We start from the raw sequence: 47,085 nt of genomic DNA, 5'->3' as shown, positions 1-47,085 counted from the left end.
GCACGCCTCTTCTAAAAATTTATAGCTCAAAGAGGCCTCAGGCACTTCATGCACTCCTAATAATCCTTTAATAAAGGCCTTAAAATTATCTTGATAGATCATGTAAAATTCTATTTTTTTACCAGTAAGAATAGTATGGTAGAGAAAATACCAAATCCCAAAACTTCTAATGCTAGGCCGCCCATTCACACCCCCATCTCTATAGATTTCTAAAGTCTTTTTAATTCCTCCTTGTGCTTGAGAACCCCCAATTTTTTTAACCACCCCCTCCACCACAATCAAATACACCCGCGCGACATTCTTAGTTAAAATACTTTGAGGTAAGGGGTTATTATTTTCATCTCTTAGTTTTTTTAGATAGTGGAAGTTAAGTTTTGTGCTACTGGGTACACATTCCACATCAGCGATCTTAAAAGCTGTCTTGACCTCTGAAATATACATGTTATTCCTTAATAATTAAAAGTTCATGGGATTTTTTAACATGCCCACTATCGCCTCTTTCAAGGCGATTTTTACCCACTCTAGTTTCTCCTTGTCCCATCGTGTATTGCCAAGAAAGTTCTACAATTTTAAAATTCTTATACGCCTCACGCACAAAGGAACAATCGTTATAACTTAAGATAAAGGGACCGGGGCGTTCTTTAAGTAACTTAGCTAATTTTTCATGCGCAAAGCCATTATGATGGATAGGGAAATTGCGCATCGGATAAATCCCTTTAAACATCTTTGAATCCCCCTCTAAAAAATAAGGCGGGTCTAAATAAGCAAAATCTGTAGGATAGGCTAATAAGACTCTAGCAAAGTCTGCACACTCTACACGCAAAGAGGGGGCATGGAAATTTTTAAGCTTGAGTAATGCGTTTTCATAGCGTTTTTTATCCGTATAAATCTTACTCATCCAGCCTAAAAATCCGGGTCCATAACTTAAGTTAAAATTAAAATAATAATCTCTAGCTAAAGTCAGAGGGTCTAGTACGCATTCTTTTTTATAATGTGCTTTTAATTCGGCTTTAATGGTGTTATAAACTTCTAAACAGGGTTCTAGGGCAAGCAAAGCCTTATAAAGGCGCTCTTTATCTTTTAAAAGCACTTGCCAGAAATTAATTAAAATATCAAAAATATCAAAGGCAAGTACTTCTATGCCTAGCTCCATAGCACAAGCAATTTCTACACTACCCCCGCCCATAAAAGGGCTAATTACTCTTTTGACATCTGGCATATGCTCTAAGATTAACCCAACGGCTAAAGACTTACCCCCACCATAGCGCAAGGGACTTTTGGTGTAGCGTTTATACCGTAGCTTTTGTGAATAAAGACTTTTTAAAAATGCGCCCTTTTGCATGGATTAAAAAATACACCCCTCCAGCTAAAAATTATAAATGCCTGATACGCTCATAAGGTTTAGGAATGTCTATATCTTGTCCTAATTGCAAGGCCGCATTAAAACACCAAAACGGGTTTTTTAAAAGCGCACGGGCTAGATAGATCGCATCGGTGGTTTGACTCCCAATAATTCTTTGTACCATTTTAGGTTCTTCAAGCAAACCACCCCCGATTGTAGGTTTATCCAATGCCTCTTTAAGAAATTCTGCTGCTGCAATTTGATAACCCGGATACACCTTAATAGGCGCTTCTACTACCCCCCCACTGCTCACATCTAAAGCATCGTAGAGATGATCAAGAGGTGTAAGAAGTGTGGCTATTTTCTCGGGTGTATTGCCCTCTTTGTGGTAATCTTTAGCTGAAACGCGTAATAAAATAGGCAAATCAACTGCGCCGCGAATGGCCTCTAAAATTTCTTGTAAGAAAAGCGCGCGGTTTCTGCCATAAGAATCGGTGCGTTTATTGCTTAAAGGAGAGAGAAAACTACTGATGAGATAACCATGCGCGCCGTGTACTTCTATAGCATCAAAACCAATTTGTTTAGCTCTTAGCGCCGCGCGTTTAAATTCCTCAATGATCTTTTGAATGTCTTGTTTATTCATTTCTTTAGGCATGGGAAAGTGTTCATTAAAGCGTAAAGCTGAGGGGGCTAAAAGGGTTGTATTTTTTAATTCCACTTTTCTACCCGCATGGGCAAGTTGTATGGCTATTTTAGAGCCATATTGGTGGCATTTTTCTACAATGTGGGCTAAACCTTTGATATGCCCTTCTTCATAAATCCCTAAATCACCCTCAGAAATTCTAGCAGAGGCATCAATTGCTGATGCCTCCACAATGATTAACCCAACCTGTCCGATAGCACGGCTAATATAATGCTGGGTATGCCACTCATTCACATAACCATCTTTAGCGATGTATTGTACCATTGGGGGCATCACCACGCGGTTTTTTAATTCTAAATCTTTAATTTTCCAAGGACTAAATAATTTTATTTTTGTCATTAAAGTTCCTTTCTTTATGGGTTAGAAGAGCTTATTGTTTGTGAAAAAATAATAACTCATGAAAGGTATATTTATAAGACCCCCTCCTCCCCCCTCTTAGGGCTACATCATGCCGCCCATGCCTCCCATACCACCCATGCCGCCCATATCAGGCATAGCTGGAGTAGCCGGTTTTTCCTCTTTAACTTCATGCACAGTGGCCTCAGTTGTCAAAAGTAAGCTAGAAACAGAAACCGCATTTTGTAAAGCAATGCGGGCGACTTTAAGCGGATCAATAATACCGGCCTTAAACATATCCACATATTCGCCGCTGCTTGCATTAAAGCCAAAATGCGCTTCTTTATGTTTTTCTACCTCATTAACCACCACCCCGCGATCATAACCGGCATTGGCTGCAATTTGGGCTAAAGGCGCTTTAATTGCCCGTTTAATGATTTCATAGCCCACTTTTTCATCTTCATGCAATTCTAAATGCACTTTTTGGGCTGCACGGATTAAAGCCGCACCCCCGCCAATGACAATACCCTCTTCAACAGCGGCTTTAGTCGCAGAAAGCGCATCATCTACACGATCTTTTTTCTCTTTCATCTCTACTTCAGAAGCCGCGCCTACTTTAATCACGGCCACGCCTCCGCTAAGTTTAGCTAGCCTTTCTTGGAGTTTTTCGCGATCATAATCGCTAGTGGTAGCCTCAATTTGGGTTTTAATTTGAGCGATGCGATCTTTAACCGCATGGGCTTTACCTTTGCCATCTACGATCGTGGTATTATCTTTATCAATAACAATTCGTGCCGCCACGCCTAGATCTTCCACGCTAGCATTTTCTAAAGTTTTGCCCAGTTCCTCAGAAATAACTTCCCCGCCGGTTAAAATCGCAATGTCTTTAAGCATTTCTTTTCTGCGATCGCCAAAGCCGGGGGCTTTAACAGCGGCTACATTGAGCACACCCCTAAGTTTATTCACTACCAAAGTTGTAAGCGCTTCGCCCTCAATATCTTCAGCGATAATTAATAAAGGTTTGCCCTCTTTCATAGTGCGCTCTAGCAGAGGCAAAATATCTTTCATGCTAGAAATTTTCTTATCGGTTAAAAGAATGTAGGCATTTTCTAGTTGGGTGGTCATTTTTTCTGCATTGGTTACAAAATAAGGGGAGAGATAGCCACGATCAAATTGCATGCCCTCTACCACATCTAATTCGTCCTCAATTCCTTTAGCTTCCTCAACCGTAATAACCCCATCTTTGCCCACTTTTTCCATTGCATCGGCAATGAGCTTGCCAATTTTTTCATCAGAGTTAGCCGAAATGGTGGCTACTTGGGTGATTTCCTCTTTCCCGCCTACTTTTTTGCTTGCCTTTTTAAGTTCAGCAATGATAGCTTCGCTAGCTTTATCCATGCCTCGTTTAACTTCAATAGGATTAGCCCCCGCTGTGATGTTGCGCAAGCCCTCTTTAAAAATGCTATAAGCTAGCACGGTAGCCGTAGTTGTACCATCTCCAGCCGCATCAGCGGTTTTACTTGCCACTTCTTTAACTAGTTGTGCGCCCATATTGGCTACTGGGCAGGATAGCTCAATCTCTTTAGCCACACTCACGCCGTCTTTAGTGATGCTAGGCGCGCCATAACTCTTTTGAATGAGCACATTGCGCCCGCGAGGTCCCATTGTAACTTTAACCGCGTCGTTAAGTTGTTTAACACCTTCAAAAAGTTTACCGCGTGCGCTGTCTGAAAACTTGATCTCTTTAGTTGCCATGATTTGTCCTTTTTAAAATTTTAATATGATAACACCCTTGAGGGTGTGCTAGAAAAAACTAATTGTGGTGGCTATGGCCCTCGTGCTTATTGCCCTTATGTCCATGTTCGTGGCGATGAGAATCCACTACGCCTAAAACATCTTCTAACTCCAAAACGATAAATTCTTTCTCGTCTAAAACGATCTCTGTACCTTTGTATTTACCAAAAGCCACTACATCGCCTTCTTTAAGGCATTTGCATTCCTCGCTAATTTCATGGCTTACAGCTTTTACTACACCCATTTGGGGCTTTTCTTTGGCGTTATCAGGAATGATAATACCAGAAGCCGTTTTCTTTTCTTCTTCTAGTCTTTCAACTAGCACTCTCTTGCCAAGTGGCTTAAACATGGAAACTCCTTTTTTGCAAAAATTAGCACTTAAAAAATTTAAGTGCCACGATTCTAACTAAATATTGCCAAAAAGTCAAGACTTTTACTCAAACTAAAATATTTTTATAAATATATCTTAGCCGTATAGACTAAAGATTTATATGATACTTAATATAAATTTTTTGATAACAGCTACTTTGTTTGATCCATTAGTTAAAATCAAAGTTTTATGTGCTACATTTGAGATTATGATCACTCAGGAGTCTTTAGAACAACTCAAACAAGTAGCAGACATTGTAGAGGTGGTGCAAAGTTACATTGATTTAAAAAGAGTGGGTAGCAATTACCGGGCTATCTGCCCCTTCCATGATGAAAAAACCCCTAGTTTTATGATCAACCCCTCCCGCAATTCCTTTAGGTGTTATGGTTGCTCTAAGGCGGGTAATGCCATCACCTTTGTGATGGAATATGAAAATTTAGATTTTATAAGCGCAGTACAAAAGCTAGCCCATATGTTTAATTTGCCTTTAGAATACACCACAGAGCAAAAACAAACCCTACCCTCCACAGATTTATTAGAAAAAATCGCCCAGTGTTATCAGACTCAACTTAAAAAACACCCTTTAGTTTTAGATTATTTAAAACAAAGAGGGCTTAGTAAGGAGTCTATTAAGACTTTTAATTTAGGGTTTTGTACCTCCCAAAGTGTTTTAGATTTTATCACTCAAGAAAGAATAGATCACAAGAGCCTACTTGAATTAGGGGTACTAGGGGAGGAGAATCATAAGGTTTTTGTGCGCTTTAACCAGCGGCTAACTTTTCCTATCCACAACCCTAATGGTAAAATGGTGGGCTTTGGTGGGCGCATTTTACAAAATAACCCCAACGCGGCTAAGTATATCAATTCCTCTCAATCTGTGCTGTTTAATAAATCTAAGCTACTTTATGGTTACTTCCAAGCCCGCGAGGCCATTTTTAAAACCAAGCAAATTATCCTTACAGAGGGCTATTTAGATGTGATCTTACTCCAGCAGGCTGGCTTTAAAACAGCTGTAGCCACTTTAGGAACGGCGTTAACAGAAACACATATCCCCATTTTAAACCGGGGCGATCCTTCTATTATCTTGCTTTATGATGGCGATAAGGCGGGGTATTCAGCGGCTTTAAGGGCAAGTAAAATCCTCTCTTTGGAGCTTAAAAGGGGGGGTGTGGTACTTTTAAACAATGCATTAGATCCAGCCGACATGATCACTCAGGGTAAAAGTGCAGAACTTGAAGCGCTTTTGCAAAAACCTATCCCCTTTATTGAATTTGTTCTAAAGGGTCTTGTGCAAGCCTATTCTTTAAGCGATGCTTTGCAAAAACAAAAGGCTTTTAAAGAAGTACAAACCTTTTTACATGGCTTGCCTCAGATAGTGCAGGAGGAATATAGGCCTATGGCAGCCTCTCTTTTAAAACTCCCAAGAAATGCCTTTACTTTGAAGAAAAACCCTCTACCTCAGATGCAAGCAGCAGAACGGCTTATTAAAAATCCACTTGAAGAGATTTTAATTAAATACATGGCCTTGTATCCAGAGCTTTTAAAGCAAGCTAGAAATTATATCCATTCTGAAACTTTTGAACACTGCGCGCAAGAATTTAACACCCTTTGCTTAGGGGAGGAGAGTGTACAAATTTTAAATATCAAGTTAGATAATCGCCTGCCTACCCTTTCTGAAAATTTTGAGCAAGATTTTAAAGCCCAGCTTCTTTTATTTATCAAGCGCCATTGCCAAAGAAGGATTGAAGAGACTAATTACCTCAACAAAGAGCTTAACCCCCAAGAAAGGTTAAAAATTCTAGTAAAATGGCGGACTAAATTACAACAGATTAATAAAGGAGAATTAGTTCAGATATGAAAGCATTAGCCCTTTTTAGCGGAGGATTGGATAGTTTACTCTCTATGCACCTAATTGCCTCACAGGGAATAGAAGTAATTGCGCTGCATTTTAATATTGGCTTTGGAGGCAATAAGGATAAATTAGAATATTTACAAAATGCCACTAAGCAGATTGGGGTAGAATTGCTGCTTTGTGATATCCGTGAGCAGTTTTTTAACGAGGTGTTGTTTAGCCCACAATATGGTTATGGGAAGTATTTTAACCCCTGTATTGATTGCCATGCCAACATGTTTAAACAGGCCTTTTATAAGCTTTTAGAACTCAAGGCTGATTTTGTGATCAGTGGGGAGGTTTTAGGGCAAAGACCTAAAAGCCAGCGCAAAGAGGCAATGAATCAAGTTAAAAAGCTAGTGCGCGCCTTTGGAGAACAAAGCTGTTTTGATGCATTGCTTGATCGCAGTGGCCAGAATACAAATAAACCCCAGTTTTTAGATCAACTGCTTTTAAGACCCATGAGTGCTAAACTCTTAGAACCTAGTTTTATGGAAAAACAAGGGTGGGTAGATCGCAATAAGCTTTTAGATGTGCAGGGGCGTAGCCGTGTATACCAGCTTCAGAGAGTGCAAGAACTAGGCTTAAAATACTATGAAAAGCCCGGTGGGGGGTGTTTGCTCACCGATTTAAGCGTGAGTCAAAAACTTAAAGACCTACAAGCCCACCGCCAAGCCACTAAGCAAGAAATGGTGGTTCAAGATAGCGTATTGGTTAAGGTAGGCCGTTATATGGTGGTGGGCAATACGCGGGTGGTGGTGGCTAGAAATGAGATTGAAAATAGCAAACTAGACACACAACACCCTTTAATGGATAAAATAGAAGCACGCAGTTGCAAGGGGCCACTTGGTTTGATAGAAAAATGTGCCAGTACAGAGGAAAAAATTTTAGCAGCCCAAATTGTTCTAAGCTATGGCAAAAGTACAGCTAATCAGGTTTATGAGGTACAAGTAGGCGATCTGGCTTTTGAAGTGTCCCCTTTGAGTCGCAAGAAAGCCCAACAATATTTATTTTTACACTAAAAGGAGCATGGATGCAAGATTTTATTGGTTTGGGGGTGGTGGGCAATTTTGCAGGGCACTTAGAACAAGCAGGCGAGTCAGATAATTTTACAAATATCCGCATGAAACATGTAGAAAAAGACGCGCCTAAAGGGCTTTTCCCTTTTTATATCCCGCATGCAAAGGGGTATTTAGGGCGTTATTGTTTGGATAATGAATGGGTGATTTTACCAGATGATTTAAGCCTAAATGCCCAAGCAGAGCCAGAAATCGCGCTAGAGTGTGAGGTGGTGTATAGTAAAGAGCAAGAGGTAGAAAAAATTATCCCGCATTATTTCATGGCTTTTAACGACGCTTCAATCCGCAATCTCAAATCCACCAGACTTTCAGCTAAAAAGAATTTTTCTAGGGCTTCTAAGGGCGTGGGGGCTAGATTGCCTATTGATCGTTTTGTTTATGGCGGGGTGTGTAATGATTACTCCATTGCCTCTTTTTTAACCCGAGATGGGCAAACCCATATGTATGGCGAAAATTCCAAACTCACTAAATACGAGTATTTTTATGAAAAACTTCTAAATTGGATTGTAGAAATGCTTAACACGCAAGAAGATGTGGGGAGTTTAGAAAATCTTAAAGAGGTGTTAGGGTCTTGTAATTACCCTTCTAAAATGCTAGTAGCCATTGGCGCTACCCCCTACATGCCCTTTGGACAAGAAAATTTTTTAAAGCAAGATGATGTGATCACAATCATTGCTTATAACCACCGCCGTTATGCCATTGAAAAACTCTTAGAGATGACTGCTTGCAATGAATTACTCATTAATCCTTTAGCAGACACTTCTATTGTACAACAAAGAATTGCCCTAGAGAGTGGCGATTAGTGATCAATCTAGTATTATTTTTAAATAGATAAAGCACACAATCTTTTATATTTAAAAAATAATTAAGAGAAATTAGCGTAAAATAGGCTACTAGATATACATAAACGGAGAATGAGCATGAAACTAAAAAAGAATCTGGATTTGCACCAGGAATTTAACAAACTGAAGGCTGAGTATTTGCAACAAGAAGCAACTTATGCGACTTATCTAAAAAAGAGTAAGAAACAGCTTTATGGCTGTAAGGATATTTCAGCCCGCTACCAATTTTTTGTTAATCGTTGCCAAGCTTATAAACCCCTCAATGATGTTTACATGAGTTTAAGACTTGTGTCTAAGCGCTGTAAAATTAGCATGCAATCTATCCGTGAGTCCTTTGAAAAATTTCGCCGTACCCATAACAATACCCTCACTTCTATCCGCCGTTATGAAGCCAAAATCCAAAAAATCAAAGAGGGTAAAAGCCCCTCAGATTGGAGTTAAAAAAGTATAAGGGGGGGGCTTTTTCGGGGCACACATTGCCCTATTATCTGTGCTTCTATCCCTTCATCTCTTAAAATCTGCACACATTCTTTAGCCTCGTGTTTTTCTAAAGTGGCTAATAACCCTCCAGAGGTTTGGGCGTCATAAAAAAGAATCTCGGGTAAAGAAGTGTGGCTTAAAACTTGATCACTTAAAGCTTTTTGATTAGCTACACTGCCCCCCGGATACACCCCCTGCCTAGCTAATTCTAACGCCCCCTCTAAAAGGGGAATAGAGGCGCTTTCTATTTCTATAGAGATAGAGGGGTTTAACATTTGGCTTACATGCCCAAGTAATCCAAACCCGGTTACATCGGTACAAGCGTGCACACTAAATTTTTGCAAAACTTCCATCGCCTTAACATTTAAAGTTGCCATGCTAATAAGAGTCTTAGGGGCGTTAGCAATCACCCTTCTTTTTAAGGCGGTGGTGATGATCCCACTGCCTAGAGGTTTGGTTAAGATAAGTACATCGTCTATTTGCGCCGTATTGTTATGCCAAAGCTCTTTTAAAACCACCCCCGTAACACTCAAACCAAATTTTTGCTCTAAATCACTTAAACTATGCCCCCCCAAAAGAGAACAGCCACACTCATTTAATTTATCTAAAGAGCCCTGCAAAATTGCCTGCACACTCTCTTTACTCACCCGTTCTTGATCCCAAGCTAAAATACTGAGCGCACTTAAAGCACGCGCTCCCTTAGCAAACACATCGCTTAAAGCGTTGGCTGTGGCTATTTGCCCGTATAAGTAAGGATCATCTACCACTGGTGGAATCACATCTACACTTTGTACAAGCAAAGACCCCCCAACCTGCAAAGCGCCACAATCATCATGATCACTAAAATCTAAAAGTACACCCGGAGCGCGGGGCTGTTTAAGAGGGGCTGTAATTTGTTTGAGATCTGCCAGACCTACCTTAGCCGCTCAACCCGCACAACGCACAAACTGGGTTAATGCCTCCATTTCTTTATCTCCTTAGAAAGCCTTATTGTCTCATATTTGCCTTAATTTTATACAAATCTTTATCCGGTTAGAATAAACAAACATTTTATTAAAGGAAAACCATGCCGCTTTCTAAATGGAAAGAGAAGTTTTTAATCCGTCTGAGTTACTTTGTTCATAATAAAATACTTAATTGCCCTAATAGCCGTTTGATTAAGTTTTATGATTCAATAAAATCGCTACTTATTCGCTACAAAAACCCTACCATCACCACTAAATTTCAAGACATCACACTCACTAAGCCTCTCTCTCACCCCTTATTCATTATCCTAAGAGAATGCCCTTTTTATGAGCGCATTTTAGGAGGAATTGTTGCCCATATCCGTGATAAATACGGCAAACTCTCTATGGTAGATGTGGGGGCTAATATTGGCGATTTCGGCTGTGTTTTCCCTGATTAAAGGGGGTTCTTACTTGCTTGTAGAGGGGGTTTTAGAGTACGCCACCTTGATTGAGACTAACTTATCCCACAATGTTAAACCTATCTTTACACAGATGCCAATCCGCCCCATTTAGCTAAAAGGTATTACACCAAAGATTATGAGGGTCAAGAGGATCAAAGTTTTCTAGTTTATGGTGGGGTGTTTTTAGGGGAGGGGGATTTGTCAAACTATCAGTTGCAAGTCCTAGAGAATGGGAGCGCCAAACTCATCGAGCGCAACACAACAACACAATATTTTAGCGCCCACTCTAGAGGGCTTGTGGTGTTCTTATTGCGCTTAGCGGTTTTGTATGCTAGCTTTAGCGGTTTAGTGTGGCTTAACGCCTATGTTAGCGGGTTGTAGGTAGTAGCGGGCATTCTAGCCCCTATTTTAGTCCCCTTTCTCTCTTTTTTTGCTTTAGCTGTGTTTGTGGGCTTATCGTGTTTTTGTCTGAAGTAGGGCTTTTATCTAGCTGGGCTTTATTTTTAAAGGTGTTTGGCTAAGGCGCTTTAGTAGGCTCAATCTCTTTAGTGCAAAATTCTAAATCTTTCTCAAGCCTTTCAGTGTAGATCAACAACTCTTTTAAATAGCTCAAATAATCTAAGTGGGCGGGCGGTCTTTCTGGTTTGATAATATTACACTTAGTGGGGATATAAACCTTTTGATATATAACGCGGGGGGTGCATGCGGTGAGTAGGAGGCTACAAGCTAGCGCTGTAAAGCTTTTCATGATGAGTTAAGGTATTTTTGTGTACACTCACCCCATAGGCCACGCGGTGTTAATTCACTTTGCGTCTGCAAGCCTGTTCGGCGGAATGAACGCGTGGATAATGTCCGCAATTCTTATCTGACGCTTTAAATATCTAGTAGGCGCGTCTACAATTCCCGTAACTAGCACTTTATCGTTATCCATTGTAACTAATAGGTAAGTTAGGTCTTTTTGGTTTTCTGTTTTAAACGCCTTGATGTACTCTTGCTTAGGCGGTTCTTTAAAAATTAGTTGAATATCTGGTTTGGTTAGTGTCGGTTCTACAAGATTTAAATATTCTAAGCGCTGTTTAGCGTTATTTCTGCTTTGTAAATGTTCAATAAATCTTGTTTTATTGTGTACTCCTTGTAGTCTTTTTAAAAATCCTTTTACATCTAGTTCTTTAGGTATGGGTGTAGCTGTAGCGCTTAAATCTAAATTCTTAATAAAGGCCTCTTTATCTGTAATAACCCTGTAAGGGCGTTCTTGACTTTTAAGCGCTAAAACTTTATCATCCACTCCGCCCATAGCAGTATCTAAGTCCTCACCCGGTCTAGCACTTGGGCGTGAGTTCGCCACATTGTGGTTACTGATGGGCGTTTTAAATTCTTTGCTATTTTCTAATTTTCCATGCTCTTTATACATGTTTTTTAGCATTAAGCGGTTATTCTTTTTACTCACAACTTCTACAACTACAACATACCCGTTAATTTGTTTGCCCACAACAATTCTTGTATCTTTTCTAGTTGGGCTTAGTATGTATTGATCTGCGGTGTTAATTAAGTGATTAAGGTTGGCTATGTCTTGGTTTGTGATAGGTGGTTGCCCATTTTTAGCCATTATAGAATTAGCCCCATGTTTTGTTTCAATGTGTTTTAGAGCGTCTCCGTCTACAACCAACTTAAGCTTTTCATTAGAATTTAGCCCCAAGGTTTCTATCATCTTAGGGTTATTCAACTCCCCCACCCACACCTTAGCATTATGCTTTTTGACTTGATCTAATAATCTATCTGTAATTTGCTCTGGGCTAAGCATTCTTAAGGGTTTACTAGGGTCTAATAAATCCTTAATGTTTTGACTCTCAGCCTTTTTAAACTCAATGTATCTTGTATCGTTTTGTTTACTTAAAGCTTTAAATTCTGTATAACTTAAACCCCTAGCTTTAGCCTCTTTATAAATCTCTGATGTGAGTTTATAGGGGAGTAGTTTAGGCTCTTGACTTTTAAGGGAGGGTTTAGTAGAAGTGGCTGTAGAGTTTAAAGAGGGATTGTTCGGCTCTTTTGTTAAATCATTAACGCGTGCTGTCCTAATGGTTTTCTCTTGTATAGGCTTGTTCTTATCAAAAGCTGTAACTATCCAATAATTATTACCTTGTTTGTCATAGCCTTTATTAATACCTACGATAAAGCCTTTATGTGTTATGTTGTAGGCGTCTTCTCTGCCCACCCTTTTAACCACCTCCCCCCACTTACTATTTCCTCTAACCCATTGCCTAATTTCTCATAAGCATTATTCCCCTCAAATGGGCTAAAGTCATTTAGGTGTTTTTCTACAATTTTACTTAGCCCATAACCTTGTAAATTACCCTTTTGATCTCTAATTTCCCCCCACACCAAATCTATATCGCCTAAATCCTCTCTATAAAATGCCCCGGCTACTTGTCCCTCTTTAGTCTCTAGTAGTTTAGCAATTGCGCCTTTTGGATCATGGTAAAACTGCTCAAAGTTTGTACCAAAGGCTTTATTGTGGGGGATAACTTGACTTTTAAGGGGGTTTTTAATAGCCTCAGTACTACTTAATAAAGGTTTTTCAATGGCTGATTTATTCCCTTTACCTCCTGAAAAATTAGATTTTTCACTCAATACGGATTCTGGGCGGTTGTATGCGATAGATTTTACATCTAAATCCACTACGGGCGGCACATTTGAGTTTGACTTTTCTAAAGGTTCTTGGGTTAGGTTTAAGTCTGTTGCGGATTTTCTAACTAATACGGATTTTTCAGAATTGGAGGCGCTATCTGATTTAACCGCAAATGAAGTAAAAGCCTTAATATCTAAATCTGAATCTTGACCAAGTCGCCGGCTTGCTGCCTTGATATTTTTTACTTCTTCTGTCGTTAGTGTGTTTTTAATTTCATGTTCTCTTAGTTCGTGATAAAGTGGGTCTAATCTTTTTTTGATCCGCCAACTCTTAACCGTATGTAGCTGTATCTCAGAAGGCACGCCGTTAAACTCAAATTGTATATGCACACCTTTATAACCTGAATCGCGGTGGTGTAGTTCTATTGTAGGCTTGATCCCTCTTGATTCTAAACTATCCTCTAGCCTTACTAATTCCGTATCTAAGTGGGTTTTATCCTTACTAATAATAGCCGCTCTTAAATAATCGCTTATGGCGCTTATATCCCCGGCTTTGCGTGCAATTTTACTTTCAATACTAGCTTCACTTTTAAGGATTTGGCCTAATTCTAAAGAATTATTAGCACTCTTAAGATTTTCTAAAAACCCTTTAAACTCCACCTCTTGAGCTTTAGCTATGTTGTAAAGCTCTGTGGCTTTTGCTTTAAACTCTTGATTTTCTAAAGCCTTTACATCTGCTTCACTCTCTAAAGCCTTAACATTCTGTTCTGCCGTTTCACTCTGTAAACCTCTAGCATTTACAGGCGCTTCACTTTGTAAAGCTCTTGCCTCACTTACACCCGCTTCACTTGCCCCCTTAACTTTGCTACTCTCTAGCGCTTTTGTCTCTATTGCTTGAGTTGTTCCACTGCTAGCACTCCCTACACTCTCCCCACTCTCTGTAATAGGGGTAGTGTTTTGTACTTCTCTATTAGGCTTTAATTCCCCACTAGTGCTTAATCCCTCAGATTGTGTACTTCTTGGTAGTGCTTGCTCAATCTCTCTAAGTAGGGCTTTAGTGGCATTGCTAAATTCCTTGTAACAATCCTTGATTTTTTAATATTGAGGGTATGTTTGGGTTTTTTAATTAAGCAGCAAAGCTTTTTAACAACCTAGTACCGCTTTGCTTCTCCAAACTTGATATTTAATATTTAAAAAATAAAATGGATATTTCTTATAAAACAATTCCCTATAAATCTAAGGTTTTTTCAGATCTATAGCCCTGTCTGCACTTTACCCATTCACTCCTCATCGCCCGCATTTGTTTTATCTATTAATTTAGCCTTTGTACCAACTGCTGTTGATCCATGGGGTAAATCAGAGAGCACCACTGCATTAGCCCCAATCTTAACATCATTGCCAATCACCACGGCCCCTAAAACCTTAGCCCCCGCCCCCACCACCACGCGATCGCCTAAAGTGGGGTGGCGTTTGCCTTTATGTTTGCCTGTGCCTCCCAGAGTAACGCCATGATAAATTGTAACATCATTACCAATTTGTGTGGTTTCGCCAATCACCACACCCATGCCATGATCAATAAAAAGCCCGCGCCCAATTTGTGCCCCCGGGTGGATTTCTATCCCGGTTAAAAAGCGCGCAAATTGAGAGAGCGCACGGGCTAAAAAGTAAAATCGGCGTTTATGAAGAGCATGGGCTAGGCGATGAGCTAAAAGCGCATGCACACCCGGATAAAGCAATAAAACCTCCCATTTATTCCTAGCAGCCGGGTCTTGCTCTAAAGCGCGCTCTAAGCTATAATTCAGATCTAGCATCATAAAGCCCGGTTGAGATGTATTTTTCCCCTCCATCGGGCGCGAGAGCAAGCACGGATTTACCCTTGCCAAGTTGGCGCGCTACCTGTATTCCTGCAAAAATAGCCGCCCCTGAGGAGATTCCTACTAAAATCCCCTCTTTTTCTCCAAAAAGCTTAGCCGTATGTGCCGCATCGCGCTCATCTACAGCAATGACTTTATCTACTACCGCTTTATCATAATTAGCCGGTACAAATCCCACACCAATACCCTGTATTTTATGAGGGCTGTGTGTACCCCCACTTAAAATGGGCGATTGTGCGGGCTCTACTGCAATAATTTTAGCATGGTGGTTTTTCTCTTTAAATTTACGCCCCACCCCTGCAATCGTGCCTCCTGTGCCCACACCAAAGATCAGCGCATCTACTTTAGGCAAATCTTTTAAAATCTCTTCTGCGGTGGTGTTGTAGTGTTTTTGGGGGTTAGCGGGGTTTTCAAACTGCTGTGGGATAAAATAGCCCTCTTGTTGTCCCATTTGCAAAGCTTTATCAATCGCTCCTTTAGTGCCCTGTGCCCCCGGTGTTAAAATTAACTCTGCTCCATAAGCTCTAATAAGCTCGCGGCGCTCTACACTCATGGTATCTGGCATCACAATAGTTACCTTATAACCCTTGAGTAAACCTATTAAAGCTAGGGCAATGCCGGTATTACCGCTAGTTGGTTCTACAATAGTCATTCCCTTTTTAAGCCGCCCATCTTTTTCTGCTTGCTCAATCATTCCTAAAGCCGCGCGATCTTTCACACTGCCCCCCGGGTTAAATTTCTCCAACTTGATAAAAAGATCAGCCGCACCCGCTTCTAAGAGGTGGTTAGTTTTTAAAATGGGCGTATTGCCGATTAGTTCTAAAGCATTTTGATAAACCATGCAAAATCCTTATAGAGTGGGTAGTGTTTTTAAAAACTCTAGCGCACCTGGATCGCGGTGATCAAAAAAGGCGCTTTGCTGTTGATCGAGCTGTGCGATGGTTTGCATATCCTCAGAAGGCAGGCTAAAGTCAAAAATCTGGCTATTTTCAATCATTCTTGCTTTTTTATCTGACTTAAATAAAACCACAATTTCTCTTTGCACTAGCCAGCGCAAGACCACCTGAGCGATGCTTTTATTGTGCTTGTTGGCAATCTCTTGTAAGGTGGGGTGGCTAAAAATGTTATTGCGCCCCTCTGCAAAGGGTCCCCAAGCCTGTGGCTGGACTTTATATTTTTGCATGGTCTCTTGGGCTTTAACTTGCTGGTTAAAAGGGTTGATCTCAACTTGATTAATAGCAGGGACAATTTGGGTAAAACTAACTAAATCTGCAAGGCGATCGGGGTAAAAATTACTCACCCCAATGCATTTAAGTTTACCCTCTCTATAAAGATCTTCTAAAGCGCGGTAAGTCCCATAATAGTCATTAAAGGGTTGGTGAATCAACACTAAATCCAAATAATCTAGTTGCATTCTTCTTAATGATTCTTCTACAGATGCCTTAGCCTTTTTCTCTCCGGCATTGCTAAACCATACTTTAGTTGTAATAAAAAGTTCCTCGCGGGATACACTGGCTTTTTTAATTGCAGAGCCCACCCCTCTTTCGTTTTGATACATTTGGGCGGTATCAATCAAGCGATACCCGCACTCAATGGCTTCTAAAACCGCCTTTTCACATGCATCATCTGGGATTTGAAACACCCCAAAACCTAAAATAGGGACATGCACTCCATTATTTAAAGTTACAAATTCCACTTAATCTCCTTGCTTAAAAAATAAAAGGCGTTTACCTATAGCACAAAAAAGTTAACTCCGCTCCAAAAATAAATCTTTTTCACTAATACTCTCCCCTTCGCTTAAAATGGCTGCCCTCTCTACTACTGAGAGTAACTCGCGGATATTGCCATGCCAAGTGTAATTAAGCAAACACTCCTGCGCGCCTTTAGAAAAATGTTTTTGCCCCAAATTATAAACCTGCAGTACTTCTTTAAGTTTCCACTCGGCTAAGGGCAAAATCTCCTCTTTGCGCTCTTTTAGCGGAGGGATATTTAGCGGAATAGTTTGCAAGCGGAAAAACAAATCCTCGCGAAATTCTTTAGCCGCGATCTTTTCTTGGATATTAGTATTCGTAGCTGCAATAAAGCGTAAATCAACCTTAATAGTTTTATTGCTCCCAAGCCGCATGAGTTCTTTTTCTTGAATCACCCGTAAAAGTTTGCTTTGTAGTTTTAAAGGCATTTCGCTAATTTCATCTAAAAACACACTCCCCTTATGTGCCATTTCAAATAAACCGGGTTTTGTCGCTGTGGCATCAGTAAAGGCCCCCTTTTCATAGCCAAAAAGCTCAGATTCTAAGAGGTGTTCGGGGATAGCAGCCATGTTAATGGCCATAAAAGGCTCTTTAGATCGTTTAGAATTTGTGTGGATAAAGCGGGCAAAAACTTCTTTGCCCACTCCGCTAGGGCCTTGTAAAAACACGCTTGCATCTGTAACTGCCGCTTTTAAAGCCTGTTTTTGCACGGCCTTTAAAGCCTGAGAGGAAGCGATAAAAAATTCTTTAGAGGGCTTTTGTTTGGGCTTGCTTTTATGAAACTCTAACACTCTTTTACTGCGATAAATAGATTCTAAGAGTAGTTCCGGCTTAAAGGGCTTTTGGAAAAAATCTTTTACCCCCAAGCGGATAGATTCAATGGCTTTATTAAGGGTGGCATTGCCTGTAATCACAATGGCCTCATAACGCCCCTCTAAATGGCGCAAAAATTCTAGTCCGTCCATTTGGGGCATGTTAATATCTGTAATGATGAGTTCAAAACTTTCATCTAAAGCCTTAAGCGCCTCCTTAGGTCCTTTAAAAGCCACCACCTCCAAATCCTCTTGATCGCTAAAAAAGAGTTCTAAACTCTTGCGCATGTTAATATCATCTTCTACGATGGCAATTTTCATGCTATCTCCTTAAATAAACTTCAAGCATTAACAAAGCCCCCTCTAAATGCACATTAGCAGGCGCTACAATGCGCAATGTGGCGTTATTTTGGTTTTGAAAATGGGTGTTAAACCCGCTACTTTGTACTTGTACCTCTCCTTTATACAGACAATCCACCACCTGATCTTGGTAAGTTTGTAGCAAAATATCTAGTAAAAAGGGCTTTTGTTTGGCTGAGAGTTTGGGTTCTTTAATAGGGATTTCACAGCTAAAACTCTTTTTACTTACATGTTCTTTTAAAGCCCGGCTAAAACCAAAACTCGCACGGGTAGCAATTCCATTTTGCACCTGCATGGCATAAGAGATCATAAACTCTTCAGCTTGCAAAAGCCCTACCAAGGCCAATAAAAAAGTCTTATGTAGGCGACACAAAAAACGCCCTTACTTTCCACATTCTACAAACTCCAAGTGGCTAGCACAAAATCTACAATTTTATGGTAGCGCGTTGTGATGGCTTGTTTATCCCATCTTTTCTCTACCCCTACAAAGTTTTTTATTTCTTTTTGCTGGGATAATGAAGAATTTTGATAACTCTCTAGTTTTTCAGAAAAAGCCTTATTGCCAATAGAAGCATTGTGCGATCCATTAATGAGTAAAAGATTGCCAATGCAGTTAAGATAACACTTTTGATAAAAATCATCATCGTAAGTACAATACCCGCTTTTAAGCCGTTCGTCATTTTCTTTTTGGGGAGCGATATGCTCAATTTGGGGTTTTTTTAAATCCTTAAGTTCAAAGGCATAGCCTTTAGACCGGGTGTGTTGCCCTTGCAGGTGGTTTTCATAGCGCGCCAAAATCATGGTTACAATCTTGCGATAACGCTCATCAAAGCGTTCAGGGGCAAGCGCATTTTGCATATTTACATCTCTCCAGTAATCGTTTTTGCAGATATATTTAATTTTCTGTGTTAAAAAATCTGCACTGGTGAAGTCTTGCAAGACCCTCTGTAGTCTAGTGGGCAAATCCGCGCGGGTGTTAATTAGCTTATGCCTAAAGGCGATGACCTCCAAAGCTTTAAAGACTTGCTCTAAAAAAGTTTGTTTTTCTGGGGAATTTTTAAAAATGCGGTAAGCCTTAAAGATAAAGGGATACACATGGACTACATCTAGTTCCAAGAGAGAATCTTTATAAGGACTCTTTGCATGGCAAAACTCTTTAGAATCTGCAAAAGCATTTTTAAGCTCTTTTGTGTAGTTTTCAATCCAAGTTAGTTTGTCTTCTGGGGTTGGATTTGTGTTATCAGGTGGGTTGTGTAACTCGCGTTTATAGTTAGCATTATCGTCATTTTCATTGTAGTTATAGCCCAGTTTGAAATACGAGATATTAAAAAATCGCAAAATAGTATCTTCATCCCAAACCCCAATGTCATTGATCATGCTGTAGATCCTTTCAAAAATGCTAGCAAGCTGTTTTAGCTGCTCTTCTGCGCTCTGTTGATCTTGGCTATAGGTGTAGATTTGGTAGGCCAAATAGCTTTTGAGTCGCTCCATGTGTGTTAAAGTCTTGCCCCGGTTGTTTTGCAACTCAAACATCAAGACAGAATCTTTTTTGTTTTTAAATTCTGTACGCAATACAATGGCGTTTTTGACTTTGTTGAGCAGATTCAAAATATGCTGGGTTTCATGTCTTTTGAGGCGACCAGCAAAGAATTTTTTAGCTTCCTTGATACGCTCCTGTGAAGGGGTGCTAGGGTTCTCATCCTTTAGCTTGTCATCTGTAATGATCATCTCTTTGAAATAGGAATTATCATACTCCACTACTTGGAGTTTAGGATCACGGCGATCAATGAGAAAATCTTCTACCAAATATCTCAAAAAATCTTCTTCACTTTCATCTTGGTCTAATTTTTCCCCTTTTTTGACTCTCTCTGCTAAGACATTGTGTAGGGCACGGATAAAAATAAGAATAGTGGTGATGCGTTGTTGTCCATCAATGATGTCAATGTGTTTTTGATCTTCTAGCGATTCTAAAAGTACATTTCCAAAGTAGTATTTATTACCCCCGCGAGTTACCTCCTCTAAGTCTGCTAAGAATTGTTCCCACTGCTCTCTCTCCCACGAATAAGCGCGTTGGTAAAGGGGAATCTTGTAGCAGTACTTAAAAAATTGCTCTATGGACTGGGTTTGGGATTGCATCAACACTCCTTGTATAGATTAGAGAAGAAATACTAACATGATTTCCTACCCTTTACTCCACTTCATTCTCTTTAGGGCAGGTATTAGCATACACCACCCCATCGCCCTCCACGCTTACAAGCTTAACCCCGCTTGCATGGCGCCCTGTCTCACGGATACTATCCATTGGCATGCGAATCATCTTTCCATTTTTAGTCAAAAGCATCAAATCCTGCCCTTCATCTACATGTACAATGGCTACTAAATTCCCCGTTTTAGGCGTGAGTTTAGCCCCAATCACCCCCAAACCTCCCCTATTTTGCAAGCGATAAGCCCCTATTAAAGTTTGTTTGCCCATGCCCTTAGAGCTAATGGTTAAAAGTTTATGCTGATCGCTAAGTGCTATGCTAGCCCCAATGACAAAATCCCCCTCTTTTAAGCGCATACCAATCACCCCCATAGCTGTTCGCCCCATATCTCTTACCCCACTAGCCTTAAAGCGGATACACATTCCCTTAGCTGTGGCCATGAATAATTCTTGATCTTCATGCTCAAGTATCTGCGTAGTTACAAGCTCATCGCCCTCTTTTAACTCAATAGATCGCACCCCTATGCGTACCCGCCCAAAGGCGCTTAGCTGTGTTTTTTTGATCATGCCCTTTTTAGTAAAGAAAACTAAAAATTTATCCGGGCTAAAATCGGGGGTGGAGAGAATGGCACAAATTTTTTCCCCCGGCTCTATATCAATGAGATTAACTAAGGCCTTACCTATGGCATTGCGCCCCATTTCAGGGATTTTATAAACTTTAAGCCAATAGAGTTGCCCCTTATCTGTGATAAAAAGAATGATGTCATGGGTGTTAGCGCTAAAGAAAAACTCTATAAAATCATCTTCATGGGTGTTTCCTGAAATCTTACCCTTGCCCCCGCGTTTTTGTTGTTCATAGATTTTTAAGGGCATGCGCTTAGCATAGCCCCTATGGCTTAGTGTAACCACCATATCCTCACGGGCGATTAAATCCTCATCGCTTAGAGTTTCATAATCCTCCTCAATCTGGGTTTTACGCGGGCTACTAAATTTTTCTTTAATTTCTAATAATTCCTCTTTAATGAGGTTATTAAGTTTGTCAGCATGCTCTAAAATGGCTTGCAATTCTTGAATGATCGCCTGAAGCTCAGCATATTCTTTAGAGATTTTCTCTTGCTCTAATCCGGTAAGTCTTTGTAAGCGCATTTCTAAAATGGCCTTGCTTTGTTCCTCACTTAATTGGTGGGCTTGTATTAATGCCTCTTTAGCGCTATTTGTATCGCTACTTTTTTTAATTAGATCAATAATAGCCTCGCTATTTTTTAGGGCAACTAATAAGCCTTCTAAAATATGGATGCGCGCCCTAGCTTTTTCTAAATCATGGATAGTGCGGCGAATCACAATGGTTTTACGGTGCATTAAAAAGAGTTTAAGTAACTCAAGCAAATTAAAAATACGGGGTTCTTTATTGTGAATCGCCAGTAAAATAATGCTAAAAGTACTCTCCATGCCACTAGATTTATACAACTGGTTAAGCACGATCTGGGCGTTGGCCTCTCTTTTTAGATCAATAACAACCCTAATCCCCTCTCGATCAGATTCATCGCGTACCTCAGAAATCCCCTCTACAACTTTATCGCGCGCTAGTTCGCTAATTTGTTCTACAAGCTTAGCTTTATTAGTTTGATAAGGGACTTGCTCAATAATAATACTCTCTCGCCCCTCTATTCTTTCCAAACGGGTTTTAGCCCGTACGCGGATACGCCCCCGCCCACTGCTATAAGCTTCTAAAATCCCCTGTTTGCCATAGATAATCCCGCCTGTAGGAAAATCTGGACCGGGCATCAAATCTAAAATATCACTCAAGCTAGCTTGTGGGTTTTCTAGTACAAAAATAAGAGCCTCTATAATTTCATCTAGGCGATGAGGTGGGATAGAGGTAGCCATACCCACAGCAATCCCGCTTGAACCATTGATGAGCAAATTAGGCAAACGGCTAGGCAGGACATCTGGTTCTTTAAGGGTATTATCATAATTGTCGTTAAAATCTACCGTATCTTTATCAATATCTCTTAAAAGTTCCTCGCTTGGAGTTGCCATGCGTGCCTCGGTATAGCGCATTGCGGCCGCATTATCCCCATCAATAGAGCCAAAATTACCCTGTCCATCTACTAAAGGCAGACGCATAGAAAAATCTTGTGCCATGCGCACTAAAGCCTCATAGACCGCGCTATCGCCATGGGGGTGGTATTTACCAATCACATCACCCACAATACGCGCACTTTTTTTATAAGGCACGCGTGAGCCTAAGCCTAATTCATGCATCGCATAAAGGATACGCCGGTGTACTGGCTTTAATCCATCGCGTGCATCTGGCAGGGCACGCCCTACAATTACGCTCATAGAGTAATCTAAATAGCTCGCTTTTAACGATTCTTCAATGACAATTTCTTTAATTTCCATAGCCAACCTCTCTAAAAAATAAAATACCCCGCCCAAACCCCGATTAAAAACACCAAACACACAAACTGCGCCGCTGAGCCCATGTCTTTGGCCTTTTTGGCTAGGGGGTGTTGCTGCGTACCTGTAAAATCCACCGCGTTTTCAATCGCGCTATTAAGAAGTTCTACGATAATACAGAGTACCCCGGGCAAAATTAAGAGTACAAACTGGATAAAAGAATGCGCGCAAAAAAAAGCCCCTAGTAGACTTACCCCACATAAAAACACCACCTGTCTAAAAGCAGGCTCTTCACTAAAGGCAGCTTTCAACCCGTCTTTAGAGTATAACCAAGCCTTTAAAAGGCGCTTCATGGCAACACTTTAATAGAAAAATGCGGGAGATAATCTAATAAATTTTTCCCATGGATTAAATTTAGCAAAGGTATAAAGGGAGCGTTTTTATTCACTAATTCAAAGCTTACATGATCGCGTTTGTTTTGTGCAAAGGCTAGTAACTGGTTAGAAAGTTCTTGTGCTGCTTGCGCTTCACCTTGTAAACCGGCTACTAATAGCCCCACTAGCACAGTGCCTTTAAAAGAGCGCACAACTTCCTCTAGGGCTTTGTTGTAGCTTCGCGCGTCAAAATGAGAGGCGTGTATATCCCCTGTTTTTTGTAAAAGAGGGTAGAGAATGGAGCGAAAATCTTTAGAATAGGTTTTAACCCCTAATTTTTCAACAAGGATTTTTACATTTTGTGTTTGGGCTTGAGAACCTAAAAGATTTTTAAGATTTAAAGGTTTATCCCCATTTTTTAAACGGGCATCTAATAACAGATTATAAGAAATTTGTTGTCCTTTTAAGTGGCAGGTGTTGTGCTCTACTAGCGTATCTTGCAAACTTAAATCTAGTAAACAAAGCGCACTTGTTGGCATCCATGTTTTAGTAGCATAAAGCTTAGGAATGTCTAATTTAAATTGTAAGGCATTGGTTTTAACCTCAGCTAATGCTACAGAGATCGCCCCTGTTTGGCCACGAATACCCGCACTCTCACAGACAATATTTTTAAAACCCTTGCAAGTAAAGGGCATCGCGTGTATATGTTTGGCTAGATTGTTTAAACTTTCCTCTAATTTATGTTTAATATCACTGCTTAATTTTAAACCCACTCCAAATAGCAAAACCGCTAACAACCCCCCCACCCCTAGTAAAATAATAACGATCTTTTTAGACATTTAAAAAGCAATATCCAATTCAATACTACCGATATTGTGGTTTCTGCTTTGATCTCTAAAGGTTTTACTTAGATCAATAGCACTAAAGCAAAAACGCATGCCCTTATACAGCAAAGCCACCCCCACTTGCGCGTTATAAAGAAAATAGGGTAATTGTGTGATGCCTCTGGTTTGTGCGTCATTGCCTTGTACAAACACATCTAAGGGTTGGAATTGCCCCATAGCCCCCACAAAAACATAAAAAGCTAAGCGGTTACTATAAGGCTCGCCTCCAGGAAAACCGCTATGGATTTCATTAGGCCCAAAATCAGCCTCTAAATTATAACCCATGCGCAAAGTAGCCCCTAAGTTAAAATTAGTCAAGGCATTACCCAAACTAAAACTAGCCGCAGGCAACATATCAATACTAAAATACCGGCTTTTATAAAAGTCTAGTTTTTGAATCCAAGTGTAGTTAAACTCAAAGATAAATTCGTTTTTAATTTGGGTATTCCAGCCTAAAAATTTAGGATCATGCCCCCAAGTGTGGATAAGATTTTGTGTTGGTCCAGCCAAAGAGGCAGGACCAACCATGCCAATAGAAAAACTAGTGTGCTCTAAAGCATGCGCGCTTCTTTGGAATATGCCAAAATTAAGCCGTAACCAACCCCCATAGAGGTGATCGCCTTTGACTATATTTGTGAGTAAGCGGTGGGCAAGAGTGGGGGTGTACATGTCTTGGGTGAGGTAGATATTAAAGCGAGTCATGCGCTCTTTTTTGCCCTGTAAGCTTACAAAGCGCGCCCAAGACATGGCAGATTTGCGCTTGTGATAGTTATATTCTTTACTCACCCAGCCAATACGCGTACCTGCCGTGTAGTAACGATCGATGTAGGGGTTGATATAACCATCATCTTCAGTTACTAACTGGATATATTGCTTGTGATAGGGGGTTAAATCCATAGCCCTAAGAGAGCAAAGCAACATACAGAAAAAAGGGGCGTATGATTTCATTGCTGGCATTATAGCCAAAAAATCAAAGCACGGGCTTAGATAGGGGATTTGATTTAGATAAAAACTCTTAAGTTAGCAAATTTGCTTTATCGTAAAAAGAGCAGGTTAGGTAGATGGTTTCTTTGTAGAGTAGACTACCTAAATTTTGAGCTAAAAAGTCTATAAAGAGAGTTTTTGGGTAAAAGCCTTAAAATTTTAACAAAGTTAAAGATGGGAATGTGTTTGTACTTAGTATCAAGTAAGACTAGCCTACTCCTCCATTCTTTATAGCTCTTCTTCTCTCATGTTTGTCTCGTCTAACACTTAATGTTATGGAGTGAGGATACATAGCTATTAAAATCCACTAGAAGTGTTAGAACTCACTAATGGGCTTAGAGATTATAATCCCACTAGTATTGGGTATTTGGAGGGCGCACTAAATCATATCCACAAGATGGCTATTACAGAGTATCTACAAAAATGCTAGGACAGCGCAAGAGTTAATAAAGAGATTTTAGGCAGCGTGTAAAGCTTTGTTCTTTAAAGCAGATGTATAAGCATTTTTTAAGTGCATTAACCTGTGTTTGCTACACTGTAGTCTAGCACAAAACTAACCAAGAGGTATAACTTTCAAAGGTTTCTAGGTACTCATGAATTATACTAGCTAGTGGCACTTCTAGTGGATCAACAAATCTTTTTCTAGCCTTTGCCGCCTTCACCCTGTCCTCTAGCTGATCTAGCGCTCTAGCGCGGTTTTTCTCTGTATCTTTAAGCTTTAGGCTCTTGCGTACCCTCTTGCCATCTTCTGTATAGTATTCAGCATAAAGCTGATCTTTTCGTGTATATACGCGCATATGTTCCCTTTGTTTTAAATTTGTTAAGGCTACTGGCCTTTGTGTGATCATTTTGTGCACCCCCCTTGGGGATTTAACCCACCATAATTTGGCGGTTTTTTCAAATGGCTCTGGCTACGGCTAGGGTTTAGATGTTTTAAAGTCTCTAGCTTTGGGGGGTTTAGTTGGTTTGGGGGTTGGGGGTGGAGAGGATAATTTTTACTCTTTTAAGCCACTTCAGGTTAAAATAAAATAAAAATTCTAAGGATTTTTATGGATTTGCCTCCCTTTGATCTAGCCTTAGAAAAGCATTATTACAGCATTTGCCAAGACAGAGGCTATTTTGAAGTAGATAAAGATACAAGTAAACCCCCCTTTGCCCTCATGATGCCCCCGCCTAATATCACCGGGCGCTTGCATATGGGGCATGCGCTTACTTTTAGTTTGCAAGATATTTTAGCGCGCTTTAAACGCATGGACGGTTATCGCGTACTCTACCAACCCGGTTTAGATCATGCCGGCATTGCTACGCAAAATGTCGTAGAAAAGCAACTATTAGAACAAGGAATCAAAAAAGAGGATATTGGCCGTGAAGCTTTTATCCAAAAGGTTTTAGAATGGAAAGAAACTTGTACAGATCAGATTGTAGAGCAAATGCAACAACTAGGCATTTCTTGTGCGTGGAGTCGCTTGCGCTTTACTATGGATATAGGGTTAGAAAGGGCGGTTAAACAAGCATTTAAAACATGGTTTGATCAAGCTCTGATCGTGCAAGGAACTTACATGATCAATTGGTGTTGTAAAGATGGTGCTTTAGCAGATATTGAAGTGGAATATGCAGAAGAGCAGGGCAAGCTTTATCATCTACGCTACTTTTTAGAGCAAGGCGGATTAGTCATCGTAGCCACTACGCGCCCTGAAACTTTATTTGGCGATGTAGCATTAATGGTACACCCAGAAGATACACGCTATAAACACCTCATCGGTCAAAAGGCTATTTTACCCCTAAATGGGCGGGTTGTTCCTATTATTGCTGATTCTTATGTAGACCCTAGTTTTGGGAGTGGCTGTGTTAAAGTAACCCCCGCGCATGATTTTAATGATTATGAGGTGGGCAAGCGCCACCAATTAGACTCTTTAGTGATCTTTGATGAAAAAGGTATTTTAAATGCCCATGCGGGTGTATTTGCCAATCACGATCGCCTAGAGGCTAGAGATTTAATTGTGCAAGCCTTGCAAGAGGAGGGCTTTATAGAAAAAATTGAGGATCACACCCACCAAGTGGGCAAGTGTTATCGCTGTAATAGCTCTATTGAGCCTTATATTTCTAAGCAGTGGTTTGTTAAAAAAGAGGTGGCACAAGATTCAATTAGAAAAATCAAACAAGGTTTAGCCCACTTCTTCCCCTCCCATTGGCGCAATAATTACAACGCATGGATGGAGCAACTGCGTAATTGGTGCATTAGCCGCCAACTCTGGTGGGGGCATCGCATTCCTATTTTTACTTGTGCTAACCACCACCAATTTGTCAGTTTAGATAAACCTAGTGTATGCCCTAAATGTGCTAATACCCATTTAGAACAAGACCCTGATGTACTAGATACTTGGTTTAGCTCAGGGCTTTGGCCCTTTAGTACTCTAGGCTGGGCTCAAGAAAATCTAGGTTTAGAAGGGGTTTTATTTGATTCTCATGATTTAAAAGATTTTTACCCCAATAGCGTTTTAATCACTGGTTTTGATATTTTATTTTTCTGGGTGGCGCGCATGCTTTTGGCGGGAGAAAGTTTTTTAGGCAAGTTGCCCTTTAAGCATATCTACTTACACGCCCTCGTGCGCGATGAAAAGGGCGAAAAGATGAGTAAATCTAAGGGAAATGTTATTGACCCCTTAGAGATCATTAAAACAGAGGGGAGTGATAGTTTGCGCTTTGCTTTGGCTATGCTTTGTGTACAGGGGCGAGATTTGCGCCTAAATAAAGAAGTGATCACCCAAGCGCGCCATTTCACCCATAAACTCTACCATGCAAGTTTGTTTTTATACAAAAGTTTAATAGAGGCGGGGGGGAATTTGCAAACAGATTTAATCAAGTGTTATAGCACACTAGGGCGGTATGCCAAATCGCGTTTAAATGCCACCACTAAAGAGGTGCGCCTTGCGCTTGAACTGTATCGCTTTAACGATGCGGCTACAATTTTGTATCGCTTTTTTTGGGGGGAATTTTGCGATTGGGTGGTAGAATTTTCTAAAGCTAGCAAAAACACCCAAGAAGCCCCCCAAGTTTTTAGCGAGCTCATTTCTGTTTTTAAAGAAGCTTTATTACTACTTCACCCCTTCATGCCCTTTATTAGCGAATATCTCTACCACCATTTAAGTACAACTTCTTTAGAAAAAGACCCCTCTATTATGATAAAACCCTATCCTAAAGAAGAGAATTTAGATTACACACTAGAGACGCGTTTTAATGCCATTAAAGAGGCCATTACAGCCATTAGGCGGCTAAAAATTCTTTTAAACACGCCAATTCAAAAGGTGTATTTAGAAAGTAAAGTAGCTTTACAAACAGAGGATTTACAATTTATTAGCAAACTAAGTAAAGTTTTACATTTAGAGTTAGTGGATAGTAAACCTGCTAAGAGTTTGAGTGATACAGGCGAGTTAGGGCGCGTACATGTGAGTTTGGAGGGGGTTGATCTGAGTGCACTCATTGCGCGTTTACAAAATCAATTAGAAAAACTGCACAAAGAAAAAAGCAAACTTAATTTAGATAACCCTAATTTTTTGGCTAAAGCACCCAAAACCCTTTTACAAACGCTACAAACGCGTCTGCAAGAAATCCAAGAAAGACAGACTCAAATTGAAAAAGAACTTAAAATATTACAAGGATAATTAAATGTTTGATACGCTAACCCAATCCTTTAAAAATGCCCTCGCTAAAATCCGTTTCCAAGACGATGCAAAAGCTTTAGAAAAGGCTTTAGAGGAACTTAAAAAAGCTCTTTTGCGCAATGATGTCCACCATAAGGTGGTTAAAGAACTGGTTAAAAATATTGAGGCTAAAACTAAGGCTAAGGGCATTGGCAAGCAACAATTCTTTGATGCCCTGCAAGAGAGTTTATTAGAAATTTTAAGTGTACCGGGTTGTTCTAGTGGGTTTGTTTATGCCCCTATGCCCCCCACTATTGTTTTGATGTGTGGACTACAAGGAGGGGGTAAGACGACTACCTGTGCTAAGCTGGCACACTATCTTAAAACCCGCCATAAAAAGGTTTTATTAGTGGCTTGTGATTTAGAACGCCTAGCTGCTGTTGAACAGTTACAAGTTTTAGGTACACAAATTGGTGTAGAGGTTTTTTACCAAGAGGGTTCTATTTTAGAGATTGCTAAGGGGGCGCTAGATCGTGCTAAAGAGGGGCAATTTGATGTGGTGATTGTGGATAGTGCGGGGCGTTTGGCCATTGATCAAAACTTAATGCAAGAGCTTAAGGCTTTAAAAGATTTAATTAAGCCTTCAGAAACCTTTTATGTAGCCGATGCGCTCAGTGGGCAAGATGGGGTGCGCTCGGCTGCAACTTTCCATACAGAAATAGGTTTAAGTGGGGTGGTTTTAAGTAAGTTTGATAGCGATAGCAAGGGTGGCGTTGCGCTAGGTATTGCCCACCAATTACAAATCCCCTTGCGTTTTATCGGGCATGGGGAGAAAATCCCAGATTTAGATATATTCATGCCAGATCGCATCGCTAATCGTTTAATGGGAGCGGGGGATATTGCAAGTTTAGCAGAGAAAACGGCTAGCGTGATTGATAGCAACGATGCTAAAACGCTGTCTAAAAAACTCAAAAAAGGGCAATTTAATTTCAATGATTTTTTAGAACAAATTGAAAAGATTAAAAAATTAGGCTCTTTGAGCTCTTTAATTTCCATGATACCCGGGTTAAATAATGTGGCTAGCGCGCTTAAGGGGACGGATTTAGAAAACTCAGTAGAAATTAAAAAGATAAAAGCGATGGTCTCTTCTATGACCCCTAAGGAGAGAAACGATCCAAGTATCTTAAATGGAAGCCGTAAAAAACGCATCGCCTTAGGTTGTGGGTTAGAAGTGGCTGAGATTAATCGCATTTTAAAGCGTTTTGATCAAGTTAAAGATTTGGCTAAAAGAATGAGTTCTAAGGGTGGGGTGGCGCATTTATTACAAACACTCCAACAAACCGGTATGCCCAAGAGATAAGATTAAACTATTAATTTGGCAAGTTCTTAGCCTCACAGCTAAGCAAAGATTAGGTATAATTTTAAAAACTTTTTAGGAGAATTTTCATGAAAAAAGGTATCCATCCTACATACATTCCATGCAAAGTTACTTGTGTAACCAGTGGCAAAGAAATTGAAGTACTGAGCACTAAAAGCGAATTAAGGATTGATATTTCTAGCTTTTGCCACCCTTTTTATACAGGTAGTGATAAAATTGCCGACACCACCGGACGCGTGGAAAAATTCAGACAAAAATATAAAATGCAATAATTTTGCTCACCTTATTACCCACTCCCATTGGTAATCTTAAGGATATGACTATGCGCGCGCTGGAGGCTTTGGCTAATTGTGATGTTTGTTTGTGTGAAGATGTGCGCATAACCAAACGGCTGGTGTTTTTGCTCAAACAACAAGATTGGACAGCTCCATTAAAGAGCACACAACCCAAGCGCTTTTTACCCTTCCACTCTCATAACCAAGAGGCGTTTTTAAACCAAGTTGACCCTTCCTTTTTTACTAGCCAGCATGTAGTATTTGTCAGCGATGCGGGGTGTCCTTGTGTGAGTGATCCGGGGGCTAAATTAGTGGCATTTGCCCAAGAACATGGAGTTACTTATGATGTTTTACCCGGGGCAAGCGCGTGTATTAATGCTTATAGTGCTAGTGGTTTTCAATCTTCCTCTTTTTATTTTGTAGGCTTTTTGCCCCCTAAGAGTTTGAATCGGCGTGCTATGCTTACTAAATTACGCGGTGTTGCTCCCCTCTTAGTTTTTTATGAAAGCCCTAAGCGTCTTTTGGACATGCTAGCCGATCTCAAAGAGATCTTTTCAGATGCAAAAGTGTTTGCCATTAAGGAAATGACTAAATTAAACCAACAACACTATAAAGAGGAGATCTCTACTCTCTATGACAAACTTAGAGGTGCTAGTGCTAAGGCTTTACAAGGTGAATGGGTATTGGTGGTAGAAAGCCAAGTTAATCAAGAGCCTAGTTTGTCGGCTATAGAAATTGAGCGCATGGATTTACCCCCCAAGATCAAGGTTAAATTATTGGCTAAATTGATGCAGATAAGCCCTAAAGAGTTATATACGCGTACTTATAAAAATCCATGATTGTCTTTGGTAAGCAAGTTGTGTTGCACATGCTCATGTACTATCCGGATATGATCTCTGTGCTGTACTTGGCTAAAGAGGTGGATAAAAAAACCTTTAACTTATTTAGGGCACACCAAAGGGAGTATCAAAGCCAAATTGTTAATTTAGATTTTAAAAAAGCCCAAGCGATGGCCAAAGGGGCTAATCATCAAGGTTTTTTAGCTAAAGTTTACCCCCCACAAAAAGATAGACTAAAGGATATTAAAACTCTTGATAAAGTTTTAGTACTCTGTGGGCTAAGCGATGTGGGTAATGTAGGGGCTTTGTTTAGAAGTGTGGCCGCTTTAGGCTTTGAAGGGGTGATTTTAGATTCGCACATGCCCTATGAGGGGTTGGTGCGCTCTAGTTTAGGGGCGTTATATGATGTACCCTTTTGTGTGTGTCAAAATATTTTAGATGTTATTTGTGAACTCAAAGAGGCGGGGGTGTTTTGCTATGGAGCGCATGTTAGGGGGCAAGATGTGAAAAATGTCGTGTTTACACACCCATTAGCTTTATTTTTAGGGAGTGAGGGAATTGGCTTAAATTCTAGGATTTTAAATAAAATGGATCAACTTTTACACATCAAAATGCAGGGTAAAATGGATTCTTTAAATGTGAGTGTAGCGGGGGCAATTTTAATGGATAGGGTGAGAGGATGAATGAACAAGAAAAAATAGAAGCGCTAGATCGGGCACTGGTACTATTACAAGAAAAGGGAATTAAAGAGATCGCACAAACCACTAAGATTGCTAACCCACGAATCAAGGCAATTTTAGAAAAGGATTTTAATTCATTGCAAAGAGTACATGCGGTAGGGTTTTTACAGATTTTAGAAAAAGAGTACCGGATTGATCTAAGCCAGTGGCTAGTGGAGTATGATAAAAAAAATTCCTTTGCCGGCTCTAAAGAAAGCCCTAAAGAAGTAAATACCACTCCAGCGCCACAAGAGCAAAAAGTAAAACAAGAGCCAAAGCAAGAGCAAGAAAAACCCCTACCCTTTTTAGACGCCAAGCGTGTAGGGGATTTACCCCCCCCTAAAATCTCTTATGAACGAAAAACTTCTAAATGGGTTTTTATCACCCCTATTATCGTGCTAGCCCTTGCTTTTGGTTTGTATCTGCACTATAGTACTAACACCACTCAAGAAAGTATATCAGAAGATACCCCTAAAACAAAAAACCCGGATTTACCCCCTCCTTCTGAGCCCCAAATAACTAGCACACAATCTACCCCCACTCCACAAGAACAAAGCACACAAACTAAACCCTCAGAGCAAAACCAAGCACAGCTCAAACCCGCTCAAGAGTCTTTAGATTCAAACCCCGCCCCCTCCGGTTTAAAAAGTGCAGAAAATACGCCACCCTCTAATACGCCTAATACGCCCCCTAAAGAGGAGCAACCCCCCAAAGAAGAGACAGAAAAATATCCCATGATTGAGATCACGCCTAAAGAAGAGGTGTGGATGGAAAGCATTGACTTACGCACTAAGGATAAAAAACAAACATTTCTTAAAGAACCTTTTACTTTAAACACACAGGGGCATAAGTGGCTCTTAGCCTTTGGGCATGGGAATTTATCCATAAAGGCTAATGGTAAACTCTTAGATTTTAAACGCGATCGCCCCTTGCGTTTTCTCTACACCCCCAAAGGAGGGTTACGGCGCATTAGTCTAGTTCATTACCAAGAGCGTAGCCGGTGAGGTTGGTTTTACTTATCGTAGCGTTTTATTTTTACTTAAGCGCTGATGCCCTAGATAGCAAGATCAAAAGTTTAATGGATCGTGCGTTTTATCAAACCAATAAGAATTTTATCCAGCGAGTCTTTAGCCATAAAGAGGCCTTTTATGAACAAGGGACTTTACAGATTCAAAAAGTGATCAACGCCCTTAAGGAAAATGGCCTACTACCCCTTAAATTTAAAAAACCTAGTTCCTTACGCGTGCGTTTTGAGGCCAAAACCTCCCCGCTTCTCTTGCTTAAAACAATTCGAAGCGTGCTTTCCTCTATGGGATATGCTTATTTCCCTATCCTAGAAGTTACACATAATCAAGATCAAAGTAGCGCTGTTTTTGCCCTCAGTACAGAATATGCCCTCGATCCTACCCTGCTTGCTAAACTCTTTGCCAAACAAGGCTTTATACTGCTAGATTTAAAGCGCAATAGCCTTAAAGATTGGAGTTATACTTTCCAAGTTAACACCCCCAAACTAGCCCATGCCACTACAATTATCCCAGTTAGTGATGGAATAGAGTTAAAAGAAATTAGCGGGGTGTATTGGCTTGATATGACTGATAGTGGTAAATTAATTATAGTGGCTAATGATAAAGAGTGGCAACCCCAAGTTAGCGTTTTTGATGCTACTTTGCACATGTTAAACTACACGGCTACAGATACCCCTACAGAAAAAATTAGCCTAGATATTACAGATAAGGTACGCTTTGTACGGGTAAGTGATGTGAATAACCCTTTAGTTTTAAAGGGTGGGATTAAAGTTTGGTTAGAACCTATAAAGCGCTGATATGCAATATTTCCTACTAGGCACTTGTGGGCATGTTGATCATGGCAAAAGTGCTTTAATTAAGGCTTTAACAGGATTTGATGGAGACACTAGTATACATGAACGCATGCGTGGTATTACCATTGATTTAAGTTTTACAAGTTTAAAAACTTCTAAACGAACCTTAGGGTTTATTGATGTACCCGGACATAAAAATTTAGTCTCTACTATGATTGGAGGGAGTTTTGGATTAGATGCAACCTTGCTTGTAGTAGATGCCTTTGAGGGGTTAAAAGAACAAAGTTTTGAACATGCTTTAGTACTCTCTTTATTACAAATTCCTTGTTTAATTGTTTTAAGTAAAGCGGATAAATGCTCCAATATTAAGACTCAAGAACAAGCTATTATCAAAGCACTCAAACCCTATTCTCTTTGTATTTTAGGCGTACTAGCCTGTAGTGTTTATGACCCTAAGAGTATCCAAGCCCTTAAAGACTTTTTACTCCAATATCCCTTTAGCAAACGCCAAACCAACCAAGATTTAAACCATCTTTTTAGGCTTTATATTGATCGTGTTTTTATGATACAAGGGCGCGGAGTGGCTGTAAGTGGCACGGTGCTTGGAGGCTGTATAAAACAAGGGGATAAAATCACCATTGCACCCTTATCTAAAGAGGTCAGCGTTAAAACCTTGCACCAACATGGGGAGGAAGTTAAACAGGCTCATATCCATGAACGCGTGGCGCTACACTTACAGAATGTAAAAGCTACAGAATTACAAGAGGGCATGCTTTTAACCCTTAAGGGGTATTTGCGTGGGTTTGATAGCATTGATGTAGAATTATACACCTATGATAACCCCGCGCTTAAGCATAATCAAAATATCACCCTGCAAATTGGGACACTCAAACTACAAGCTAGGGTGTTGATCTTGCAATACCCTTATGCGACTTTAATCTGTAGCCAAAAAATCTTTGCATGTTATTTAGATTGCATCATCATTAGCATTAACCAGCGTGTTTGGGGAGCAGCCTTAGTACTTAACCCCATTACTGATTTACTCAAAAAACCTATCAAATTAGCTTTACTTAAGGCGCTATCTTGTAAAGATTTAGCCCAAAGTTTTAATATCTTAACTAAAGCGCATAAAAAAGGCTTTGGATTGCTCTCTTCTATGCAGCGCTTTGCTTGTACAACGCATAAAGCGCTAGAAATTGCTAACACTCTCCCTGATGTCTTAGTAGACTCACAAGAGTGTGTACTCTATGCCCCTAGTACTCTTAAAAATGTGATTCACACTCTTTTAAATATTTATAAAAACAACCCCCAAGCGCTTTTAAGCGCTAAGAGCCTAAACTCTAAGCACAACTACATTAGCCCCTATTTGGCTACTTTGGCTTTTAAAGTCCTAGAACAAAGAGGGCAATTACAAGAGAAAAAAGGGCTGTGGTTTTTAAAAGGTCTGGTTTTAGAAAATTTACAAGACAAACTCCAAGATAAACTTTATCAACTCATTGCACAGGCTAAATTTAGCCCCCAAGCTCCCTATAATCTTTACGATCTCTTAGATGTGGATCGAAAAATTGGGGATTTAGCTTTAAAAACTCTATGCCAACAACACAAAGTGATACGGTTATGCCATAATGTGTTTGTCCAAAAAGAAGCCTTAGAAGAGATGGTACATTTAATGAGGGATTTATTAAACACGCATAGAAGTTTAGATATCCATTTGCTTAAAGAAAACCTATCTCTCTCGCGCAAATACTGTATTGCTTATTTAGAATATTTTGATCGTTTAGGTTATACCCATAATCACAATGGCCAACGCACCCTTAAATCTTAACCTAGTTAAGGCATGTAGTGAACTACATTGGCTCTAAACGCAGACTATCTAGTTTTTTACTCAGTAGTATTGAAGATACTTTAAAATCCCATGGGGTCTTGCTTGCAGACTGTGTTTTTACCGACCTTTTTTCTGGAACAGCAACAGTAGGAAGGCTGTTTAAAAACCATGTGAAACAAGTGCTAAGTAACGATCAAGAGTTTTATAGCTTTGTGCTAGCCAAGCATTATATTGAAAACACCAAACCTTTAAAACGGGCTAGAGAACTCATTAATGCCCTTAATCATCTCCGGCCTATTAAGGGTAAAATTTATAAACACTACGCTTTAGGGGGCGGTGAGAAACGGCAGTATTTTAGCGATACAAATGCGATGAAAATTGATAGCATGCGTACCCAGATTGCACAGTGGCAAGAGACACGAGCCATTAATCAAGCCGAATTTTACTTTTTACTCACCTCGCTTTTAGAGTGTGCGGATAAAGTGGCTAACACGGCCTCTATTTATGGTGCTTTTTTAAAACATCTTAAAAAAAGCGCACAACAAGATTTATTTTTATCTCCCGCTGCTTTAGAATTAAGTACAAATCCCCACTATGCCTACCATACCGATGCTAGCAAACTTATTAGACAAATTAAAACCGACATTTTGTATTTAGATCCCCCCTATAACCAACGCGAATATGGGGCTAATTACCATGTATTAAACAGCATTGCCATTTATGATGATTTTATCCCACAGGGTAAAACTGGTCTTAGAATCTATCAAAAATCTGCATGGTGTAAAAAGTACGCCGCCTACAAGGCCTTAGAATATGTGATTAAGCATACTAACGCGCGCTTTATCTTTTTAAGTTATAACAATGAGGGTTTATTAAATTTAGAGGAAATTAAAACTCTTTTTAGTAGGCATGGTAACTACAGCCTTAAAAGCCAAGTGTATCAGCGCTTTAAAGCTAATTGCAACTCCCAAAAAGAGGGCACGATAGAGTATCTGCATGGATTGGAGAAACTAACACAAGCTAGGATAAAAGATACGCAAGGCTAATTGATGATTACTACAAAGAATTTAAAAGAGGTACTTCTAGCTTTAGGGTTTGAAGGGGAGAGTGTACTGAAAAAATCCTATGAAGTGGGGGCTAGTATTGAGGTGGATTTTAAAAACAAAAACATCACATATACACCCCTTGATTCAAATTTTAAAGAGGGAGAATATCCAAGTATAGATAAGCCTAGTAGAGGTTTTGTAATTCACAGAAACACAACCACTAATTTTAAATCTAATGAAAACTTTGTGTGTTTAATAGTTGTACATAAACTTTTAGAAAAAGGTTATAAACCAGAGCATATTATCTTAGAGCCTAGCTTTAGAGTGGGGCATAACCAACAGGTTTATGGCGATATTTTAGTGCTTAATCAGAACTTTAAAAACTTAGTTTTAATTGAGAATAAAACCTATGGGGGCGAGTTTAGAAAAGAGTGGAATAACATGCTTAAAAACGGCGGGCAACTCTTTAGTTACTATGCTGTTAATAACACCCCCTATCTGTGTTTACTAGCCTTTGACAATGAAAACAAGTATGAAATGCGCCTGATTTTTATGCAAGATAATTTAGACTACCTAGAGCGCATTAACGCTACACTTAAAGAGGAGGATAAAAAGCGCGGTTTTGGTGATCTCAAGAACACTAATGCTAAAGATTATTTTGAAGTGTGGCAGTCAACCTATTCTTCAGTCTCCACCACTAAAGGTCTTTTTGAAGCAGATATACAGGCTTATCAAATTGGCAAGGAGAAATATAAAACCAGCGATTTATCTGTTGTCTCTAAAGATCAAATTGCAAGTATTTATCACGAGTTTGCTACGATTTTGCGCCACCACTCTATTGGTAACTACGAGAATAGTTTTTATATTTTAGTGGATTTGTTTTTATGTAAGGTTATTGATGAGATTAAAAACCCAGATGATTTACAATTTACCTACAAAGGTGTGATTGCAGATAGTCCTTTTGATTATTGTGATCGGCTATTAAATCTTTATGAAATAGGTGTTGAAGAGTTGTTTAACAAAAAAGTAGTGAATGTGAAAAAAAGCGCGATTAGCCAATTATTTAAAGACGCTAAACGCTATGAGGGCAAGTTTAAAAAAGAGCTAGATAGTATTTTTGATCAACAAAAATACTTTAATATCAAAAAGTTTAACTTCATTGAAGTAGAAAACGCTAAGGAGTTTGATTTAAACTTCCAAGTATTAGTACAAGTTGCTGGGCTTATTCAAGATTTATACTTGAGTGAAAGCGAATCTAACCAATTTTTAGGCGATCTCTTTGAAGGGTTTTTAAACCGCTCAGTACACCAAACAGAAGGGCGTTTTTTCACGCCTATGCCTCTTACTAATTTCATGATTGCTTCTTTGCCAAAGATCAGTTCGCACCCTAAAGTGCTTGATTTTGCTTGTGGAGCGGGGCATTTTTTAACAGAGATTGGGGCTTATAACCCTAGCGCAGAAGTTTATGGCATTGAAAAGAATAAAGATCTCTCTAAAGTGGCTAAATTAGCCTGTATTTTGCATAATCCTAAGAGTAATAGCCACATTATTTTTCAAGATGCCCTAGATTTTATCCACTCTCAATACAAAGAAAGCTATGAACAGGGTAGTTTTGATTTGCTTTTGAGTAACCCGCCTTACTCTGTTAAGGGGTCTAGCCTCTTGTAATAATCCTTGATTTTCTAATTCTGCTTTAAATTGGTTATAACTTAATCCACTTGTTTTACTCTCTGGGCTAAGGGTGGTTTTAAGATTATCTAGTTATACAACCTCAGCACATATTTTTAAATCACTTATACATATCGTAATAAAGAAACTTTCTAATACCTTTATAAATTCTTGCATTGCGCTCTTGAATGTATTGCTCTTTCCATTCTGCTTCATAGCGCTCATCTCTTCCTAATTCTAGTACTTCGCTTAGATAAGATGGCGCTTCTTTATAAGTGTCTTGCTTCTGTCTAAAATTCCCATTTTTGGCTTTTGCATTTAAACATTTGGGTAATAAAAGTTTATTGCCAATATGCTCCACATATTGCCCTCCCCACGGCTTACACTTAGGCCGGATATGCTCCACTTCTAACAGACTCTCTTTTTTTCTCTTTTTATCAATGTAGGTATATTTTTCTGGGATAGCTTTAAAACCATTGTGGATATAGGCATACAAAAGTAAAAAAGGTTTTGATTTGGGTGTGGCAAGTCGTTCACAAAAATCCTCAAGAGAAGGAAACTTAGGCATACTCACTGAGGGTATGCTATGAAATACGGTTTGGTTAAACTTTAAAAAGAAAGTTTTTAGCTCAGTGGATTTATTAGAAGAGAGGGTATATAAAACCATGGTTTTTAGTGGTCGGAACAACCCAAACTCTAATAACTTAAAAATACGATCAGAAGAATCCTCTTCTTCAGGAGAATCTTTAAATACATCTCTATTCTTCCACAACAAACAACTTACAAATTGCTCCCATTGTTTGTTTGGGAATTCATTAAGTACACGCCAATAGCACAATGCCCGTTCATTTAAATAACTCTCCGGGGTACTCCAAAATTTAGCCAAAATTTTAATAAAGGACATGAATTCCTCTTTGTTATCAAAGTATTCTTTCCCTTTACCTTTCTCAAAAAATGGTAGAAGGCGGATAATTTGGGTATCTTTTTGCTCAGCCATAAAAGCGTGCCAATGTGTAAAGAGAAAGTCTAGATCAAAATCTGCATGAAAACCTTCGCCAATTTCCTCCCAGTCTTTCTCAAAATCCTCAAGTGCATCTAAAGATTTGTTCTTATAAAACTCATGCAAATGCCATTTTAAAATATACGATTCAGTAAGTGGCTTACCACGGGTATTTAGAGTTCCAAAAGTAGTCAGCGCCACTTGTTTGCTGTTACACTTATCTTTAAACACATACAGATCATTTAAAAGAAATTTACAAAAATCCTCCCATTTACCTTTTTCATTCAATTCTTCATAGAGTTCTTTTACCCTATCTTTGAAATACTCGTAATTTTTAACACAAAGCAACTTATTTTTTACCTCTTTTGAATACGATAGATTGGCCTCTTTGCTTAAAATTTTTCCTAGCGCTTCCCTATTCTCTTTTTTCTCCATACTCGCAACATTTCTCAAATGGCGTTGTTCATACTTAAAACCTTTATTATTCTCATAGTGCCACAAACATTTACCAAAATCCTTAGCATAGTCATTATTGGTATCTCTTTGTTCTTGAAAATGTGCGTAAAAAGCACGGAAGAGCAAATTAAAAGTGATGATGCGCTGTTGCCCATCTACAACCTCAAACACATCTGCATTCTCATTTTTTGGATAAACAACAACATAGCCTAAAAAATGACCATTTACATCGTTATTTTCAAAAGCTTGTTGTATATCCTCTAGTAGTTTTTCACATTCATCTAATCCCCACTCATAGGGTCTTTGGTATTTTGGAATTTCAAGGCTCATCTTACAAAGATTAGCAATAGATACTATTTCATGTTCATGGCCAAAATTTTTATTTATCTTATTCATCATTGATCCTTGATCATAAATCTAAACCACCCCCACAAGGATTATAATACAAGAAAACAAGGCGCGTAGATAGGTTTAATTTCTATACTTGCTTGATTTTGCTAGAGTAAATCTACTATTTTAAAAGCCTACAACCCCTCCCATGTTATAATTAAGGATTTTTAAATCAAGGGGTACGCGTGCAATATATCCGCTTTTATAAAGAGTTAAATAATAAAGATGTGGCTTTAGTGGGGGGCAAGAATGCTAGTATTGGGGAGATGTTTCAAGAACTAGTGCCCAATGGGATTAAAGTCCCTAATGGCTTTGCTATCACTAGCCAAGCCTATTGGTATTTACTTGAACATGGAGGCATTAAAGAGCAAATCATTAGGCTTTTAGAAAATGTAGATGCCACAGAATTAGATGTGCTAAAACAAAGATCTAAGCAAATCCGCGAGCTCATCTTTGGTACGCCTTTTCCGGCTGATTTGCGCGATGAAGTCTTTCAAGCCTATAAGATGTTAAGTGATGAGTATAAAATGCGCGAGGCAGATGTGGCGGTGCGCAGTTCAGCTACAGCAGAGGATTTACCCGATGCTTCTTTTGCCGGGCAACAAGACACTTATTTAAATATCAAGGGCAAAACAGAATTAGTCCACTACATTAAGGCTTGTTTAGCCTCACTTTTTACCGATAGGGCTATTAGTTACCGTGCCTCCAGAGGCTTTGATCACCTTAAAGTTGCTTTGAGTGTGGGGGTGCAAAAAATGGTGCGATCAGATAAGGGGAGTGCGGGCGTGATGTTTTCACTAGACACTGAAACGGGGTTTAAAGATGCGATCTTTGTTACTTCTAACTGGGGGCTTGGCGAAAGTGTGGTAGGGGGGCTTGTTAATCCAGATGAATTTTATGTTTTTAAACCCACGCTTTTACTGGGCAAACAGCCCATTATCAAACGCCAACTGGGTAGCAAAGCCCAAAAAATTGTCTACGCTAGCCGTGGGAGCGAAAACCCCACTAAAACCATACCCACTACCCAAAAGGAAAAAAGTAGTTTTTCTCTTAGCGATGTAGATTTATTAAGTTTAGCCCGCTATGCCATTATTATAGAGGAACATTACAGCAAAGAGGCCGGGCAGTATCGTCCTATGGATATTGAGTGGGCTAAAGATGGAGATAGCGGGGATATTTTCATTGTGCAAGCCCGTCCTGAGACTGTGCAGAGTCAAAAAAAGAGCCAAGAGCGGGTTTATGAAAAGTATCGCTTTAAAACAGAGGAGAAAAGAGAAATCTTACTCGTAGGCAGGGCTATTGGGAATAAAATTGGAGCGGGCAAAGTACGCGTGATTAATAGTTTAGATCACATGAATATTTTTAAAGAGGGAGAAATTTTAGTTACAGATAACACCGATCCAGACTGGGAGCCTCTCATGAAAAAGGCTAGTGCGGTGGTTACAAATAGAGGGGGCCGTACTTGCCATGCGGCTATTGTGGCGCGTGAAATTGGTGTACCTACTATTGTGGGGGCTTTGGGGGCAACAGAGTCGCTTTATACGGGTATGGAGATCACTATTTCTTGTGCAGAAGGGGAGGAGGGCTATATTTATGCGGGTTTCCATGATTTTGAAATAGAGCGCACAGCCCTAGATCACTTAGAAGAACCCAAAACTAAGATTTATCTTAATATTGGCAACCCTGAAAAGGCCTTTCAATTCTCCCAAATCCCAAACCATGGCGTAGGTTTAGCGCGCATGGAACTTATCATGCTTAATCAAATCAAAGTCCACCCTTTGGCTTTAGTGGATTTGCACCACAATAAAAACATTAACGAACATAAAAAAGTAGAGGCTTTGATTGCAGGCTATGCAGGCCCTAAGGATTTTTTTATTAAAAAGATCGCTGAGGGAATGGGCATGATTAGTGGGGCCTTTTATCCTAAACCTGTGATTGTGCGTACAAGTGATTTTAAATCTAATGAGTATGCCCGCATGCTTTGTGGCTCTGTTTATGAACCCCATGAGGAAAACCCGATGCTAGGTTTTCGCGGGGCAAGCCGCTATTATTCTGATTTGTATAAAGAAGCCTTTTCTTGGGAGTGTGAGGCGTTGTGCATGGTACGCGAGCAAATGGGGTTAACTAATATGAAAATCATGATTCCATTTTTGCGCACGATAGAAGAGGCTAAGAAGGTTTTAGAAATTCTGCGTAAAAACGGACTAGAGTCTGGTAAAAACGGCTTAGAGCTTTATATTATGTGCGAGTTGCCTATTAATGTGATCATGGCTGATGACTTTTTAAGCCTCTTTGATGGTTTTTCTATTGGTTCAAATGATCTTACCCAGCTAACTTTAGGCGTAGATCGAGATGGGCAACTGGTTAGCCATGTATTTGATGAGCGCAACCCAGCAATGCTTGAGATGTTTAGGCGAGCAATTGAGGCTTGTAAAAGGCATGGCAAATACTGCGGCATTTGCGGGCAAGCGCCTAGTGATTATATAGAGGTGGCTAAGTTTTTAGTCAAAGAAGGGATTTCTTCGCTTTCTCTTAATCCGGACTCTGTAATTCACACTTGGAATCAAGTTGTGCAGCTAGAAAAAGAACTCAATCGTGCTTAAAAAAATAGGCATGGGGGCGGGATTAGCGTATTATTTTTATAAAACTTATAGGCGCTTGCAGGGTGTGGTTAAAGAGCCGGGGGTGGGGGATATTCTTTGTTGTGATTTACTTGGAGATTTAATGGAGCATTCCGGGATTTATGTAGGCCAATATGGCATTGTGGAATTATGTAGCAATGGGGAGGTGTGCCAAACAACCCCGCAAGGTTTTTTAAACAAGGCTTCTTACAAGGGGATTTATGTTTTAAGTAGGTGTACTAAAACAGGGGAGAAAAATAGCAAAGGCGAGGAATATGTACAGATTATAGGCGGGCTAGAGTATGTTGCAAAGAGGGCTTTAGAATCTGTGGGTAAAAAATTAGATTATCGTATAACTGCTGGATTAGAGCGCTATAACTGCCATAAGTTTGTGTGTGATTGTCTGCTAGAGGGGGCTATTAAAGGGGAGGAGTGGCGGCTTAAGGATATTAAGAAGACACTTTATAAAGTTATCCAGCAAAAACACCAACTCAAAGAGAGCGATCTAGGTTTTTATGAGTGGGATATTAAAGTTTAAAAAAGGTGGTGAGAAGTACTAAGAATTTTATAAGGCGGAGGTTTTAAATACAAAACCCTACTTTCCCCCCGCGCTAACAAATTGTATCTTTATAAACCGCCCAATACAAGACTAGCCGCCGCTTAGAAGTTGTGTTATTTTGGTTAAATTTAGGGTAGCATTGGAGACAAACTGATAGGGTGCTTTAACATGAGAGATATTAAAGTTTTTTTGTGCGATTGTGATGGGACGCTCACAGATGGGGGTATGTATTATTTAGAAGATGGAAGGGAATTTAAAAAATTCTGTGTAGCCGATGGGGTGGGTTTTGGATTGCTTAAAGCTGCTGGGATTAAAACCGGTATTTTAACCGGCGAGGTTACACCCATTGTAGAGCACCGCGCTAAAAAACTTAAACTAGATTATCTTTATCAAGGTTGTAGCCCTGAGGGCAAATTAGAAGCGGCGCGCGCTATTTGTGCTCAAGAGAATATTTCATTAGCCCAAGTGGCTTATATAGGCGATGATATTAATGACTTGCCCCTTTTAAAGCAAGTGGGCTTAAAAGCTTGCCCCAATAACGCCCAAGAAAGTCTAAAAAGTTTACCCCATATTGTAGTTTTAAAGAAAAATGGAGGAGAGGGGGCGGTGAGGGAGTGGGTTAACTTGATTTTACACCCTCAGTTGTAAATTTAGCTGTCTAAACGGTATAAGGCCTTTAACCTAATCAACCCCCAAATTTTCTAATCCCTTTTCAAAGTTTTTCAAGAGATCTTGTGAGATAAAGTTTTTATCATTTAGAATTCGTTCACAAAGCTGTGGGTCAATGTCAGCCAAGTAAGGGAGTTGCTCTTCAAACTTGTTTTCAAAAAGAATCCGTCTATTTTGTAAATCAGTGCGTCTGAAGTTTTCTAAGAAAGTTAAATCAGAGTATATATTATCTAGGGCGTTTTTTAGGATTTTAGCTTTAGCTTGGATCTCATTCTCATTTAATGTAATTCCATATTCTCTATGAAAAACATCTAAAATTTCTGAAAGCTTTTCTAACTGGGTTTGTGGCGCTTTTCTACCCTCTGCTTGAAAGGGCTTTAGCTCTGCTTGGCCTGTGAGTGTTAGTTTAGCCTCTTGTTCTTTTTCTAAACGATACTCTTCAAGCGCTACTACTTTAGTGATGTCCTCTGGATTTTTATCTCTTGGTAGTTTTTTAATGAGGGTTACAAGCAATCTAAAGAGTTTTTCTAAAAAGATGTCTGTAAAGGGCAAAATTTGTACCCAAAATTTATATCCTTTGATATAGGCTTTTGCCTTGCTGTAAAACTCTTGTTGTAAGTCTTGCTCTAAGGCGCTGTAGCGTCGTATCATCACATCTAACATGGCATGGATTTGAGATAAGAGGGCTTCTTTAAAGAGGGCTAAATTAAAATTTTCTACTTCTTCTTGGGTGTATACCCCATAATTATTTAAATGTGTTTTGAGATCAAAAAGCTTATTAAGATCGCTAGGTCCTTCTAAAGAGCTTTGTTTGTAGTAAGGTTCAAAGGCTTTAATAATCTCTTGAGCGTTATTAACAAAATCTAAAATACAAGTGTTTGTTTTATCTGGGTGTGTGCGGTTTAAACGCGAGAGGGTTTGTACGCAAGCCACAGCGCTTAAGGCTTTATCTACATACATCGTGTGTAACAAGGGTTGATCAAAACCGGTTTGGTATTTATCTGCCACAATCAAAAAGCGATAATCATCTCTTTCAAAGGCTTTAGGTGTCTGTGTTTCTGGCATGTGATTTAGGCTAGCTTCGCTATAAGTTTCTCCTTCTAAGTTAATCTCCCCTGAAAAGGCCACTAAGGCTTTATGCGGATATCCTTCTTGCTTTAGTTGTGCTTGAAAAGCTTTAAAATATTCAAGGGCACTCTTGCGCGAATCTGTAATCACCATAGCCTTAGCCCGCCCCTTAATTTGGGTATGTACACAGCTATAAAAATGATTAAGCATCACCTCTGTTTTAGCCTGAATGCTTTTGGGGTGATCTCTAATATAACGCTTAAGTTTTTTAAGAGCTAGGTTTTTTTCATAGTGTGGATTACTTAGGATTGTAGACACAACTTTAGCAAAATCTTTATAGCTGATGTAGCAAGCAAGTACATCTAAAATAAACCCCTCTTCAATGGCTTGTTTCATAGAATATAGATGAAAGGGGATAAACTTCCCTTGACTTGTTTGTGTGCCAAAAAGCTCTAAAGTTTCAGGCTTAGGCGTGGCGCTAAAGGCAAAATAAGAAGCGTTTGGTTGGAATTTCTTAGCTTGAATAGCCTTGTTTAAAAATGTCTCTAAGTCTTCTTGTTGGTTCTCTTGGTCTTTCCCTGTGGTCTTAGCAAGGTCTTGGGCGTACTTACCCCCTTGAGAGGAATGCGCCTCATCTATGATAATGGCAAATTTTTTATCACGCATGGAAGGGATATCCTCTAAGATATAGGGGAATTTTTGAATCGTGCTAATGATGATCTTCTTGCCCTCAGATATGGCCTCTTTAAGTTGTCTATTCCCTTTTGTGATAGCCTCTACAACCCCTTTAATAGAGCAAAAGGCTTCAATCGTGTTTTGTAATTGGCGATCTAAGATGATGCGATCGGTGATCACTAATACACTATCAAAAATCACCTTTTCTTGTTCACTTAAACCCACCAAAGCACAGGCTAGCCATGCAATAGAATTACTCTTGCCACTGCCTGCGCTATGCTGGATTAAGTAGCGCCCTCCCACACCCTCTTTTTGCACAATCTGGCATAACTTCCTCACCACATCTAATTGGTGGTATCTAGCAAAGATCACAGCCCCTGATTTACCCCCCGGTTTGATCATCTGTAAGATTAAGTGTAATAAACTATCTTTTTGTAAGATTTCTTCCCATAAATAAGCCGTTTTTATACCACTTGTAGCTGGATTACCCGCGCCACATTCTCTATCAAGTTCCCCACTCCCATCATTTAGCCCTCTATTAAAGGGGGTAAAGCGTGTCTTATCCCCCTCTAATTTAGTGCTCATATACACTAAATCATTATCTAGGGCAAAATGCGCGAGGGTGTGGTGTTTAAATAGGATTTCATGCGGGCTGCGATTCTTTTTATACTGCTCTATTGCATCCACCACGCTTTGCCCGCTTAATTTATTTTTAAGTTCAAAGCTAAAGAGTGGCAAACCATTTAAAAAGATCACCATGTCTAAAGAGTTGTTATTTTTAGTGCTATAGTGTAACTGGCGCACTACAGAAAAAAGATTACTTTGGTAGTTTTTCCAATTATCTGGATTTTTTTGGTTAGGGGGTTTGTCATAGGCAAGTTTAAAAGATACGCCTAAAACCTCCACCCCCTTTTTTAATATCTCAAGCAAACCCTCTTTTTCTATTTGGCTCTTTAAACGCTCAAAAAAGCTTTTTTGTAAATCCTTACTTCGTTTTTGTAAATCCTCTATTTGTTCAGGTTGGGTGGTTTGTAAAAACTTCCATAATAAATTAGTATCCAAACAAAGCGCTTTATTGTAGTCTTTGGGGTTGCGCTTAATATATGCGCTTTGGAGTAAATGCTTCTCTATTAAGTCTTCAAAGGATTTTTCATTATATCTTTGCATGCTTTGCCTTTAGAGGGATTTGGCCTAAAACAGCCTCACTAATAAGCGCGCTTTTATAATCTTTTAAGCCTTGTATTTGTGTTTGTAATTTAATCATCAAAGTATCTAGCTTGGCTAGCCTGTGATCTAAAAAGGCGGCTATAGCGTGTTGTTCTTGCAAGGGGGGAACTGGTAAAGGAATTTCTAACAATTCTTTGCTACTTAATGTTGAGCGGACACCTGTACCAAGAGCATTATAAACTCGCTTAAGGTACAAATCGTAATAGTAATAATAGAAATATTTCACACACAAAGCGGGATTAATTTTTGTTAGCCGAATATAGGCGGAGCTTACAATGCCTGTTTCATGGCACAAACCAACACGGCTTGTTTTGACATTGTCTAAATCTATTAGTTTAAATATGAGGTCGTTTTGTTTAACAATTTGGTATGTCCTAAAATCCGCTGGATTTAATCCACTACCACAGGTTATGTCTTTCCTAATCATGCCGTCTAAGGTTAATGCTAATCTATTTTGGCACTCTAAATTAAAATTAGGGATTTCTTGATTTTTGAAAAGTAGTCTACCTTTTTTAATCTCCCAATGCCCCGGAATATCCCCAAGCCACGCTACAGCGCTTGGTTTGAAGTGCTCTTGTGGGTTTAGCCCCTTAGTGGTTATTTTTGAGATTAAGGCCTGTTTATATTCCTTTAAAAGAGCAAGCATGCGCGTCTTTTTAGTAATGCATGCTGCAATTTTAGCGCATTTATGATCTAAA

41 protein-coding genes and 1 pseudogene (1 of these 42 cut by a window edge) are annotated in these 47,085 nt (G+C 39.6%); 19 read left to right on the top strand and 23 right to left on the bottom strand.

Going from position 1 to position 47,085, the window contains the following annotated elements; all coding sequences use genetic code 11:
• The 5 genes from G6Q00_RS01930 to groES all read right to left on the bottom strand — a co-directional run.
• On the bottom strand, nt 1-441 hold a 441-nt coding region (locus G6Q00_RS01930; RefSeq protein WP_163531779.1), incomplete at its 3' end, for a GIY-YIG nuclease family protein.
• Nucleotide 442: 1 nt separating this feature from the next.
• The gene (locus G6Q00_RS01925; RefSeq protein WP_163531778.1) at nt 443-1,342 is read right to left on the bottom strand and encodes a DNA adenine methylase; all 900 of its coding nucleotides are present in this window, start codon (nt 1,340-1,342) and stop codon (nt 443-445) included.
• A 31-nt stretch (nt 1,343-1,373) separates the two neighbouring features.
• Nucleotides 1,374-2,384, bottom strand: coding sequence for an NADPH dehydrogenase (locus G6Q00_RS01920; RefSeq protein ID WP_240330925.1), 1,011 nt, complete (start codon nt 2,382-2,384; stop codon nt 1,374-1,376).
• Nucleotides 2,385-2,486: 102 nt separating this feature from the next.
• The gene (groL, locus tag G6Q00_RS01915) at nt 2,487-4,136 is read right to left on the bottom strand and encodes a chaperonin GroEL (protein ID WP_163531777.1); all 1,650 of its coding nucleotides are present in this window, start codon (nt 4,134-4,136) and stop codon (nt 2,487-2,489) included.
• A 58-nt stretch (nt 4,137-4,194) separates the two neighbouring features.
• Nucleotides 4,195-4,524, bottom strand: coding sequence for a co-chaperone GroES (gene groES, locus G6Q00_RS01910; RefSeq protein ID WP_163531776.1), 330 nt, complete (start codon nt 4,522-4,524; stop codon nt 4,195-4,197).
• Between the two features lie 142 nt (nt 4,525-4,666).
• Between groES and dnaG the strand changes: the two genes are divergently transcribed.
• The 4 genes from dnaG (at nt 4,667) to G6Q00_RS01890 (ending at nt 8,798) form a co-directional block, all read left to right on the top strand.
• Nucleotides 4,667-6,403 (top strand): DNA primase, encoded by a 1,737-nt coding sequence (dnaG, locus tag G6Q00_RS01905; RefSeq protein ID WP_240330924.1) that lies wholly within the window; start codon nt 4,667-4,669, stop codon nt 6,401-6,403.
• On the top strand, nt 6,400-7,458 hold the full coding sequence (locus G6Q00_RS01900; RefSeq protein WP_163531775.1) for an argininosuccinate synthase domain-containing protein: 1,059 nt from the start codon (nt 6,400-6,402) through the stop codon (nt 7,456-7,458). The genes dnaG and G6Q00_RS01900 overlap by 4 nt, the downstream gene beginning before the upstream one ends.
• Nucleotides 7,459-7,469: 11 nt before the next feature.
• Entirely contained in the window at nt 7,470-8,318 is an 849-nt protein-coding gene (locus tag G6Q00_RS01895; RefSeq protein WP_163531774.1) for a DUF5718 family protein, read from the top strand.
• Between the two features lie 117 nt (nt 8,319-8,435).
• Complete coding sequence (locus tag G6Q00_RS01890) at nt 8,436-8,798, top strand: serine protease (protein WP_163499754.1); 363 nt, start codon at nt 8,436-8,438, stop codon at nt 8,796-8,798.
• Here the strand turns inward: G6Q00_RS01890 and selD are convergent.
• Nucleotides 8,795-9,751: pseudogene (gene selD, locus G6Q00_RS01885) on the bottom strand (selenide, water dikinase SelD); the annotation flags it as partial. The gene G6Q00_RS01890 and the pseudogene selD sit on opposite strands and share 4 nt — an antisense overlap.
• 152 nt (nt 9,752-9,903) lie before the next feature.
• Here selD and G6Q00_RS01880 point away from each other — a divergent pair.
• Complete coding sequence (locus G6Q00_RS01880) at nt 9,904-10,242, top strand: hypothetical protein (protein ID WP_163531773.1); 339 nt, start codon at nt 9,904-9,906, stop codon at nt 10,240-10,242.
• 201 nt (nt 10,243-10,443) lie between these two features.
• Nucleotides 10,444-10,626, top strand: coding sequence for a hypothetical protein (locus G6Q00_RS01875; protein ID WP_163531772.1), 183 nt, complete (start codon nt 10,444-10,446; stop codon nt 10,624-10,626).
• A gap of 136 nt (nt 10,627-10,762) precedes the next feature.
• On the opposite strand, the gene G6Q00_RS01870 is transcribed toward G6Q00_RS01875, so the two are convergent.
• The 14 genes from G6Q00_RS01870 to G6Q00_RS01805 form a co-directional block, all read right to left on the bottom strand.
• Nucleotides 10,763-10,993, bottom strand: a complete 231-nt coding sequence (locus G6Q00_RS01870) for a hypothetical protein (protein WP_163531771.1) — start codon at nt 10,991-10,993, stop codon at nt 10,763-10,765.
• A 54-nt stretch (nt 10,994-11,047) separates the two neighbouring features.
• Nucleotides 11,048-12,457, bottom strand: coding sequence for a hypothetical protein (locus tag G6Q00_RS08510; protein WP_163531770.1), 1,410 nt, complete (start codon nt 12,455-12,457; stop codon nt 11,048-11,050).
• A complete protein-coding gene (locus tag G6Q00_RS08760) occupies nt 12,430-13,530 on the bottom strand; it encodes a hypothetical protein (protein WP_346265325.1) in 1,101 nt (366 codons plus the stop codon). The genes G6Q00_RS08510 and G6Q00_RS08760 overlap by 28 nt, the downstream gene beginning before the upstream one ends.
• A 620-nt stretch (nt 13,531-14,150) precedes the next feature.
• Nucleotides 14,151-14,681 carry a serine O-acetyltransferase EpsC gene (gene epsC / locus G6Q00_RS01855; RefSeq protein ID WP_163531769.1) on the bottom strand — a complete coding sequence of 177 codons (531 nt, stop codon included), beginning with the start codon at nt 14,679-14,681 and terminating at the stop codon, nt 14,151-14,153.
• Nucleotides 14,662-15,585, bottom strand: coding sequence for a cysteine synthase A (gene cysK, locus G6Q00_RS01850; RefSeq protein ID WP_163531768.1), 924 nt, complete (start codon nt 15,583-15,585; stop codon nt 14,662-14,664). The genes epsC and cysK overlap by 20 nt, the downstream gene beginning before the upstream one ends.
• A 9-nt stretch (nt 15,586-15,594) precedes the next feature.
• Complete coding sequence (locus G6Q00_RS01845) at nt 15,595-16,440, bottom strand: aldo/keto reductase (RefSeq protein ID WP_163531767.1); 846 nt, start codon at nt 16,438-16,440, stop codon at nt 15,595-15,597.
• 51 nt (nt 16,441-16,491) lie between these two features.
• The gene (locus G6Q00_RS01840) at nt 16,492-17,628 is read right to left on the bottom strand and encodes a sigma-54-dependent transcriptional regulator (protein WP_163531766.1); all 1,137 of its coding nucleotides are present in this window, start codon (nt 17,626-17,628) and stop codon (nt 16,492-16,494) included.
• Between the two features lies 1 nt (nt 17,629).
• The gene (locus tag G6Q00_RS01835; protein ID WP_163531765.1) at nt 17,630-18,040 is read right to left on the bottom strand and encodes a hypothetical protein; all 411 of its coding nucleotides are present in this window, start codon (nt 18,038-18,040) and stop codon (nt 17,630-17,632) included.
• Nucleotides 18,041-18,063: 23 nt separating this feature from the next.
• Nucleotides 18,064-19,803, bottom strand: coding sequence for a DUF262 domain-containing protein (locus G6Q00_RS01830; RefSeq protein WP_163531764.1), 1,740 nt, complete (start codon nt 19,801-19,803; stop codon nt 18,064-18,066).
• 52 nt (nt 19,804-19,855) lie between these two features.
• On the bottom strand, nt 19,856-22,273 hold the full coding sequence (gene gyrA, locus G6Q00_RS01825; protein WP_163531763.1) for a DNA gyrase subunit A: 2,418 nt from the start codon (nt 22,271-22,273) through the stop codon (nt 19,856-19,858).
• An 11-nt stretch (nt 22,274-22,284) separates the two neighbouring features.
• Nucleotides 22,285-22,623: a diacylglycerol kinase gene (locus tag G6Q00_RS01820; protein ID WP_163531762.1), complete on the bottom strand. Its 339-nt coding sequence runs from the start codon at nt 22,621-22,623 to the stop codon at nt 22,285-22,287.
• Nucleotides 22,620-23,483 carry a hypothetical protein gene (locus tag G6Q00_RS01815; protein ID WP_163531761.1) on the bottom strand — a complete coding sequence of 288 codons (864 nt, stop codon included), beginning with the start codon at nt 23,481-23,483 and terminating at the stop codon, nt 22,620-22,622. Before G6Q00_RS01815 ends, G6Q00_RS01820 begins: the two co-directional genes overlap by 4 nt.
• Nucleotides 23,484-24,449: a lipid A deacylase LpxR family protein gene (locus G6Q00_RS01810; RefSeq protein WP_346265326.1), complete on the bottom strand. Its 966-nt coding sequence runs from the start codon at nt 24,447-24,449 to the stop codon at nt 23,484-23,486.
• 605 nt (nt 24,450-25,054) lie between these two features.
• Nucleotides 25,055-25,309, bottom strand: a complete 255-nt coding sequence (locus G6Q00_RS01805; protein ID WP_163531759.1) for a hypothetical protein — start codon at nt 25,307-25,309, stop codon at nt 25,055-25,057.
• Between the two features lie 252 nt (nt 25,310-25,561).
• Here G6Q00_RS01805 and G6Q00_RS01800 point away from each other — a divergent pair, with 252 nt between their 5' ends.
• The 10 genes from G6Q00_RS01800 to G6Q00_RS01755 all read left to right on the top strand — a co-directional run bounded on the left by G6Q00_RS01800 (nt 25,562) and on the right by G6Q00_RS01755 (nt 37,722).
• Nucleotides 25,562-28,174, top strand: a complete 2,613-nt coding sequence (locus tag G6Q00_RS01800; protein ID WP_163531758.1) for a valine--tRNA ligase — start codon at nt 25,562-25,564, stop codon at nt 28,172-28,174.
• Nucleotides 28,175-28,178: 4 nt separating this feature from the next.
• Nucleotides 28,179-29,513 carry a signal recognition particle protein gene (gene ffh / locus G6Q00_RS01795; protein WP_163531757.1) on the top strand — a complete coding sequence of 445 codons (1,335 nt, stop codon included), beginning with the start codon at nt 28,179-28,181 and terminating at the stop codon, nt 29,511-29,513.
• A gap of 86 nt (nt 29,514-29,599) precedes the next feature.
• Entirely contained in the window at nt 29,600-29,803 is a 204-nt protein-coding gene (rpmE, locus tag G6Q00_RS01790; RefSeq protein WP_006564157.1) for a 50S ribosomal protein L31, read from the top strand.
• A 2-nt stretch (nt 29,804-29,805) separates the two neighbouring features.
• Nucleotides 29,806-30,645, top strand: coding sequence for a 16S rRNA (cytidine(1402)-2'-O)-methyltransferase (gene rsmI / locus G6Q00_RS01785; RefSeq protein ID WP_163531756.1), 840 nt, complete (start codon nt 29,806-29,808; stop codon nt 30,643-30,645).
• Nucleotides 30,642-31,328, top strand: a complete 687-nt coding sequence (locus tag G6Q00_RS01780) for a TrmH family RNA methyltransferase (RefSeq protein WP_163531755.1) — start codon at nt 30,642-30,644, stop codon at nt 31,326-31,328. Before rsmI ends, G6Q00_RS01780 begins: the two co-directional genes overlap by 4 nt.
• Complete coding sequence (locus G6Q00_RS01775; protein ID WP_163531754.1) at nt 31,325-32,368, top strand: hypothetical protein; 1,044 nt, start codon at nt 31,325-31,327, stop codon at nt 32,366-32,368. Before G6Q00_RS01780 ends, G6Q00_RS01775 begins: the two co-directional genes overlap by 4 nt.
• Nucleotides 32,365-33,186, top strand: a complete 822-nt coding sequence (locus G6Q00_RS01770) for a hypothetical protein (RefSeq protein WP_240330922.1) — start codon at nt 32,365-32,367, stop codon at nt 33,184-33,186. Before G6Q00_RS01775 ends, G6Q00_RS01770 begins: the two co-directional genes overlap by 4 nt.
• Before the next feature lies 1 nt (nt 33,187).
• Nucleotides 33,188-35,008 carry a selenocysteine-specific translation elongation factor gene (gene selB / locus G6Q00_RS01765; protein WP_163531752.1) on the top strand — a complete coding sequence of 607 codons (1,821 nt, stop codon included), beginning with the start codon at nt 33,188-33,190 and terminating at the stop codon, nt 35,006-35,008.
• Between the two features lie 17 nt (nt 35,009-35,025).
• Nucleotides 35,026-36,054 carry a DNA adenine methylase gene (locus tag G6Q00_RS01760; protein WP_163531751.1) on the top strand — a complete coding sequence of 343 codons (1,029 nt, stop codon included), beginning with the start codon at nt 35,026-35,028 and terminating at the stop codon, nt 36,052-36,054.
• A gap of 3 nt (nt 36,055-36,057) precedes the next feature.
• Nucleotides 36,058-37,722 (top strand): N-6 DNA methylase, encoded by a 1,665-nt coding sequence (locus G6Q00_RS01755; protein WP_163531750.1) that lies wholly within the window; start codon nt 36,058-36,060, stop codon nt 37,720-37,722.
• Nucleotides 37,723-37,843: 121 nt separating this feature from the next.
• On the opposite strand, the gene G6Q00_RS01750 is transcribed toward G6Q00_RS01755, so the two are convergent.
• Nucleotides 37,844-39,574 (bottom strand): DUF262 domain-containing protein, encoded by a 1,731-nt coding sequence (locus tag G6Q00_RS01750; RefSeq protein ID WP_163531749.1) that lies wholly within the window; start codon nt 39,572-39,574, stop codon nt 37,844-37,846.
• 179 nt (nt 39,575-39,753) lie between these two features.
• On the opposite strand from G6Q00_RS01750, the gene ppsA reads away from it, so the two are divergent.
• The 3 genes from ppsA (at nt 39,754) to G6Q00_RS01735 (ending at nt 43,396) form a co-directional block, all read left to right on the top strand.
• Nucleotides 39,754-42,171 carry a pyruvate, water dikinase gene (gene ppsA, locus G6Q00_RS01745; RefSeq protein WP_163531748.1) on the top strand — a complete coding sequence of 806 codons (2,418 nt, stop codon included), beginning with the start codon at nt 39,754-39,756 and terminating at the stop codon, nt 42,169-42,171.
• Nucleotides 42,164-42,727 carry a hypothetical protein gene (locus G6Q00_RS01740; RefSeq protein WP_240330921.1) on the top strand — a complete coding sequence of 188 codons (564 nt, stop codon included), beginning with the start codon at nt 42,164-42,166 and terminating at the stop codon, nt 42,725-42,727. Before ppsA ends, G6Q00_RS01740 begins: the two co-directional genes overlap by 8 nt.
• A 189-nt stretch (nt 42,728-42,916) precedes the next feature.
• Entirely contained in the window at nt 42,917-43,396 is a 480-nt protein-coding gene (locus G6Q00_RS01735; RefSeq protein ID WP_163531747.1) for a KdsC family phosphatase, read from the top strand.
• Between the two features lie 33 nt (nt 43,397-43,429).
• Here G6Q00_RS01735 and G6Q00_RS01730 read toward each other — a convergent pair whose 3' ends face one another.
• On the bottom strand, nt 43,430-46,327 hold the full coding sequence (locus tag G6Q00_RS01730; RefSeq protein ID WP_163531746.1) for a type I restriction endonuclease subunit R: 2,898 nt from the start codon (nt 46,325-46,327) through the stop codon (nt 43,430-43,432).
• Nucleotides 46,314-47,085: the 3' portion of a restriction endonuclease subunit S gene (locus G6Q00_RS01725; protein WP_163531745.1), read on the bottom strand. 488 nt of this gene lie beyond the right edge of the window; only the last 772 of its 1,260 coding nucleotides appear in the window; its start codon lies beyond the right edge, outside the window; its stop codon occupies nt 46,314-46,316. Before G6Q00_RS01725 ends, G6Q00_RS01730 begins: the two co-directional genes overlap by 14 nt.

The sequence above is a fragment of the Helicobacter suis genome (genome assembly GCF_902196125.1).
In the GTDB taxonomy this organism is placed as follows: domain Bacteria; phylum Campylobacterota; class Campylobacteria; order Campylobacterales; family Helicobacteraceae; genus Helicobacter; species Helicobacter suis_B.
Note: the sequence above shows the minus strand (reverse complement) of the source record. Positions and strands in the feature narration are given on the sequence as shown.

Excerpts from the sequence above, each read along its gene's own strand:
- G6Q00_RS01810 (WP_346265326.1), bottom strand. The coding sequence starts at position 24,449 with ATGTTGCTTTGCTCTCTTAGGGCTATGGATTTAACCCCCTATCACAAG.
- G6Q00_RS01880 (WP_163531773.1), top strand. The coding sequence starts at position 9,904 with ATGCCGCTTTCTAAATGGAAAGAGAAGTTTTTAATCCGTCTGAGTTAC.
- groL (WP_163531777.1), bottom strand. The coding sequence starts at position 4,136 with ATGGCAACTAAAGAGATCAAGTTTTCAGACAGCGCACGCGGTAAACTT.
- cysK (WP_163531768.1), bottom strand. The coding sequence starts at position 15,585 with ATGGTTTATCAAAATGCTTTAGAACTAATCGGCAATACGCCCATTTTA.
- G6Q00_RS01920 (WP_240330925.1), bottom strand. The coding sequence starts at position 2,384 with ATGACAAAAATAAAATTATTTAGTCCTTGGAAAATTAAAGATTTAGAA.
- gyrA (WP_163531763.1), bottom strand. The coding sequence starts at position 22,273 with ATGGAAATTAAAGAAATTGTCATTGAAGAATCGTTAAAAGCGAGCTAT.
- G6Q00_RS01800 (WP_163531758.1), top strand. The coding sequence starts at position 25,562 with ATGGATTTGCCTCCCTTTGATCTAGCCTTAGAAAAGCATTATTACAGC.
- dnaG (WP_240330924.1), top strand. The coding sequence starts at position 4,667 with ATGATACTTAATATAAATTTTTTGATAACAGCTACTTTGTTTGATCCA.
- G6Q00_RS01735 (WP_163531747.1), top strand. The coding sequence starts at position 42,917 with ATGAGAGATATTAAAGTTTTTTTGTGCGATTGTGATGGGACGCTCACA.
- G6Q00_RS01780 (WP_163531755.1), top strand. The coding sequence starts at position 30,642 with ATGATTGTCTTTGGTAAGCAAGTTGTGTTGCACATGCTCATGTACTAT.
- groES (WP_163531776.1), bottom strand. The coding sequence starts at position 4,524 with ATGTTTAAGCCACTTGGCAAGAGAGTGCTAGTTGAAAGACTAGAAGAA.
- G6Q00_RS01890 (WP_163499754.1), top strand. The coding sequence starts at position 8,436 with ATGAAACTAAAAAAGAATCTGGATTTGCACCAGGAATTTAACAAACTG.
- G6Q00_RS01925 (WP_163531778.1), bottom strand. The coding sequence starts at position 1,342 with ATGCAAAAGGGCGCATTTTTAAAAAGTCTTTATTCACAAAAGCTACGG.
- G6Q00_RS01775 (WP_163531754.1), top strand. The coding sequence starts at position 31,325 with ATGAATGAACAAGAAAAAATAGAAGCGCTAGATCGGGCACTGGTACTA.
- G6Q00_RS01750 (WP_163531749.1), bottom strand. The coding sequence starts at position 39,574 with ATGAATAAGATAAATAAAAATTTTGGCCATGAACATGAAATAGTATCT.
- rpmE (WP_006564157.1), top strand. The coding sequence starts at position 29,600 with ATGAAAAAAGGTATCCATCCTACATACATTCCATGCAAAGTTACTTGT.
- ffh (WP_163531757.1), top strand. The coding sequence starts at position 28,179 with ATGTTTGATACGCTAACCCAATCCTTTAAAAATGCCCTCGCTAAAATC.
- G6Q00_RS01840 (WP_163531766.1), bottom strand. The coding sequence starts at position 17,628 with ATGAAAATTGCCATCGTAGAAGATGATATTAACATGCGCAAGAGTTTA.
- G6Q00_RS01755 (WP_163531750.1), top strand. The coding sequence starts at position 36,058 with ATGATTACTACAAAGAATTTAAAAGAGGTACTTCTAGCTTTAGGGTTT.
- selB (WP_163531752.1), top strand. The coding sequence starts at position 33,188 with ATGCAATATTTCCTACTAGGCACTTGTGGGCATGTTGATCATGGCAAA.
- G6Q00_RS01895 (WP_163531774.1), top strand. The coding sequence starts at position 7,470 with ATGCAAGATTTTATTGGTTTGGGGGTGGTGGGCAATTTTGCAGGGCAC.
- G6Q00_RS01805 (WP_163531759.1), bottom strand. The coding sequence starts at position 25,309 with ATGCGCGTATATACACGAAAAGATCAGCTTTATGCTGAATACTATACA.
- G6Q00_RS01730 (WP_163531746.1), bottom strand. The coding sequence starts at position 46,327 with ATGCAAAGATATAATGAAAAATCCTTTGAAGACTTAATAGAGAAGCAT.
- G6Q00_RS01870 (WP_163531771.1), bottom strand. The coding sequence starts at position 10,993 with ATGAAAAGCTTTACAGCGCTAGCTTGTAGCCTCCTACTCACCGCATGC.
- G6Q00_RS01815 (WP_163531761.1), bottom strand. The coding sequence starts at position 23,483 with ATGTCTAAAAAGATCGTTATTATTTTACTAGGGGTGGGGGGGTTGTTA.
- epsC (WP_163531769.1), bottom strand. The coding sequence starts at position 14,681 with ATGCTAGATCTGAATTATAGCTTAGAGCGCGCTTTAGAGCAAGACCCG.
- G6Q00_RS01900 (WP_163531775.1), top strand. The coding sequence starts at position 6,400 with ATGAAAGCATTAGCCCTTTTTAGCGGAGGATTGGATAGTTTACTCTCT.
- G6Q00_RS01830 (WP_163531764.1), bottom strand. The coding sequence starts at position 19,803 with ATGCAATCCCAAACCCAGTCCATAGAGCAATTTTTTAAGTACTGCTAC.
- G6Q00_RS01820 (WP_163531762.1), bottom strand. The coding sequence starts at position 22,623 with ATGAAGCGCCTTTTAAAGGCTTGGTTATACTCTAAAGACGGGTTGAAA.